Here is a 48,996-nt window from a genome sequence, read left to right as displayed (position 1 = left end):
CGGAGCCTGCCACCTCGTCCATGCTGGTCGAGGTGGCCCAGGTCGCGGTCGTGGCGGCGGAATGCCGGATCACGATCCGCCCGCCGATCCGCACGTCGAGATCGGCCGAGGGCGACCATTTCAGGATCGCCAGCCCGCCCGCGGTCTGGATCGTCAGATTTTCGAGGGCAGCGGGTGGGGCGGTCAGCCCGAGGATCTCGATCTCGGCGTTGACATAACCCGAGGAGACCCCGATCACCGAGAGCGACTTCACCGCCACCTCCCAGCGGCCGGGCTTCACGTCGCGGATCTCCCAGGAGGGCTGGTCGGTGCGGCCAAGGGTGATCCAGTCTTCCCCGGTCGGCGCGCCGTTGACATCCTGCAGCCGCCGCGCCCGGACCTGATACTCGCGCACGAAGTCGGAGGGGGCTTCGACCCATGTGGCGCGGATCAGCGTCCGTACCCCGGTGCCGCCCCGGGTCTCATACATCTCCTCGGCAAGATGCGGCGTGCCGGGTGCCGGCACATCACCCGGTCCCGGCAGGCTGGTGCGTGGGGCCGCGGCATAGATCGCCTCTTCCGAGGCCGACCAGTCATAAACCAGGGGCGAAGTCTCGCGCAGGACCAGTTCCGGCAGGAGAAGCGCGCCATCGCCAGAGGCGCTGAGGTCAAGACTCACCCCCTGGACTTCGAAGGGCTTGGCGGCAAAGCCCCAGCGGGCATAGGAGAGCATCACGGTCTCGCCGACCCCGGCGCGCCAGGCGGCGAGCTTGCCCGAGAGCTTCACCGTCATCTGGCGCCGGGCCCGCTCGAGTTCGATCTTCGCCAGGCGCTGTGCCATGGCGGCCGAGATGGTGAAGGGAAGCGAGAGGTCGCGCCATTTCCGCTCGCCACCATCCTCGGCGAGATAGATGTCACTCATGTAGGCCGGGAAGTCGTCGGGCTGCCAGTCGTTCTCCGGGCTCACGAACTGGCCGCGCACGGCGTTGAAGTTCTCCGACTGGCTGACGCGGGTGGCGAGCACCAGTCCGCCCGCGCGGACATCATCGGCACCGAGCGTGATCTCGGGCAGCCGGTACGCCCCGGCATGGATGCGCCAGGTGCCGCCCTGCACCGCCGCCCGCCCGGCCATGGCGGAGAGGAGACCCTCGATGATCGCCTTCGGGGGCTCGGACAGCGAGACGACGCCATTGCAGCTGTAACGCCGCTCGGAACCCCCGGAGGCGAGCGGCACCGTCTCGTCGCAGATGTTCGCGGCCTCCATCAGGCTTGCAGCCTCGACCCCGTCGGCGGCACCGATCCCCGCCCCGATGCCGAAGGTGGCATGGGCGAGATAGTCGGCGAGGCAGAGCGCCGGGTTCTCCGAATAGCCGCGGGTTCCCGTCCGCGGATCGAGGATGTCATCCTTGCCCTCGATGTCGACGGTGATGTTCGGGATCCCGCCCGGGAAGGCATCCGGATCATAGGTGAGCCGCAGATAGAGTGCGGCGCAGCCCGCCAGCCGATGCGCCGCGGTCCATTTGTCCGGGACATTTTCCATGAGGCTGGCGAACGCTGCCTGATCCTCGGCCCCGAGGCGCTTCTCCACCGTGATCTTGCCCGCCCAGCGGCCTTGCACGAGGCCGCCCGCGCTGACGGCCATCTCGCCGTCGAACCAGATCGCCCCGATCGATCTGACCCGATGCGCGGCGAGCACGACCACCAGGTGCAGATACTGGTCCTTCGCCCCCGAGGCATGCAGGAAGGTGATGACGCCGCCCTTCCGCGCCCGGCCATAGACCAGATCCCGCGGCACCACCGGCTCGCGCACCGTCACGCTCCTGGCCTGCAGCGCCACCTTCGGCTTCGGCATCAGCGCCTGGGAGGCATAGGACAGGAGAAGCGTGCCGCCGAGCCGCACCAGCGCAGCACCAATGCCGCCCGCGGCCAGGACACCGGAGATCGCCCCGGCAATCGCCGTGACGGCAGAGACGATGAAGGGCATCGGGGTGGGTTTCCGGTGGGAAGAGGTGGTGGGTGCGTTGCGTTGGGTCAGACGCGCCAGGCCAGCGCGCAGGCCGATATCGGCAGACTGACAAGCCCCTCGGGCGCCATGCCGACGGCCCGGGCCCCGAGACAGACGCCGAAGCCGGTGCCACCTTTGGCGAGGACCAGATCGCCGCGCTGCACGAGGTGGACGGAGGCCAGTGGCGGACCGAGGAGGGCCCGGCCCATCTCCTCGAGTGTGTCCCAGCCAAGGCGGCGCATCACCCGCAGCCCGCCGCGCGCGGTGCGGTAGCGTCCGCGCCAGAGGGCCGCGACATCGGTGCCGCCGGTCAGAAGCTGCCGGGTTTCGAAGGCAAAGATCGGGCAGTCATTCTGGCTCCAGGCAAAGGGACGTGCCTGTGCAGCCGCGACCGCCTCAGCCAGATGGCGTTCCCAATGCTCGATCCGTGCCCCCCTCATCCCCGCCCCCAGGTCACTTCCCGATCCTGGATCGCAGCCACATATTCGAACCCGAGATCGCCGGGATGGAGCGCCTGCTGGCTCTCATGGGTGTAGCGCCAGCTTCTGGGCGTGTTGAGGTCGATCAGGCGGGACTCGTAGCTGATGGTGATCCGGCAGGTCTCCGCATCATCGGTGATTTCGGGCACATCGAGGCGCCCGGCGAAGGCGAGCACGGGATCGGCGAGGATCTGGCCCTCCAGCGTCAGGAGCCCGAGCCAGACCCGACCCGGCAGGCCCTGCCGCGCCTCGGCGATCGCCAGCTGCACCAGGTGCGGCGGGATGCCGGAGAGCGAGACCGAGGTGCCGCCCGCCACCACCTCGGAGGTTTCCTCGATGGAGCCGAGGCCCAGAAGCGCGCCCGCGCCCGACCAGCTTTCCCCGGCCCAGCCGATCTCGCCGAGGCCCGACCAGAGCCGCAGCGGCCCGGAGGCGAAGTGGCCCTCGAAGAGGATCACCGGGCGCAGATCGCGCGCGGCGAGGGCGGCGGCAAAGTCGGGGTTGAGATCACGGCTCATAAGGCCTCCCGGGCAGCAAGGGTGAAGAGGAACGTGTCCGCCCGGCCGATCCGGGTCGGGACCGGCGCGGTCAGGCGCAGGACCACGGCCGGGGCGGCGATCTCAAGGGGCGTGCCATCCTCGGGCGGGGTCCGGAGCCGCGGCACGAAGGCGAGCCTGGCCATGCCCGCCTCGTCGGTGACGACATCCGCCGTCAGCTGATGGAGCCGGGTCTCGGCGCCGGAGCCCAGAGAGAAGAAGTCCCCGGCAAAGAGGGGCGTGGCGAAGGGCGGCCATCCGGCGGTGATGAGCTGGTTGCCGCTCTGGAACCCGCCCGCGACCTGGGGCGCGAGCGTGCTTCCCGCCTGCCGGATCGTCGGATCGCGGAACAGGAACCGCCCGCGCGGGCCGCCGAGGGCGGTGAGGAAGGCCGAGAGGCGGCGGCCGTCGCGGCCGGTGGTGCGCGCCATCTCGATCGCATAATCCCACCATTCCCCGCCCCAGTCCTGGACCTCCTCGGTCCCGGTGAAGGGCGAGGCCGCCACGGCCGTGGCGGTGACGAGGCGACGCTCCAGCGTCTGCACCAGCGTCAGCGGCAGTTCGGGGATCACGTCAGGCATGAGAATTGGCCTTCATCAGAGGGCGTGGCCGCGCCGCCGCCCATCGGCAACGCTGGCGCGGGCCAGCCGCGCAATTTCCGGGATCGCGGCGCGCAGCTTCGCATCGATCTGTTCCGCGACACCCGCCTGCGCGCCGCGCGCATCGATGCTGATCGTGACGCCGCCCGCAGCAGCCCGCCCCATGCCGCTGGCAACTTCTGCCCGCGACAGCACCCGCTCGCCGCGCTGCAGGATGGCGGGCACCTCGTCGGGCCGAAGCCCGGCCCAACCGCCGGAATGCATCCGGGGCGCACCGGCGAAGGCGATCGCGGGCACCATCCGCCGAGGACCGGGGCCCCCGACCATGCCGCCCGCATGCTTCACCGGGGCGAAGATCCCGCCGAGGCCTGTCGAGAGCCAGTCCGCCAGGGGGCCGAGGACGGAAGTCCGGAAGGTCAGCGTCGCCAGATCGGCGAGGATCGAGGAGACGAGCCCCTTGAAGTCGAACTTGCCGGTGGTGACGAAGGTCCGGAAGGCGGTCTCGGCCGAGGTGAAGGCCGAGACCAGCGTCTCGCCGAGGCCTTGGCCCCAGTCCATCGCGCCCTTGGCATAGTCCGCCAGGGTCTTGGTGACGGCCTGCCAGCCGGTTGCCGCCTCTTCCGCTGCCTTCTTCGCCGCCGCACCCTCGCCCCCGGCCGCGCCGCCTGCCTCGTCGAATCCATCCGCAAGTGCGTCCGCCGCCTCCGCCGCGCCGTCGAGCGCCGCTTCGCCCTCGCTGCCCGCGCCGGTCATCGCGTCCTTCAGCGCCTGCCAGCTGGCCAGCGGCCGACCCGCGGCATCGGCGAGCATGGCCGCCGCCTCACGATAACCCGCCGCTGTGGCGCGGGCGTCGCCGGCCATCGCGCCGAGGCCGAGATCGGGCGGCTCCAGATAGGTCTGGGCCAGTGCCGTGGAGAAGGCCTCCGCCGCAGCGGTCCCCGCGGCCGTTGCCGCGCCCTCGAACGGGTTGCCGATCCGGCCGAGTTCCACCGGGTCGAGGATGCCGATCCGCACCCCACCTTCGCCTGTCGCCCACTCCGGCAGGAGGGCGAGGGCCGCGTTCAGCCCCTCGATGAAGCCGTTGATGCGGGTGACGACGCCGTTCAGCATCGCCTCGACGCCGGAGATCAGACCGTTCGCGGCCTGGAAGGCGAAGTCGCCGATCGCCCCGGGCAGGCTGCCCCAGATCGCCACCGCCGCGTCATAGGCGCCCTGGAAGATCGCCGCCGTCCGGTCGCCGAAGCTGACGACACCGGCGATGCTGCCCTCCATGGCCGTGATGCCTGCCGCCTTCAGCCCCTCCCAACCTGCCGCCATCCGCGCGAAGGCCGTATCCAGCGACAGGCCGATGCGCGACCAGACCTCCCGCGCCAGATCGCCGAGAAGCCGAAAGGCCTCGCCGACACCGCCGACCCGGGCGACCAGCTGCGAGAACTGGTAGACGAGCTCCCCCGCGCCGACGATCAGCGCCCCGATGCCGGTGCGGATGAGGGCCCCTCGCAGGAAGACGAGAGCCGTGGCAAGGCCGCGGACGGAAAGCGCCGCCGCCGCGACGCCGACAACCCAGCGTCCCGCTATCACCGCGGCGAAGGTCGCAGCATAGGTCGCCAGGCGGCCGAGATTGCCGACCAGTGCATCGATCGCGGTCCGCAGAATGCCGCTGTCCGAGGCGAGCGCGACGAAGGCCTTGGCCAGCGCCTCGACGGTCGGGGCAACGGCAACCGCAATGCGATTGCGGAGGCCCTCGAAGACCAGCGACACCGTGCCCAGTGCGGCTTGCGTGCGCCGCAGCGCCTCCAGCGCATCGCCGTCCAGAACCGCGCCGAGGCCCGCCGCCTGGTCGCCCAGCCGCGCCATCTCGGCCCCGCCACTCCGCAGAAGCGGCAGGAGGCGCGTTGCATCCGAGGCCATCGCCTCGAGATGGAAGGTCATCTCCTGCTGGCTCAGGCCCGCGCGTTCCAGCGTGTCGACGTAAAGCTGCAGCGCCTCGGGGCCGGAAAGCCGCGCGAACTGGTCGGCGGTGACGCCCACCCGCGGCGCGACGGTCTCGAAGAAGTCCTTCATCGGCCCGCCGCCGGTCTGCAGGAAATCCCCGACCCGGTCGTTCACGTCCTTCAGGATATCGGCAAGCTTCTCCTGCTCGATCCCGACCGTCCGCGCGCCAGCGGACCAGCGCTGCAGCGCCTCCGGCGTGGCATTGGCGACCTGCGCGAACTGCCGGATCTGCGCCGCGCTCTCGGCCGTGGAGCGGACGATCAGCCCCAGCGAGGCCGTGGCGGCGGCAGCGGCAGCGCCGAGAGCCAGACCCGCGCGACGGGCGAAGCCGGCCAACCGGGTGTTCGCCAGTTCCATCTCGCGGCTGAGGCGGCCGAAGCCCTTCGCCCCGGCCTCGCCGACACCTTCCAGTTCGGCCCGCACCTGGCGGCCGCCCACGGCGGCAAGCCGGACGGAGACACGCTTTTCTGCCATGGGATCGGGACTCCGGTTCAGGATGGGGTCAGTCGCGGTTCGCCGCGATCTGATCGTTCACGCGGCGCACCATCACCGCCTCGATCTCGGGCAGCAGTTCTGCGATGGCGGGCGGGGAGATGCCAAGGGCGGCGCCCATCGCGAGCGCCGCACCCATGTCCCAGCCGATCACCGCGCCGGGGATCTCGCGCAGCTGTCCGCCGAGGCGCTGGACCAGGTCCCAGACTTGCGCGCCGTCCAGCGTCTGCGGCTGGTTCAGCTTTGCGGGGCAGTCGGGGCAGTCTCCGGCGCAGGCCGCGCAGTAGCCTTCGCCCCCGCCGAAGACCCAGTCGGCAAGGGCGCAGAGCCGTTTTTTTCCGCGTCCAACAGGAGGGCCTTCGCGACATAGGACGACTGGAATGCCTCGAAGGCGGGCCAGAGGTCGAGGAGTGCGTCAATCGCCTCGGGACTGACCGGCAAGGGCTGGCCCCCGGCATCGCCGATCCCCTCCCAGTCGAGGATCGCGCGCCGCGCCAGCGCCTTGGCCATGGCGAGCGCCGCCTCCTCGGTGGCGACCCCCTCGGGCAGATCGGCAACTGCGGGATCGCCGCGCGCCGAGACCATCAGCGCGGTGGTCAGCGGGCGCAGCTTCACGCGCACGCCGGGGACGAGGTCGCACCAGGACGGTGCATTGGTGAGATCGAGGGTCAGCATGACGGGAGGCTTCTCAATAGGTTGCGACAGAGTTGACAAGGACGGCGGTGCACATGCGGCCGGTGGTCTCGGCCCGGGCCGCCTGCCAGTCGAAGCTGGCCTGGATGCCCTGCGGGCCCGGGATCTCGATCCGGGGCCGCGGCAGGTAGACGGCATGGGCGGTGAAGCTGAAGCTCTCGCCCGAAGGCAGGGTGTAGGCGAAGCCGATCTCGCAGGGATCGCCGGTCTGCGCCTGTGCCACCAGGGTCTGGTCGGCAAAGCGGACTTCGATCCGCCCCGTGAGGGCGGCAATGGAGGGATCGGCCCCGTCGATCTTGCCGTCACTGCGGATGGTTTCGATCCGGTCGAGGCTATTGGCATAGGTGATCTCGGCCGAGACCACGTTGCCGAGGGCCACGCCATCACGGCTGATCGTGCCGTTGAAGTGCCCGAAGCGCCGCAACTCCAGTTCGGCAGGCGTGCCAGCCCCGCTCGCGGCGGCGATCGTCTCGCCCTGCGCCACCAGCCGGGCGGTGGCGGTGAGGAGGCCCGAGCGTTGCACCTGCCAGCTGAGCTGGTCCAGGACGCAGCCGGAATACATCGCATAACGCGGCACCTCCGGCATCCCGGTCTCGATCGACATCGACGGCAGGGTCCAGCTCCCCGAGCGGAACTCGTGGTTATATGGCCCCGTGCCGGTGGTGACCGGATCGCCGAAGGCCGCCTTCAGCCAGAAGCCGAAGGCCTCGGCATCGATCGGCATCACCACATCGCCATCCGCCGTCACCGCATCCTTGACCGGGGCCAGGGGATCGCGGCCGTAGCCCAGAAGCTCGCTCGACAGGAGCGGCTGCTCCGAGCCGAGCGTGGTGCTGGCAAAGGGCATCCGGGTGAAGCCGCTCACGGGCGGGATGCCGTAGGTGGTCTCGAACGCAAGCGCCATCTGCGCCCGCGCGCCTTGCGCACGTGCCATGTTCTTCTCCTTGCAAGAGGGGTGCGTTCCGCACCAGGATTGGCTGAGACGCGCGCAGGCAGGACAGCCTGCGCGCCAGAAGCGAAGGAATGCCGCGTGAGTTACCGGGACCTTGTCCAGAAGCCGGTGCTGACAGCCCCCGCCGGAGTGTCAGCCAGGCCCTCGATCCTCGCCGCCGATCTCCAGATCGACGGTCATGTCACCAGCACGGGGCAGATCCAGGTGCATTGCCAGATCAACGGCAACCTGGCGGGACCGCATCTGACGGTCGAACCCGACGCCAGGGTGAAGGGCGACATCACCGCCGAGCAGCTTGACCTGGGGGGCTCGGTCACCGGCGATGTCACCGCGGCGACTGTAAGCATCCACCCGACCGGCAGGCTCACGGGTCGCATCACTTACGGGACGATCAGCGTCGCCGCGGGGGCCTTCGTCGAAGGCGACCTGCATCGCATGGCAGCAGCGGAACCGGCGCTTACGGATCCGGTCGCGCCTCAGACGAGCGGGTCCGCCAGCGCGTAATGCAGAACCACGGGGATCACGGCGGCCTTCAGACCCGCCGCCCCCTCCACCGGCAGATCGACCGGGCGCGGCGCCTCCGCCTCGACCCAGTCGCAGAGCCCGCCCAGCGTGCGGTCGGCGGCAATCGCCGCGCCAATACTGGCGCAGAGCGTGTCGAAGGCCGCGTCACGCGCGGCGCCTTGGACCACCGCCTCGATCTCCGCCCGGTGCTGGTAGTGGTAGGCCAGCGGCGACAGCGTGACCTCCGGCTCCCCCGGTTCGCCATCGCGCAGGATCAGGAGGCCCGCAGCTGGCACGCGTTCGGGCAGCACCTCGCCGCGCAGGACGGTCGCAGGCAGCGCCGATAGCCGCGCGTGCAGCGCGGCGAGGATGGTTTCGCGGGGGGTGGGCATCGGATAACCTGCTAGCCTGTCATCATGGGAACTGAATCGGCATGTCGAGACTCAGACTATCGGCACCACTTCCATCCAACCTGACCAGGTGGCTGAACGACGTGCATCCTGCCTGGCTGCAACTGGGCGCGGGACCGTTCTACGATCTGGTGCCCTTCCACTCGCCTCGATCACCTCTGCACCTCGACTATCACGGCAATGCCGCTGACATTGCTGGATCGGTCATCTTCCGCAATTTGCGCCTTTATCTGACCCTGATCGGCGAAGGACGGATTGCGTTGCTGCCGAGCGGCGCCATGACCTCCGAAAGCCTCGATCTTCTGCTGACGACAATGGATTGGCCAGATTTCGACACTGAGATGACCAGGCATCTCAGACGCCCGCTTGATCAGGAAACCATCTGTCCTCTCGACTTCCTGATGGCACTCGCGATTGCCGCCCGCCTCATCCAGATCGATGGCGGGCGGCTTGCTGTGACGGAAGCGGGTCGCCGCCTGCGCGAGAACCTGATCGATGCATCGACGGTGCGGGCGGTTTTCGAAGCGGCCTTCGCGAGGGTCAACCCGAGAACCCTGACCAAGTTGGCGCATCCTTGGGTCCATGAGCAGGCGGGGATCGTCTTCTGGTGCCTCTCGATCACGGCCGACTTGCCGCGATCTGTACCCCAGTTGACGCGTTACTGCTTCGTGCCTCCCGAGAAATTCCTCGACGAACCGCTCAATGTGCTCGAGGTCTACATGCGGGCCGTCTATCTGACACCTTTGTCGTGGTTCGGTCTCCTCAAGTCGATGCCGGCGGTCGAAGCGACGCGAGTCCAGGATCCACTATACCAGAAGACGCCGCTCTTCGATCGGTTCATGCAGTTTGACATCGAGCGCGCTCAGCCCGTGGAGCGTCCGAACTGATCGAAGAGAGCGGCGCCGAACGATATCCGCCGGAAGATCACGCGCGTCCCTCCAACCAATTCGCCACGATCAACCCAGGCACGGCGTCATGCGCCCGCTCGGCGTCCCGCGCGAGGTCCAGCCGCTTCGGCAGCTTGACCTGCGGCACAAGGAGGAAGATCGGCGCGGTGACGAGGCCCCGGCCAGTCCTTGAGCGGGATGCGACCGCCCTGCCCTTCGTGTTCAGCCGTCCTTCGGCGACCAGGAGGCTCGGGCCAGTACGGCGGTAGATGAACCGCAGGCGCAGGCCGGTGCGGCGCTCCCACTCCCCGGGACTGATCCGGCCGCCGCGCTGTGACTTGCCCGCCGCCGCGGTTGGGATCGCCAGCCAGAAGCCGTTCCTGGACCGGATCAGCGGGCCGGTGTCATGCGCGCCGACGATGACCGGGGCCTTGGACCAGACCACGGCCGCCGCGTTCAGGCTGGCCCTGCCTTTCGGGAACTGCTCCGACCGGATGGTGCGGGCGAGCCGAGGCCCGAGGCCCGCGCCGGTGATCTGCCCGCGCCAGGCGGTCTTGAGGCCGGTTCCAGCCTCACGGATCGCCGCCGAGACCGCGCGTTCCCCTGCTGCGACCTCGGCCGCCATCATCGCGACGATGTCCGGATCGATGTCGAGCTTCAGCTTCATCGCCGTCACGCCGGGCGCAAATCGACGGTCCAGACCAGCCGCTCGCGGTCGCGGACGGGCTCACCCTGAATGAGGAAGGCCTCGCCGTCGATCTCGATCCGGTCGCCCGGGCGCGGGGCTGGCACCTCGGCCACGCGCAGATCGATCCGGGTGGTTTCCGACCAGAGCCGGGCATCGCCGAAGTCGGTGATCGCATCCGCGCGGCGCATGACCGCGCGGATCAGTCTGGGCGCGCCGCCATCCGCAACATGGACGACATCCCGTGCAAGATTGGGATCGGCGAAGAGTTCCTCCAGCGCGGCGACGAAGGCACTCATCACGTCCGCCGCGCCGAACGCAGAACCTGCGGGCGGGTGCAGATCGGCAGAGGATTGCTCTCGATCTCGAGGCGCACCCATTCGTCGCGGTCGCGGTCCGGGATCATGCGCGCATAGAGCGGCAGTCCCAGCGTGTTCACCGTCTCGAAGGTGTCGGCGGGGGCGTAGTAGATCTCGAAGAGGCCCTCGACACCCTCGGGATAGAAACAGGCCTTGTCGGTCGGCACGCCAAAGCCGAGGCCGCCCCGGTAGCGGCGGAAGGTGATGCCGCCAAAGCTGACCTCCTCCCCTACCCTGCCCCGCAGGTCCGCGGCAGCGGCGGTGTTGAGATAGGTCTCGCGCACCTCCTTGTGGGCCACCAGATCGGCGAAGAAAGCCGATCCACATTCGGCGCGCAGCTGCACCTGACCGGCGGCCAGCCCGCCAAGGCTGTCCTCGACACTCTCGATCAGCGCCTGGCAGCGCTTTCGGAGCGCGCCCGAGGCCGGACTCGCGTTGTCGAGGTCGAAGTCGACCTCGGTGGCGGGCGTGATGCCGAATTCGGTGAAGTAGTTCACCACCACCGCCCCGTCCTTGGGATCCTTCACCACGCCCTGGATGCCGTTGAAGAGGTGGAACTCGAAGGTGGCCTCGGCGTCATTCCTGAGCCGCCCCAGCTTGCGGGCGACCTCGGTCTGCACCTGCTGGGTGGCGGTTTCCGAACCGTGGTCGCGGATGCCCTGGATCTCCGAGGCCCAGAGCACGTCCTGCTTCTTGAACTGGCGCACGACGAAGGCCCGCATTTCGCGGCGCTCCGGCACCTGTTGCTCATAGGCCGAACCGCGCTGGGAGAACGGGATCAGCTGCAGCGTGCCGTCCCGGCTCTCGATGACGACGCTGCGCGCACGCACGCCGCGCGGGCCAAAAAGGTTCGCGCCCGAGAGGATCGCGGGCTTGAAGGGGATGTTCTCCAGCGCGCGGGTCAGTTCGATGATCGAGAAGGCATCGCCTTCGAAGATGTCCATGGTCGCCATGGGAATGTCCTTTCGATGGGGGGATCAGCGCAGGAGGATGCCGGCGGCCAGGAGTGCTGCATGCGCCGCGGCGATCTCGCCCTCGGTCGGCGTGCCAGCGAAGACCAGATCGTGGCGATTGACGATGGCGGGACCGCGCACCACCGCGACGGCCACGACCTCGCCAGCGCTGGCATCGGCGCGCCCCCAGAGCAGGGCCACGGCGGTCTCGGTGCCATCGACCGCGGCCGGGTCGTGGGCGGCATATTTGCCCGAGGCGGTGATCCTGCCCAGCACCGTTCCGGGTTCGAGCAAGCCTGAGGCGATGGTGATGGTCTCGCGGGTGTAGTCGCGGAAGGCTTCCCAGACGAGGAAGCCGCCGGGGTGTTTGCCTTCAACCAGCGTGGTCATGGGATCATCCTTTCAGCTTGAAGGTGCGGGCGATCACGTCGCCCCAGGGGCGGGCACTGGGGCTGGGCCCGGGTTGCGGGTGATGCGGCGAGATCTCGGGCGTGGCCTCGGCGCGGGAGGAGAGAAGGCTCGCGCGCACCGCGTCGAGGCCGGCGTCCTCCTCCAGGAAGCGCCCCGCCATCTGCGGCTGGCCCGCGAGACGACAGAGGTCGATCACGGCCCGGGCATGGGCGATGGCTTCGGCCCGGACGGCGGCAGGGTCGATGTGGGGCGGTGCAGCGTCAGGGTTCGACGGCCGGGCCGGTTCCGGGCCGGGCTCCAGCACGGTCGCAGGATCGGCTTGATCGAGGACATCCTCGGCGCCCTCGTCGGCTTCAACACGATCCGGTTCCGCTTCCTGAGTAGGATCGGCGACAGCGGCCGCAACCGCGTCCACCAGCACAGGCGGCGCGTTGCGGAAACGGCCGATGTCGAAGCTGGCGGCGATCCGCACCGGCTCGATCCTGCGGGTGGCCAGCCCCGCCTCCAGGGCCGCTTCCGCGTCGAACCAGGTCTCGGCCGCCATCAGGGCCGCGATCTCTTCCTCGGCGCGTCCGGACCGGGCCGCATAGCCTCGGACCATGCCGGCCGCGATCTTGTCCATGGTGTCCGCCATCTCGCGCATGTCCGCGGCGGTGCCCATGACCAGCCCCGAGGGATCGTGGATCATCAGGAAGGCGTTCTCAGGCATGACGATCTCGTCGCCCGCCATGGCGACGTAGGACGCGGCCGAAGCGGCAATGCCGTCGATCCAGACGGTGATGGTGCCGTCATGCCGCTGCAGGGCGTTGTAGATGGCCACCGCATCGAAGACCGAGCCGCCGGGGCTGTTGAGCCGCAGGTCGATCGGCACTGCGTCAGGCAGCGCGCCGAGTTCGGCGAGGAACCCCCTGGCGCTGACGCCATAGGCGCCGATCTCGTCATAGATCAGCACTTCCGCCCCCGTGCCTCGGGCGCGGATCGTGTACCAGCTCTTCATCCTGTCACTCCTGTTCGGGTTCAGCGTCCGCGCCGGATCCATCGGTGTCCGGGTCGGGCAACCTTGCGGGCGTGGCGCGTGCACCTTGCGCCTCGCCGGGGCTGGTCCGGTATCGGAGGCCCAAATCGGCCGACCGCCGGGCATCCGCCGCGTTCTCGCGGTCGACCTCCTCGACATCGTAGCCGGTGGCCTCGACCACCTTGCGCCGCGAGGTGATCCCGGCCTCCAGCGCCAGGACCTGTGCCTGGATATCCTTCAAGGGATCGACCCAGTCCCAGCGCGGCGGGATCCATTGTGCCGCGCGGAACCGGCCGGGCGCGGCGGCAAACCCGGGCAGATCGAGCGCACCCGCGAGCGCCGCCGTCTCCATCCAGCGCGCCCAGATGGGCCTGCAGAACTGGTGCACAATCACGCCATGCTGCAGTTGCCCGATGCGGCGACGGAATTCGACCAGTTCGGCCCGAAGGCTGGAATAGTTCGCCTGCCGGACATCGCCGGTCACGAGGTGATAGGGCAGACCGAGCGAGGCCGAGACCGCCAGCAACGTACGGTACTGGAAAGCCTCGTAGCCCCCGCCCACATCGGCCGGAGACGAGAACTTCACATCCTCACCCGGCAGCAGCACCTGCATCGTGCCGGGCTCGAGGCTGGCGATCGCGGCACCCTCGGGGTCGGCGGCCCCTTCACCCATCATGGGCTCATCCGGCACGGTCTTGGTGATGAAGCCCGCGAACATCGCCGCGGTCTTCTTCCGGTCGAGTTCCGCGTCATCGTACTGGTCGAGAAGGAACAGGCGCACCATGGCGGGTGCGACATGCGGCAGCCCCCGGATCTGGCCTGCATCGATGGGCCGGTAGATGTGCAGCACCTCCTCGGCCGGCACGCGAATGGTGTCGGGGACCGCCACCGGCAGGTCCGTGCTGTCGCCCGGATGGCGGCGGCGGAAGTGATAGGCCACCCGCCGCCCTACGCGATCGAACTCGATCCCGCAGCGGATCCGGTTGCCGTTGGGTGCAGTTTCCGTCTTCTCGAAGGGCAGCATCTCGGACTGCAGAAGCTGCAACTGCATGGGCACCAGCAGACCATCTTCGGGCCGACGCGCGCGTAGCCGGACGAAGCACTCGCCGGCGACGAACATCTCGCGCGCGACCATGGCCTGCAGCCCGTAGAAGTCGGTCAGCGCATCCGCATCGGCCTCGTCGGTCCAGGCCAGCCAGAGCTTCTGGACCCGATCGCGAAGGTCCGCAGCCTCGATCAGCGACGAGGGCTTGATTCCGTCGCCGACGAGGTTCGCGGCAAAGGCCTCGCAGGCATTTGCCGCATAGCCGTTGGTGACCACCAGTTCGCGGGCACGGGCCAGAAGGCGCGGACCACCCGAGGCCACCAGCGCGTTGATGTTCTCCAGGGGCGGGTTCCAGCCCCGCAGTCGGCGTTTGGCCATGGCGCCTTCGAGCCGGGCGCGCATGGCTGCAGGGCCACCGGTCGCCCCGCCAGCAACGGCCCCGCGGCGGAACCTGTCGAACAGCCCCATGTTCAGAGCCCCTTGTCCGTCATGACGCGCACCTGCCGCACGATCCTTCGCCCTTCGGCCGAGGCGATCTCGCGATCCAGCACCTCGAGGGCCCGGTCGATCTCCGCCACGGAGCGATAATCCACGGTCTTGCCGTCATAGCTGACCCGTGCCACGCCCGAGGCGCGCTGCGCGGCCAGCGCCTCGCGGCGGGCGCGGAGTTCCGTGATTGTCGCCATGACGGCCCGCCTCTATCCTGCCCGTGACCCGTCCCGACCAGGCCCGCCATGACCGACCGGATTGCCCGCCTTCGCATCGAACTTCTGCATCTCGAGCCCTGCATCTGGCGTGAGCTCGAGGTCAGCCTGACCACCAACCTCCGCGCCCTGCACGAGGTCATCCAGGCGGTGATGCCCTGGGAGAACACCCACCTTTACCAGTTCAGCATCGACGACCGCGTCTATGGCGAGCCCGATCCCGAGGATGCGGTCTGGGGCCGCAAGATCTACCAGGCCAAGGGCATGCGCCTCGGCACGCTGATCGATCGTGGCATCACCGAGATCCACTACACCTACGATTTCGGGGACGACTGGCAGCATCGCGTCCTTGTCGAACATGTCGGTGCAGCCGATCCCGATATCGACTATCCCCTCTTCGTCGCGGGCGAACGCACCGCACCGCCCGAGGATGTCGGCGGCCCGCCCGGTTTCCTGGACTTCGTCGAAGCCATCGCAAACCGACGTCATCCGCAGCACAAGGAAATGGTCCGCTGGTATGGCGGCCCGTTCAACCCGGTCGACTTCGGGGAGGCCGAGATAGCGGCGCGCGTGCGGAAGCTCGCTGCGAAGAGGAAGATCGCCCTCGACGCATTCGCTCGCAGCCGCCAAATCCTGCAGCAATAACCTCCTGCCCTCACCCCATGTAGCTCGACCGCACCGTCCGCCGCCGTGCCGATGGCCGGGATGGCTGTGTCGGGGGCGCGTCACCCGTCTTCCCTTCCCCCGTCACGACCAGCTGTCGCTCCAACTCCTGCCACCGCGCCTCGGGCCAGCGGTCCGCGCCTGCGATCCAGGCGGCGGCGCGGGCATAGACCCGGCAGTCCAGCGCCTCGTTCCGCTCGCGCAGCTTCTGCCATTCGAGCTTCGCGAACCCGCGCCTGGTCTTCACCGTCACCAGCTGCTCGGCGGTCAGCTGCTTCAGCCATTCGCTGTCGACCCAGTCCGGCAGATGTACGGTTCCCGCCGGAACCAATGCACCGGCCGTGATCTCCTCCCTCGTCGGTCGATCCTGCCGCAGGAAGCGGTAGGTTTCCGCCTTGAAAGTCGAGGTCGCGACCGTCCAGAGCCGCGCGCCGCGGCGCAGACGCTTGCCGGCAACGGTGGCATCGACATAGGTCGGACCCGTCACCGGACTTGACCGGTTGAACCCCTCCAGCCCCTTGACAGGAGCCACCTGGCCAAAGCCCGTTTGACGTGCCCAGGCATAGACCGCCGCCGTCTCGTATCCGGTGTCGATCGCGAGCCGGGCGATGGTCATCGGCGTGCCGCAGGCATGAAGCCAGGTCCGGCCGAGGAGACTGCTGAGCCTCTGCCAGGATCCCGGATCGCCCGGTCCCCCTTCGATCACGACGTGATCGACGAGCCAGCTTTGAAGCCCCCTGCCCCAGGCCCAGATATCGACCTCGATCCGGTCCTTCTGGACATCCGCCCCGGCGGTCAGGAACAACCCGCCCGCAGGGACGGTGCCCGGTGTCCAGTCCTCCTTCAGCCCCTGCAGCCGCTGCCAGTCCGGTGCCTCCCCGGTCTCGACCCAGGTCTCGCCGAGGATGGTGTTGCGGAACGCCTTGATTGCATCAATCGACCCTTGGGCCGCGTCCCATGCCCGAACGATCCGCTCCCAGCTCAGCCAGCCGATCGGCGAATAGAGCGCCGAGAGGTGATACCCGACCGTGGTCGGATCGGCGGCGGTCGCGGTCGCCCGCCATTCGCCGCCCTCCAGCATCGCCGTCTTGTGGTGTTCCGCGATGGGCTGATCACAACCCTCGCAGATGTATTCCGCCGTCTCCGGGCGGCCCTTCTGCCAGCGCAGCCTGTCGAATTTCAGCCACTGCATCGCGCCGCAATGCGGGCACGGCACGAAGAACCGGCGCTGGTCGGACGCCTCATACTCGCGCTCGATGCGCGAAAGCCCCCGGATCGTCGGGGTCGAGACCAGGAACACCTTTCGCCGGTGCGCAAAGGTCAGCGACCGCGCCTCGGCCAGCGTGACCGGGTCACCTTCCTCGTCGGCCGAGGCGGGATAGGCGTCGACTTCGTCGAGGAAGATGTAGCGCGCCGGGGTGGACCGGAGTCCGACCGCCGAGTTGGCCCCGGTCATGATCAGGATGCCGCCCGCGAACTCCTTCGACAGCATGGTGTTGCCCGCATCGCGCGAGCGCGCGGGTTTGACCCGCTCCCGCAGTTCCGGGCTCTCGTCGATCAGCGGGTCGATCCGCTGGCGCGAGTTGCGCTTGGCCAGCTCGACCGTGGGCTGGACCGCCAGCATCGGCCCTGGCGCCTGGTGGATTGCGAAGCCGATCCAGTTGTTGCCCGCCTCGGTCGCGCCGACCTGCGCGGCCTTCATGAACACAATCCGCTGGGTCGGATCGCCGGGCGAGAGCCGGTCCATGATCTCGCGCATGTAGGGCGTGCGCCCCGTGCGATACCGCCCCGGTTCAGCCGAGGCGCGGCCCGAGAGCATCCGGTGCCGGTCCGCCCATTCCGAGACGGTCAGGTCCGGGTCGGGCCGTAGCCCGTTGCCCCAGGCGCGCAGGATGTCGCCCGCGCCGTCGAAGTCCTTCAGGCCATCGCCGCTCTCACCGGAAGTCGGGCCGGACCTCGGCGAGTTCGTCGAGGTGGGCGCGTACATGTTTCTCCAGCACCTTCTGCATCGCGGCTGGCTCCAGGGTGATCTGTTGGCCCGTCGCGTCGCGGCACGAGGCCGAGAGCTCGGCCGCCATCAGCGCCGCGGCGCGTGCAGGCCAGGTCACCCACGTGTCCCGTTCCTCCCGCGCGAGCCGGAACACCAGCGCCAGCGCGCGGGCCCGCTCGATCAGCTCCCCCTTCAGCTTCTGGAGCCGGATGCGCCGTTCCTGCGCCTTCAGTACCTCGTTGGCGGTCTTGGCCTGCAGGAACGTCGTGCCGCCGCCGATGGCCGGGACCGCCAACCCTTGTTCGCGCAGCGTGTCGCCGACGGCCGCCACCGCCGCCTCTGGGACCGGCTTCAGCTTCGGTTCGGGTGGCTTCCGGGTCTTGGACGGGTCCGTCGTCTCGGCACGCCTGGCGTCGCTGGCGGCCGCGTTGATGCTGCCATCGGGATAGAGAACCAGCCGTTCGGCGGTCTTCGCCTTCTGGATTGCGCCGCGCGACAGCCCGACATGGGCGGCGTACTGGCGCTCGCTCATGCCCTGCATCCGCGGCTCCGATTATCATTCAGATTCAGGTGCTTGATTTACGTTGATAAGCATCGCGGACAGAGCGAACACGGATGCAGGACAACGAAGAAACCCCACCACGGAGCCACCCCGATGACCCGCCTCAACCCGATCACAACCCCGCGCCATGAACTCCGCGCCGAGAAGGCCCGGCGCAACAAGGAAGCGGCCCTGAACGCCTTCATCGGCAAGAAGGCCGAGATCGACGAGATGCTCGCCCGCCTGCAGGCCCTCAGCGACGACCATTTCAACTGCCACCCCGACGAGGTGGGCTGGGCCATGGTCGGCACCCTCGAACACTACGCCAGCCTCCTGAAGCGCATCACCGACAGCGCCTTCGGCGAGGGCGAGCACGCCCGCTGATCTCCGGCGCCGCCGGAACTCCTGCCGCGCGCCCTGCGCGGCTTGGGGTCGTAGAAGGCTCCGCATCCCGCGGGCCCGAACACGGAGACGACCCCATGACCAAGCTTTCCGATACCAAGCAGGCCACCCTGATCGCCATGCTGCGCGCGCCGGAAGGCGCCACCATCGACGAGATCGCCACCGCCTTGCAGTGGAGGCCTCACACGGCGAGGGGCGCCCTTGCCGGGGCACTCAAGAAGAGGCTGGGGCTGACGATCACCTCCGAGAAGGTCGAAAACAGGGGGCGGGTGTACAAACTCCCTGCCGCCTGACGCAACTGGGCCCGACGAGTCGATGGCCGCCGTCCGGGAGACCGGGCGGCGGCTTTTCATCATCGGCCCCGGATCCGGATCGTCTCGAACAGCCGCCGCAGCAGGTAACCACGCGCCAGCGAGACGCCGACGAAGGCCAAGCCGATGGTCAGATGCTCCCCGAGCCCGGTCTCGATCCCGAACCACGGGAACACGACGATCTGCGTGGCGATGGCCAGCACATAGCCGACGACGACATTCGTCGCAGCCTCGACCATCGACATGGCGCGGGACTGTCTCATCGCAGACCCTCCGGCAGGCATTCCAGAAACGCCGTCACGAACTCCGCCGCGAGCGGCGGCACGATCGCATTGCCGTAGCCCCGCAAGAGCCCCATGCGGCCGGATATCCCATCAGCCAGCGGGAATGTTCCGGGCTCAACCGGTCGCCAGCGCCCATCGCGGCAGAGGAGCCAGTCCGGATCGCGCCAGACGCCGTCCGTCGCGCCGGTCCCGGCGGGATCGACGAGGGGTCCGTCCAGTTCAGTAGCGCCACGGTCCTGCGGCTGGCATCGGTATTGCCGGCTGCGTTGTAGCTCTCTGTGGCCGGCGATCCGGCCATCGGCGTCGGCCAGCCCGCCAACCAGACCTGTCGGCCCAGCAGCGCATTGATCGGGACATTCAGACATTCCGCACCGTCCTTGTGATCGCGCGCCGAGGCCGTGGCCCAGCCCGCCATCGCCGGGTTCCATGGCGACGGCGCCGAAGAACAGCCGCTGGCGGATATGCGGGGCGCCGATGCACGCAGCCGGCAGATCGGCCGCCGCGACGGCGTAAGATGCCGCCTCCAGCGCATCCGCCAGAGCGTCGAACCACGCCCAGCCAGCCGTGTCCGCAGCCGCTGTTCCAGCCATTCGGCCAGACGCTCCGAGCACCGCCGCGCTGGCAACCTGCTCGCCGAAGACGAGGTCCGGGCGGCAGGCGGCAACGAGGCGCAGGAATGCGGGGGCGAGGTGGCGGTCATCGTTCTGTCCCTTGCGCTGCCCGGCCTGGCTGAACGGCTGGCAGGGCGGCGAACCGGTCCAGACCGGCCGGTCCTCGGCCACGCCGGCGAGGCGCAGCGCATGGGGCCAGCCGCCGATCCCGGCGAAGAAATGGCATTGCGTGAAGCCCCGCAGGTCGGACGGCTCCACGTCGAGGATGGAGCGTTCATCCACCTCGCCTGCGGGCAACTGGCCGACCGCGATCAGTTCCCGCAGCCAGGCACAGGCCGCGGGGTCGGAATCGTTGTAATAGACGGCCATCAGGCGGCAGCGTCTGTATCTGTGTCGGGCCCCAGCCGCTCGGCCTTCACGGCTGCGAAGGTTCGGCCATCGCCATCGAGGATCGCATCCTTGCCGGTCTCGGCCTGCCAGCGCTCCACGGCGACATCGACATAGGCGGGGCTGATCTCCATCGCGAAGACGCGGCGATAGTTGGCCTCGCCTGCCATGATCTGCGACCCGGACCCGGAGAACGGCTCGTAGCAAAGCCCGCCGCGTGCCACATGCTGGCGCATCGGGATGCCGAAAGCATCGAGCGGCTTCGGCGTCGGATGGTCGGGGCGCTCGTCCTTGGCGAAGGATGGCATTTCCCAGGTCGAGGGCAGCGTCTGCTCGGCCACCTTCGGCGGGCGGTTGGGGCGGCGCCAGCCCATGAAGCAGGGCTCGTGCTTCCAGAGGTAATGGGAGCGGGTCAGAACCCCGCGGTCCTTCACCCAGATGATCTGCTGATGGACGAAGGCTCCGGCCTTTTCCCAGCAGGCCTCCAGCATCGCCTGGCGGCGCGAGGCATGCCAGCAATACCAGGCTGCATCCTCAGTGATTGCCTCGGCGACAGCGGCGGCGATGAAGCCGTCGTAGAGTTCCGCGCCCTGCGAACTGTCGTCCCAAGTGACGCCGTAGGACTGCGACCAGTCCTTGTTCCGCGTCGGGTGGTTCGAACCGTCGTAATCCACTAGGTATGGCGGATCGGTGGCGAACAGGATCGCCCGCTCGCCGTTCATCAGACGGCGCACATCGTCAGGGCTGGTGCTGTCGCCGCAAAGCAGCCGGTGATCGCCGAGGATCCACAGGTCGCCGGTGCGCGACGCCGGATTGCGCGGCGGCTCGGGGATGGTCACCGGCGGCACGGAGCCCCCGGCGCCAGCTTCCTCGCCATCGCCTTCCGGCACGAAGGCCAGAAGCTTGTCCAACTCGCCATCCGAGAAGCCGACCAGCGACAGGTCGAAATCTTCTGCGAGCAGGTCGTTGAGTTCCGCCGACAGCAGCGCCTCGTCCCACGTGCCGAGTTCCGTCAGCTTGTTGTCCGCAATGCGGTAGGCACGCCGCTGCGCCTCGGTCAGATGCCCCAGCACGATCACCGGCGCCTCGGTCAGACCGAGCTGCGTCGCCGCCAGGACGCGGCCGTGGCCCGCGATCAGCTCTCCGTCCTCGGCCACAAGGCAGGGCACGGTCCAGCCGAACTCGGCCATGCTGGCGGCGATCTTGGCGACCTGGTCGGCCCCATGCAGCTTGGCGTTCCTTGCGTAGGGCACGAGGCGTGCAAGCGGCCAAGTCTCGATCCGCTCGGGGGCGAAGGCGAGGGTCATGAGGGTTCCTTGCTGAACTTCGTCCCGTTCGGGCTCAAGTTCCCGGACGGGATGCGCTACCCTTCAGGGCGCGCGGGAGGGCATTGTCGATGTGCGGACGCATCACGCTCGCAGAAATGAGCTGGGCCGAGTTCCGATCCTGGCTGACGCTGGCGAGCGCGCCCCAAGGGGTGATCCCCAGCCGCTACAACGTGGCGCCGACGGCAATGGTGCCGATCGTTCGAACAGGGGAGGAAGGCCCCGAGGGTGCGCTGGCCCGCTGGTGGCTCATCCCTGGCTGGTATCGCAGCCCGCTCGCCACTTGGAAGGCCAGCACCTTCAACGCCCGCGTCGAAGAGGCGGCGCGCAAGCCCGCTTTCCGCGATGCATGGCGTCACCGGCGCTGCGCCGTGCTGGCGAGCGGCTACTACGAGTGGCAGCAGCTCCCTGACGGCAAGCACCCGCATTACATCCATCCGGCCGGCAACGCGCCGGCGCTGCTGATGGCCGGGCTCTGCTCCGAGGTGCGCCTGCCCGACTTCGAGGGGCTGACTTGCACCATCATCACCGAACCCGCACGCGGGCCGATGGCGGCGATCCACGACCGCATGCCGTTGCTGATTGCACCCGAGACGCTGCCCGATTGGCTGTCGGGGGTCGTCGGTGTAGAGGTGCCGCGGCTGCCGCTCGATGGCCTGACGTGGCACGAAGTCGGCCGCGCCGTCGGCTCGGTTCGCAACGACGATGCGAGCCTGATCGAGCCCATCGAGGTGTGAGAGCAGGTGGCTCCCGGTCGGTGGAGTCCAGCAGCGGTGGATTCCGGAGTCCAGGATTTCCACCCCGGAGTCCACCATGCAAGTCTCTGTTATTGCGTTGTTATCTCATCTTGTGCGGTGGCTTCCGGCCGGGGTGGCTTCCCAAAAATCCGGCCCTGTCGCTAGCGATGCGCCGCGCTTCGCCCGCCAGCATACGAAAACGCCCAGGAAGGAACCGGAAACTGCCGTGGGCTGGACCCCGGCCGGACCCTCGCTGGATGCCGGGGTCCAGAAGGCCCCCGTCAACGCAAAAGGGAGAGCGGGCTTTCCAGCGCACTCTCCCCATCTTGCCTTCGGAATAGCACGGATCTGTTGCAGATGTCGAAGGAAAAAGTGTTGCAACACATTGGAGTCACTGCGCATTCAGGCGCGCGGCGATCTTCGTCAGCGCCAGTTGCCAGCGCCGCCATGCGGTCGTGCGGTCGCAGCCGAGTTCCCCGCTGATCTGCTTCCACGGCACACGGGCCGCGCGGGACCAAACCAGCTTGCGCTCCGCCTCCTCGATCCAGAGCACCCAGTCGAAGGTCTGCTCGAGCCGGGTGATCGCGGCGGCCGAGGGCCAGACCCGCATCGGCTGCGGCTCCATCGCCGCGATCTCGCGGCTGGTGCGCACGATGTCGGGCCAAGTGTTGAAGTAGCCTTGCGCCTTTACGGGCGGCAGCTTTCGCAGGGTGCGGAACGCCTCCTCAAAATGATCGGCGACGCAGTCCGCGGTCCATTCACGATCAGCCATGGCGCGCCTCCCTGTCGGAAGGGCGCGGGCCGTAGAGCTTTTCGCCCAGCTGGCGGACCAGTTCACGCTCGGGCCAGGTGAGGCGGTCGTCATCGGCGGAGACCGCGAGGACGCCCTGTTCCTGCCAGCCCTCGCGCTTGACCTGTTCGGGATCCCGGCGCCGACCGCCGTAGCCATGGGGGTGCCACCTCATGCGATACCTCCCTTCGTCTCGATCGCCCAGAGCAGGATGGCGATGGCGTCGGCCTCGTTGTCGTCGGCGGGGCTGAAGCCGCGGGCGCGGACGGCGGCGACCATCGCGGCCTTGTCGGCGTTGCCCCTGCCAGCGGCATGACGCTTGATCGTGCCGACCGGGACGCCCTCGTAGGGCACGCCGCGCAGTTCCGCCCATGCGGTCAGCGTGGCCATGAGCCCGCCGTAGATATGGCTCGCGTCGGTGCCCGCGTGGCGGCGGACTTCCTCGAACCAGATCGCGGCGACTGGACCGGACAGCCGGTCGATCTCGGTCAGCCAGTTGGTGAAGCGCAGGTAGCGCATGCCGCCGCCGTCGAAGCGGCCGGGGCGCAGCGAGACGGTGCCGCTGGTGATCAGGCCGTCATGGCCGCGGATCGCCCAGCCGGTCGAGGTGCCGAGGTCGAGCGCGAGGATGCAGCGGTTGCGGGGCGTGTCGAGCGGCAGCGATTCAAGCCTTGCGCCGTCGCAATTGGGGATCAGAGTCGGCTGAGCCATGATGGGTCTCCCTTGCCGGTGGCCTGTGGTGGTGGAAGACGACGGCGGTCTGGTGCTTGGCGGTACGGGGCCGCCGTCGTCGGATCGTCCTCGGACCAAGGTTTCGGCCCGGGAACATCGCCCAGGGGTGGGTGGTGCATCCCCGCCCTTGCGGGGGGTGCACCCACCCCTTTAGGGGGGCTCTTTCCGAAATCTGGAATCTGGCGCAACCCACTGATATTTATTGCAGACTCCAGATTGCGGATCAGATTTCGGACGACCCCCTCCGCAATCTGGATCGCGGCCATCAAGCATTTGAAATCACGGCAGAAAAGCCAGATTCCAGATTGCGCCGGGATTCCAGATTGCGCGAAATCTGGCCAGATTTCGGGATCGACGCGCCAGATTGCGGATCGTATCGGGGCGCCCAAGCTCATCCCTCAAACCCCTCCGGATAGACCCAGACAGCGGGGTTTTCGACCGGCAGGAGCGCTCCGGTTTGGGGGCATTTGTAGTGACTCGGTAGCACCGGAATCCGCGCCAAGCGGACTTCACCGGTGTCGGGATCCACGACCTCGTCACCGATCGCCAGCTCCATGAACTCGGTGCAGAGATAGCCATACTTGCTGCGATCCGTCGGCAGGCCGAGGGCGCTGGCAGCGTCGCCCTTGACGAACTTGATGACCCCCTTGGTGGTCAGCACATTGAGGCGGTCGCGGATGCTGGTCTGGCCGCTGAGGCCGCTCGTGTTCTCGAAGGACTCGGCGAACAGGGTCATGGTGTACATCCGGCCCGTCAGGGCCTCGTTCATGAGGATGTGGACGATCGCCTCGCCCTTGCGGTCGCGCTCAGCATCGTGCTTTGCCCCCACCTCAGCGCGCACCAGCCGTTCGTTGATGGCGTTTATCTCGACCCATTCGCCCCTGACCTTGTCGATCAGCTTGGCGGTCAAAGCTGGACCGTTACGCAACTCGATCTCGAGCTTGCGCTGCGGGTTGTCCTCGTCGGGGCGGTGCAGGATCAGGCCGGTGGTGTAGAAACCCCTGAGCGCGCTGGCCCCCGAGAGGGCGAGGAAGGGATCATCCTTCACCTGCTGCTTGCTGAGCTTCTTGGTATGGTGGACCAGGATGACGCCGCAGTCGTGGCTGATGTGGTCGCGCAAAACCTCGACTCGGTCCTTCAGGAAGAACATCATCGCGGCGTTGTCGTTCTCGCCGCCGCCGTCCGGGCCGCCGTCGAAGAGATTGCGGATGGGGTCGATGCAGATGATGTCGACAGGATCGCCCGGGAAAGCATGCCGGATAGCTTGCGCCACGCGCACGCTGCCCTCGGTGTCCAGCAGCATCTTCAGCTTTGGCGTGGCAACCAGGTTGTCGCGGGCGGCGATCAGAAGCCTCGCGGGCAGCGTCACCTGCTGCATGCGCTCCCGCAGATAGTGATACTGGATCTCCGCCTGCAGGTAGAAGATTCTCAGGGGCCGTGGCGGAGTGAAGCCGAGGAATGGCTGGCCCGCCGCCATGTGCACGAGCCAGGAAATCAAGAGATCGCTCTTGCCGACCTTGGGCGCGCCGCCAAGAACCAGAAGCCCCCCAGGCGTCAGGACGCGCGGCGCGATGATGTCGGCGGGCATCGGGCTCTGGTCGTCGAGTAGCGCACCCAGCGTGAATGAGGGCAGTTCATTCGGCACAGGTGCTGCGCTGTCGAGCCGGATCAGCGGTGGTCCATGATTCTCGACATGGATCGCCCAGAGGCGCTCGGACTCGCGCTTGAGCCTCTCCACCGGCCACTGGGGCCGCAGCATGGCGGCGTTGTAGCCACAGATCGCCTGCCAGCCCTCGTCCTTCGACATCCGGCCCTCGTGGACCATGCGGATGAAATGGCCGATCGCGGCCGATGCCCCCTCGAAACGGGACCAGTCGTCCTGCCCACCCTCGCGCACCGGGGTTACCAGCACATCGTCGACGCGGGGCTTGTCCGGCGTGGCGAAATCCGGTGCCTGACTGATACCGGGTGCAGGAGGCATGTCGGCCACAGCCTCGATGAACTCTCCCACATCCCGCTCGAGGCCCGCGTTCAGTTCGACGATCCGGACCTGCGTCTTGAGGTTGTTCTTGTAATAGACAGACCCAGCCACCCGGATCGGCTGGTGGGCCGAGCGGAAATGCATGTCGCCCCCGACCTTGGCGGCAATGTCGCCGCGCAGGCGCGTCACGCGGGCGATGTCGCTGCCCTCGGCGGGTTCTGTGAGTTTCCACCAGACATGGGCCTTGCGCTGCCCCTCGGCCGTGACACCACCGCTTTCCACGACCATGGTGGGCGGCCCGAGATGGCGCTCCAGATGAGCGCGTTTGGCGGCGATGTCACCGCTGTCGATGTCCACGACCACGGCCTGCATCTGCAGGATTTCCGTCGCCTTGGCATGGCCGACTGCGGCGACCGTGCCGGGGATGACATAGACTGCGGCCCCCTCACGCGAGGCCCATGTGGCGAAGGTGGCCATCTTTCCAGCAACACCCGCCTCGGCCTCGATCCAGATGTTGTGCGGGCGGCCGTCGATGCCCTGCCCCTTGTCGATGAAACTGCGCACCGGGATCAGACCGTCGCAGTAGCCAAAGACCACCTCCATGAACTGGGTGATCTGCTCGGGGTCGGGCTCGTCGCCGAAGACATCGGCCGTCGGGGCGGCATCGTTGAAATCCCGCCAGGGGTTGAAGTGGACGAGATTGCCCGTCGATGCGTCGGGCGGGGCGGAGCGGTCTTCGTAATCGGCGGTCATGGGCGCATCCTCAAGTGTCTGGGGTGGATCGGGCGGCTCGACGGGCGCGTTGCTCATCCGGGCAGCCCCCAGCAGCGCGCGGCCCATGGGCAGAAGCGGCATTCGAAGAAGTCGCGGTTGGTGCCGATACGGGGCAACAGCTCGCCCGCATCGGTCGCCTGCAGGATCCGGACGCCCCGGTCGGACATGCGCTGCGCGAGATCAGCGTCGAAGGCGACCTGCTCGTGGTGCAGCTCGGCGGTGTCCTTGTTGATCGCGGTGAAGAGCGCGGGCGCGGCCGAGATGCCAGGGACCGTTCCTTCCATGTAGGCCTGATAGACCGCGATCTGGGCGGCGTAGACCGGCTTCGACTTCGTCACGCCGTCCTTGACGCAGGCGCGCCAATTCTTCGCGTTCATGGTCTTGCATTCCCAGAGCGCGGGAACGGCGAGACCGAAGCCTTCGGGCCCGGCGGCGACGATCCCGTCGACATGACCGCGGATGCGCCCGCCAGCGACCGAGAAACCGAACTGGCCGCCATCGGACCGGTTGCCCTTGCGGGTGTATAGGTCGAAGCCCGCGCCGCGCAGCCAGGCGACGGCCAGATCCTCGAGCGCGTGGCCGATGGCGAAGATGCGCAGCGCCTGCCCGGTGAACTCCTGATCCTCGTCCTTCGGCGTCGAAGTGAACTCGAACTGCAGGGCGCGCTCGCAGGCATGGCCGAGGCGCGAGCCGCCGAGATAGTCGCGGGGCGGCCGCGTGGCTTGATCGGCGGTGAGCGCCTGATCGACGGCGGCGTTGACCCGGTCGGCGAAGCTGGGACGGCGATTATAGTCCAGCATCAGAAGGGGACCTCCGACTGGCTGGCAATCTCGGCCATCTCGGCGCGGAAGGCCTCGACGGTGGCGACGATCAGCCGGTGCATGTCATTCTTGGTCAGCCCGGCCAGCGGTCGGTCCCAGCCGATCCGCTCCATCTCGGGGGCGAGCGCGCGCATCACGGCGGGCAACGCCTGGCTTTCCTCTTCGGTGAAATCGACCACGCTCATTCCTTTCCTCGCTTTGCGGGTGAAGGCCGTCTGGCAGCCCATGGAGCAGAACCAGCGGCGAGTGCGCTTGGGGCGCAGCCGGCTGGGATCGAACCAGCCAAAGCCGCGGGTGCGGGATGTGCAGACGGCGCAGAGGATCGGCCGCGGATGCCAGAGGCGATCATGGCCGGGCCGATCCGGACCCAGCGCGGGCGGCGCCGGGATTTGCGCGCCATCGTTCACGCGGCCCTCCGCTCGGGCTCGGCGGCCATCACCAGCCGGCGGATGTCGCGCTTGTTGAACTGGAACGAGATCAGCGCCGAGGCGCGGTATCGCGTCAGGCCGAAGTCGTGGCGGCATTCGGGGGGCAGGAATTGCAGCTGCTTCTCGGTCGGCGGCTGACGCAGCCAGGAACGGGTCTTGAAGGCGCTCTCGTCGCTTTCGTGCTCGTTCAGCCAGTCATCGGCCTGCGCAAGGCAGACTGTCCGCTCGCCGATGCCGAGCAGGCGTGTCGTGGCGCCGCGCCGGCCCCCGACCGCATACCATTGGCCCTCCAACCAGAAGATGCCGCCCCAGGCGGTGAAGCCGGTGGCCATCAGCGCATCGTCGGTGCCGAAGAGATCGACCCATGCGAAGCTGGACCGCTTCAGGAGGTCGATCTCGGTCATCATGAAACCCGACAGCGGGACAGTGTCGCCGCCTTCGCCGGCCCCTTCGTCCTCGCGCGGGAACGCCTCGCCGCAGAGCGGGCATTCGCTGGCGGCCAGGGGGATCTCTGCCTCGCAAGCCGGACAGGTCTTGGTGGGGGCCTCACCGGTCTCGGTCTTGCCGTCCAGATCGACATCCTGTTCCAGCGTGCCGTGGATCAGGCTCGATGTCCCGAAATCCAGCACGATGCAGTCGGTCTTGACGATGCCGGGGTGTTCTTCGGGATCCACCGTGCGCAGGCCCCGCCCGACCATCTGGATCATGGTCGACTTGTAGGAACTCGGCCGCAGCAGCACGACGCAGGAGGTGGGCGGATGGTCCCAGCCCTCGGTCAGCACCGCCACGTTGACCACGACGCGGATGTCCCCCGCCGCGTAGTCGGCGAGGATCGCCTTCCGCGTCTCGGCCGCCAGATCGCCGTGGATCAGCGCGGCGGAAACGCCAGCTGCCCTGAACGCCTCGGTGACATGCTCGGCGTGCGCGACGGTGGAGCAGAACACCACGGTCTGCCGGTAGTTTCTTCCATTCCCTGTCGCGGCTCCACCGCTCCCCGCCTCTTGCGCCTTCTCCTTCCAGTGCCGGATCACCTCGTCGGTGACGGGGGCGCGGTCCATGATGCCCGCCACCTCCGCCATGTCGAAATCCGACATGGTCTTCCGGACCGAGCGCAACTCGTCCTGCACGCCCACATCGATGACGAAGGTGCGCGGCGGCACGAGGTGGCCAGAGGCGATCAACTCGCCCAGCCGGACCTGGTCGGCGACGTTGTCGAAGACCTCGCGCAGGCCCTTCCTGTCGCCCCGGTTCGGCGTCGCCGTGACCCCGAAGATCCGCGCGTCGGGATTGGCCTCCCGCACCCGGTCGATGATGCGGCGGTAACTGTCGGCGACGGCATGGTGCGCCTCATCGACAACCAGCAGGTCGAGGCGCGGCATGTCGGCGAGGTTCGAGTCCCGCGCCAGCGTTGGCACCATCGCGAAGGCGACCTGGCCGCCCCAGGACTTCTCGGTGGCGTCGATCACCGATGTGGTGACGCCCGGCACCACGCGCTGGAACTTGGCGCGGTTCTGCGCGGTCAGCTCGTCGCGATGAGCCAGCACGCAGGCCTTGGCGCCGTCGCCGATCATCTCGCCGGTGACCGCCGAGAGCATGATGGTCTTGCCAGCACCCGTGGGCGCCACGCCCAGCGTGTTGCCGCGGGAAGCGAGCGCAACCACGCTGCGCTCGACGAAGGTCTTCTGGCGGGGGCGCAGGCGCATGGCCGGGATCCCCCTTACTGCGCCCAGCTCGGCCGACCGGCAGCGCCGGGGGCGGATTCGGGCTGGCTGGGCTGGGTGGCCGTGGCGGGCTGCTGCGGGGCGTGGCCCTGCGCCGGGGCGGCGGTGAACTGCGGCGCGACCGTGCCCATCAGCGCGGCGTAGTCGCGGTGATCGGGGGTGACGGCGGCGCGGATCTCGTTCTTGTCCTCGCCGTTGGTGTCGGTGCCGATGTCGATGCGGGCGACGAACTCGACGCCGTCGAGATCACCGAAGCCGTTGATGCGGCGGCGGGCCTGCGCCTCGGGCGAGTTGTCCTTGTCCGACACGCCGCGCGCCGAGTTGAGGATGCCGCGGATCAGGCCGCGCCCCATGTTCGCCCAGTCCGGGCCCTTCGGGCTGTAGAGACCGATCAGCGACCAGATCTTGCGCCGGGCATAGGGACCCTCGAGCACCGTATATTCGGCGTCGAGATAGACGGCGCCGGTGGCGGCGCGGCGCGCCCAGCCGCCGGTCCAGCCCTGCGAGGGGTCGTCGAAGCCGCCCGGGCGGAGCGTCAGGCGAACCTTGGCGAGCGTGCCCTTGGGGATGACGTTGGTGTTGGATTGGGCGGAGTTGAAGTCGTTCCAGGGTCCGGACATTGCGCGGCTCCTTTCAGTTGGAGGATGGGACGCGCAGCGGCGTCAGTGGGGAAAGGCCACCCCGGCGACCGGATCGGGACACCGGGCATGGCGAGTTGGGCTCAGCCATGGTCGGGCTCCTGCGCGGAGGCGGGATCGGTGGGCGTCACCGGCGGCCAGGTCAGGCGTTCGGAGGCAGGCGCCGCGGGACGCTGGATCTTCTCCATCAGCCGTCCGAGATGCGGGGCCTCGACCCTATCGAGGCGACCAGAGCGGTCCTTGGCCGGATAGCCCCATGGGTTCAGCGTCTGGCAGACGAATGCGCGCTGCGGCTGGCCGTTGACATCGGCGATGTCGGCCATGGTGATGACCTGATCGACGATCCCGGGCAGTTCGAGTCCGGTCTTCGAGCCGTCGATCTGCGGCTGGAAGACCTTGCGGTTGAAGTCGTCGAGCCGCTCGTCGAGGATGCCCACGAACCAGACATGCTTGCCGCGCGTGTGCTGCAGGTGGGTCAACCACCCAATCATCTCGCGGCCATGCAGACCGTAGGCGCCACGGATGTCGGGCTTGCCGGTCTTCTCGGAGAAGGCCTCGGGCTGCCCACGGCACCACTGGAAGCAGAGCCGCCCGGCCACGGTGATCGAGTCGATGAAGACGGTCTCGTACTTCCCGATCACCGCCGGATCGCCGTATCGGCCGCAGACCTCGTCGAAATGCGCCTGGCTGTAGGGCTGATCCTCGCGCAGCGCCGGGTTCGGCCCGCCGATGAACACCGCAAAATCGCGGCATTCCTTCCAGGTCCGGGGCCGGAGCGTGTCGATCTCCAGCCCCTCGACCGCCAGATCCCCGGCCTCGAGGTCGAGGAAGAGCGTGGCGGATGGATTCAGCGTCCAGAGCAGGCTGGTCTTGCCGATGCCGGACCGGCCGAAGATGACGCCTTTGATCCCCTTGCGCTGCGCGAGCCGTTCGTCGGCCCCGATGATCGGAAGGGCCATCACTGGCCCTCCTTCTTCATCACCGCAGCGGCGGCGCGGTCTGCGCCGATGCACCCGGCCTCGCGGGCGAGCTTGTAGAGCCGCTTCAGCGCGTCCGCGCGGCGGTAGGCGGCCGTGCTCTCGCGCTCCGCTTCCACGAGCGCGAAGGCGATCTCGTCCAAGGTCGCCTCGACGACCGGCAGCGGCTCGCGCGGCTCGTCACCGGGGCGCTGCGGGAAGGCGATGGTTTCGGGGAGGTCTTCGAGGGCGTAGCTCGCGGCGCGAAGACGGGTGATGTCGTCCGGCTGGTCCGGCATGGCTTTTCTCCGTGAGATGATGTGATTGAGGAGGCGCATCACGCGGCCTCGCGGACGTCGGGCGCGGGCTCGGCGACGTAGATCGCCAGCAGCGGAGTCCCGTCGGCATGGGCGCCGGCGTCCTCGATCTGATAGTTGCGGTTGGGCTCGCAGACCTCGGTCAGCTCCCAGCGGCGATAGAGCCCCGGAAGACGCCTGAAATCCTCGAGCGACAGATCGGCAGTGCGGTTCATGCGTGTCTGCTTTCGGTTGGAGGGAAGGCGCTCGGGGCGCTCGAATGGGAAAAGCCACCGGCGGGACCGGATCGGGACATCGGTTCAGGGGATTTCCTGGAGGGCGCCGCGCAGCCGGCGCATGGCGCGCTGGTACCGCTTGCGGGCGGCCGCCTCGGTCAGCCCCAGTTCGACGGCGACCTCGGCCTGCGAGAAGCCCTCGATCGACACGCGAATCACCAGGAGGGCGTCGTCGCCGAGCAGCTTCCGCATGGCGCCGTTCAGCTTTGCGTACCCGGCCGCGCCGATCCCGCTGTCGCCGCTGTCCGCCACCTCGTCGGGGTCGGCGCCGCTGGCGAGATGTTCCCGCGCCTGGTCGCGCTGGCGCACGCGGATCATGTCGCGCTCGACGTTGCGCAGGACCGTGGCCGCGATCCAGTTGACGCGCCCAAGGTCGAGGCTGCGGATCGCCTCGGTGGTGCGCGCCAGAACATCGGACGCAACCTCGTCGGCGGTGCCGAGCCTGCGCCAGATCGACCGACGCCGGATGGCGTCGAGGCCGGGCCAGAGCGCCAGCAACAGCAGCGTCAGAGCGCAGTCGGACGCGGGCCCGTCGCCCTGCGCCGCCTCGACGAGCGCGGAGAGGATCAGGTTCTTCCGGGCCGGATCGCCGGTCGTGCGATGCAGCCCGTCCAGCAGAGCCGCCGGATCCCGGAACGGTGCGATGGCGGCCTGCGCACGCCTGACGGCGTCGAAACGGCGCTGGAAGTGAAGGTTGGAGGAAGATTGCATGAGGTGATCACGGATCTCGTGCCACGCGAAGGACATCGGACGCCTGCCTTGCGGCCAGGCGTCCGGCGCCTTCTCGTGGCCAGGTCAGGACGTCGCGCGTCTCTGCGATTTCAGGGGGGGTGGGTGAATGCGCGCGTCAGCGCGCGGGCGCGGTCGCGTGGTTCAGCGTGCCGCACCCGCGGCAGGTGGCCTGAACCGGGAAGCCCACGAGATACTCGTGCCCCCGCGCGAAGCGCAGGTGCATGCGGCCGTCCCGGCAGACGCCGAGCAGCTTGTCACAGCGCGTGCAGCGCCATTCCGAATTGGAGGTGGTGGGCTTGGTGCTCAGCGGGCTGAGCGATGAACGCGCTCGAGCTTGAAGTGGGTAGGCCATCTGGAGGCTCCTTTGTTGAGAGGAGCCTTCTCAGATCACGGGGAATCAGAGTGGGTCAGGCAGCCAAACCTAGCTGAAACCTAGTCGGACGAGCGCTTAGCGTGCGATGCGCCACGACCCTCGTCCCCCACTCTCGATGAACTTGGGGTATAGGTCCTTCCATAAAGCGGTGCCGTATACCTGCCTTGGATGATCCATGCCTTCACCGCAGATGTCGCCTGTCGGCACGGCTAGGCCGCCCGCGTTCGCGGCGTCCACCATTAGGCGCGTCGCATCGACCCGCGTCTTGCCGTTCACGACAATCTCGCCTTTCCCGGGAACGACAAGTTTGGCAAGGGTAGCACCCACCTGCAAAAGCCGCGCGCGCTCGCCTGCTGCGGCGAGAGCCCGACCGGCAAGAAATTCGGTCTTCAAAAGCTCTGCATCAGCTTCTTTGCCTGGACCCAGGCAAGAAGTAATGGGAACAACAACATGACTGCCAAGACACTGGAAAGGCGACACACCTGTTGCCAAGACCACTCCCTGGGGCAAATCAGGCATCCGGCGCAACGCTGTATCGACTTCCGCACAAACCTCTCCATTGTCGAGGTTACGGGCGATCCACACCGGGATAGTTACACCTTCGATCTCAACGCTGCCGACCCGCCAGAGATTTTTTGTTTCGGAAACGCGCCGCCCTGTGCGCTTTACAAATGTCATCGCAGACAGGATTTCATGCAGTATTTCGTCGGTGCGAATTTCGTATTGCTCGACCACCTTACGCGGGAGAGTGGGACCTTCACGTTTCTCTGAGTCGACTGCAACGACGCTTCCATCTGCCTTCAGGACTGCATCATCACCCACATTCCAAAGTTCGTCCTCTAAAAGGACAATATCTGCGAGCCCGCGACGGACAGTAATGCTGGCCTTGTTCAATAGAGCGATGTCTCCCCCGAGACCTTCGATCATGTCCGCCTCGACGGGCCCCGGGGCGTGGTCCAGCAAACGAAGGATATTTGGTATGGCAGTGCTCATCTCTGCGCCCGAGAGTGACTGATATTTTTCAACAACTTTCCAATGCTCCAGAAGTGCATTTGCAATTGCGATGCGCTCCCTCTGCCTGAGGCCCGCGACCGTCGAGCGGTTTTTCCCTGACAAGGCAAAGGTAAAGCTTGACGCACGCTCCCTCCCGTGCGGCTGGTAAGTCACATGAATTACGACCCGTACTATCCTGCCAGCCCCTGGCAGTCCCCGAACCGCGGCCAAGAGCCTTTTCGCGAAGGGACGCATGTCGTCCTTCGGTCCGCATTTTGCAGAGAAAGTCTGTCCCTTGATCCCAGCAGTTATGGAAGCTTCGATGACAGTAGTTGCGAGAACGCGTCCTTTCAGATGTGCCGGAATGTCGAGCTCCACTGTCTCGCGAAACCGCCAAAGATTATAAACCTCCCAGCTCAGTGGTCGGGTCAACAGGTCTACATTCAAAACCTTCTTCGCAAAAGATTCACCCAGCACACGGCGAGCAACCGGATCTTGAGCGCATACCTCGATCATGCCGCGAGAGGGGGTGTAGCTAATCAGAAATTCGTCGACTGGTTGATAATCTAGTGGCCTTGGTTCTTGTCCCGTTTTCCATTCGCGAACACGCACATTTTGGCCGCCACTCATCACGAGTAATATGATTCTATCACTTCGGGGGTCTGCACTGAGGTCGTTCCAAGCATAGACTTTGCAGCCGTCGACCAGTCCAAGCTGCGACTCAATTTCCTGTTCAAGTTTGTCGCACTCTATGTCGTCAGTTGACAGTCGAATGGGAATATCGACAAAGCGCCCTTCATAAAAACGACCAGTTTCCCGGAACCTCTGGAAACGCCAGGTTCGATCAACTTCGACAAAAACGGATGGAGCTTCGATCCATCTTAATAGTGCTCTATTGAGGCCACCAACAGTATCTCGATACCGGGAAATAAATTCGTCGCTCAGCCGCTCCTCTACGATACGAAGAGCTAAGCGGTCTGGGACGTCCTCTGACTGATCCAGAATCTCGGAAGCTGCCTGTTCAATTTGAAAGGAAGCAGCCGCTGACTTGCGCCGAATCTCCGAAACTGCGGTTTCGACCGCCCCCTCCGCTTGGCCGACAACGCCCAATCCCAGACTAGTGAAGTCGGGATGTGAAAGAAATTTGCCAACCAGTGCGGGAGCCGCTTCCTTGATGAGCAGCTCAAGACTTGGATTATTTTCAGCGCTTCGTTTTGCCAAGACAGTTCCAACCTACGCGATACACAGCGGACGAGATCTTCGAACGCTAGTCTATTCGGCCAGAGCACACTGGCAACGGTCTTGTCCCGTTCCGCGCATCCGGGTGGCTTTTGATCGGTATCGACAGCACCGAACAGGTATCCCCTCGACATGAAGCGCCCCAATCCGCTCCCGCCCGACCAGATGACGCCCGCGGAACGCCGCGCCGAGCTGTGCGGCCTGATGGCGCTCGGGCTGGTTCGGCTGCGGATGCGGGAAATGGGCGAAGTATCTGACGATACTGGAGAACGTTGCCTACACTCTCCGCACGACAAATGCCGTCATGCAACTCCAACTCGCCGGAGAAATGCATGAACAAGCCCGATCCCATTCCCGCGCGCCTCGCCGCGCTCAAGACCACGCCGACGCTCGACCTGAAGAAACAGTGGCGCGACCTGTTCGACAGCGAGCCGCCGCCGTTCAACCGCCGTTACCTGGAGAGTCGGCTGTCCTACCGGATCCAGGAACTCGCCCATGGCGGGCTAAAACCGGAGACGATCCGGCGGCTGGAACGGCTGGGCGAGGAACTCGACGGCGGCGATCGAAATAAGCGCGGCATCCGCGCCGACCGCGACCGCCCCATTACCGGCACACGGCTTCTGCGCGAGTGGCAGGGCGTCGAACAGATCGTCACCGTCACCGCCGACGGCTTCGAATGGCAGGGCCGGCCCTACAAGTCGCTGTCGGCCATCGCCCGCGCGATCACTGGCACCCGCTGGAACGGCTGGGTGTTCTTCGGGCTGAAGAACCACCGGGGTCGGGCATGACGAAGCCGTCGGAAAAGCCGAAACCCGTCCGCAAGCTCCGCTGCGCCGTCTATACAAGGAAATCCTCCGAGGAGGGATTGGAGCAGGAGTTCAACAGCCTGCACGCCCAGCGGGAGGCCTGCGAATCCTACATCGCCAGCCAACGATCCGAAGGCTGGGTGCTGGTCCGCGATCAGTATGATGACGGCGGCATCTCCGGCGGCACGCTGGAACGGCCGGGCCTGCGGCGGCTGATAGACGACATCGAGGACGGGCTGGTCGATGTGGTGGTGGTCTACAAGATCGACCGCCTCAGCCGCTCGCTGGCGGATTTTGCCAAGCTGGTCGAGGTGTTCGACCGGAACGGTGTGACCTTCGTCTCGGTGACGCAGTCGTTCAATACCACCACCTCGATGGGGCGGCTGACACTGAACATCCTGCTCAGCTTCGCCCAGTTCGAGCGCGAGGTGACGGCCGAGCGCATCCGCGACAAGGTCGCCGCCAGCCGCAGGAAGGGGATGTGGATGGGCGGGGTCCCGCCCTATGGCTATCGGGTCGAGAATCGCAAGCTGCTGGTGGATGAGGAATCCGCCGCGCATGTGTGCTGGATCTTCGCCCGGTTTCTCGAGATCGGGTCCTGCACGGAACTGGCGCGGGAGGTGGGCAAGCGCGGCATCCGCACCCCGCACGGCAACCGGATCGACAAGAAGTACATCTACCGGATGCTGTCGAACCGTGCCTATATCGGCGAGGCGGTGCATAAGGGCGAGAGCTATCCCGGCGAGCACGACGCCATCATCGACCGCGAAACGTGGGACCGGGTTCACGCCATCCTGACCGAAAGCCCGCGCAAGCGCGCCGCCCGGACCCGCGCCGACACGCCCGCACTGCTGAAGGGGCTGCTGTTCGGGCCGGACGGCGCGGCGTTCTCGCCGACCCACACCCGCAAGGGCGGGCGGCTCTATCGCTATTACGTCAGCCAGACCGTGCTGAAGCATGGCGCGGGCGCATGTCCCATCGGTCGCGTGCCCGCAGGTGAGATCGAGGCTGCCATCATCGACCAGCTTCGCGCCGTGTTCCGCCAGCCGGAAATCGTCGCGGGCACGTGGAAGGCCGCGCGGGTGCAGCACGGCGAGATCACCGAGGCCGACGCGCGCGACGCGCTGATCCGGCTCGACCCGCTGTGGGATGAACTCTTCCCCGCCGAACAGGCCCGCATCGTTGGGCTTCTGGTCGAGCGGGTCGAGATCGGCACCGAAGGCCTGAAGGTCCGGCTGCGCATGGACGGGCTGGCCGGGCTGGCGCGCGAAATGGCCACCGACATCGGAGCAACAGTATGACCCGTGCCACACCGATCCCCGAGACCGTCACCATCCATGTCCCGTTTCGCATCATCAAGCGAGGCGGGCGGAAGGAGATGCTGCTGTCCGAGGGCGCATCCGCCCAGCGCCGTCCCGATGATGCCCTCGTCAAGGCGCTGGCCCGGGCCTTCCGCTGGAAGCGTATGCTGGAATCCGGGGATTTCGCCACGGTCGCCGAGCTGGCCGCGCGCGAGCGTATCGCGGTCTCCTACCTCACGCGGGTGCTTCGGCTGACGCAGCTTGCCCCCGATCTCGTCGAGGCGATCCTTGAAGGGCGGCAGCCGCCGGGCCTCACACTCCAGTCCCTGCGTGGGCAGATTCCGGATGAATGGTCGGGTCAGATCGAATCCCTGTTGCCCGGGACGCAATAGGGCTTGCGGCAGCAGTCGGCCAGACTGTAGCCTCTGGGAGCCGTTGTCAGGCGAAAGAGCCGCCAAACCAAAGAATTGCGCATTGATCTGAGCCGAGTTCTTTGACAAGCCGTGGGCCGCGCGACGGCATGTCGAAACCGGGCAAAGTAGATTGCGCATGAACGAGGCCGATACCTGCAGGAAGTTCGTCGTCCCCAAGCTGCAGGCAGCCGGCTGGGACGATCGCCCTCACGCCATCAACGAGCAGAGAACTTTCACTGACGGCCGGGTCGTGTTTGTCGGCGGCAAGGCGCGCCGGGGCAAGCAGAAGCGCTCTGACTATCTGCTTCGGTATAATCCAGACTTTCCGATCGCGGTTGTTGAAGCCAAGTCCCGCTACAGGCATGCCGCAGAGGGGCTTCAGCAAGCCAAGGAGTATGCCGAGATCCTTGGCCTTCGGTTCGCGTATTCCACCAATGGCATCGAAATCGTCGAATTCGACTATACGACCGGGATCGAGCGAACTATCGGGGATTTTCCGGCGCCTGATGACCTCTGGGCCCGGCTCCGCCGCGCCGAGGGCATCGTCGATGACCAAGTGGCCGAACGGCTGCTGACGCCCACATTTCCGGATCGGGCCAAGCCCCTTCGCTATTATCAGGAGATCGCCGTGAACCGCGCCGTTCAGGCGGCGCTTCAGGGCAGGAAGCGGGCACTGCTCACCCTTTGTACCGGATCGGGCAAGACCGCCGTTGCCTTCCAGATCAGTTGGAAGCTCTGGTCGGCACGCTGGAACTCGAAAGGGGTGAACAGAAACCCGAAGATCCTGTTTCTTGCTGATAGGAATGTCCTGGTCGACGATCCGATGGCCAAGGATTTCAGCCCGTTCGGCGATGCTCGGCACAAGATCGCTGGTGGCATGGCGGTCAAGAGCCGCGATATGTATTTCGCGATCTACCAGTCCATCGCGCGTGACGAGAACCGCCCCGGCCTCTATCGCGAATATGCTCGCGACTTCTTCGACCTCATCATCATCGACGAATGCCACCGGGGCAGCGCGCGGGACGACAGCAACTGGCGCGAGATTCTCGAGTGGTTCGAGCCCGCGACCCAGATCGGCATGACGGCGACGCCGCGGCGCGAGGACAACGTCGACACCTACAACTACTTCGGCGATCCGCTCTACGAATACAGCCTTGCGCAGGGCATCGCCGACGGCTTCCTTGCCCCGTACCGCGTTCACCGTGTCATCTCGGACTACGATGCTGCCGGTTGGCGCCCGACGCGGGGCGAGCTTGACCGCTACGGACGTGAGATCCCCGACGCCGAATACTCCACGCGAGACTTCGAGCGGGTCGTGGCGCTTCGTGCAAGAACGCAGGCCATCGCGAAACACCTCGCGGGCTTCATGGCCGAGACCGACCGCTTCGCCAAGACCATCGTCTTCTGCGTCGACCAGGAACACGCGCTCGAAATGCGGCAGGCGCTCGCCGCCCTGAACACCGATCTCGTGAAGGATCATCCCGACTACGTCTGTAGGGTGACGTCCGACGAGGGTGATGTCGGCAGCGCGCACCGGGCGAAGTTCCAGGATGTCGAGACCCAGACGCCGGTCATCCTCACCACTTCGCAACTTCTCACCACCGGCGTGGACGCCCCGACCTGCAAGAACGTCGTGCTCGCCCGCGTCGTGGGCTCCATGCCGGAGTTCAAGCAGATCATCGGGCGCGGCACGCGCCTCCGGCCAGACTACGGCAAGCTCGCCTTCAACATCATCGACTATACCGGCACGGCAACACGCATGTTTGCCGATCCCGCCTTTGACGGCGATCCCGTCCGAGAGGACGAGGCGGTGATCAATGCGGATGGCGAAGTCGTCGAGGAGCGCGAGATCGAGGAGACGGCGCCGGATCCCGACGATTTCCCCGATGGACCCGATGTTCCGGATGGCCCTGTCGATCTCGGCGACGAGACCGAGACCGGTCCCCGCAAGTTCTATGTCGACGGCGGCGAGGTCGCGATTGTCCGGCACCTCGTTTATGAGCTCGATGCCGAGGGGCGACAGCTCGCCTGCCGCCAGCTTACCGACTACACCGGCGACAAGGTCCGCACGCTCTATCCCAATGCGTCCGAATTGCGCACGGACTGGCTCGATCCCGAGCGTCGGGCCGAAATCGTCGAGCGGCTGGAGGAGAAGGGCATCGACCTCGACTCCCTGGCCGATGCGGTCGGAAAGCCGGAGGCCGACCCGTTCGATCTCCTTTGCCATCTCGCCTACAACGCGCCGCTGCGCACCCGGCGAGAGCGGGCTGACCGTCTGCTGCGGGAACAGGACGAGTTTCTGGCCCGCTTCGGGCCGGATGCCCGCGAAGTTCTGGATGCCGTGCTCGAGAAATACGCCGAACACGGCAGTGCCCAGTTCAAGCTGCCCGACATCCTCGAAGTCCCGCCATTCAACGAATGGGGCAATGTGATCGAGATTGCCGCCCGCTTCGGCGGAAGCAAGGAGCTGCGCAGCGCCGTCACCGAGCTGCAGCGTCTGCTCTACACCGCCTGAATCGAAGGAGATCAACTTGGCCACAACCGCCCGCAAGAAGGCTGCGCCGAAGCAACTGACCACTGCCCAGCGTCTCGACAGCATCATCAAGTCGGCGCGCAAGATCATGCGCAAGGACAAGGGGCTGAACGGCGACCTTGACCGCCTGCCGATGCTCACCTGGATCATGTTCCTGAAGTTCCTCGACGACATGGAGCGGATCGAGGAAGGGCGCGCGGACCTGGCGGGCAAGGACTACCGCCCGATCATCGAAGCCCCGTATCGCTGGCGTGACTGGGCGGCAGACGCCGATGGGATCACCGGTCCCGACCTGCTGTCGTTCCTCGTCTCCGAAATGACCGAGCGGCCGGACGGCACCCGCGGCCCCGGTCTGTTCGCCTATCTGCGCGCCTTGCGGGGCGACAATGGCCGGCGCGAGCGGCGCGACGTGATCGCCACAGTCTTTCAGGGCTTCGCCAACCGCATGGAAAGTGGCTACCTGCTGCGCGACGTGGTGAACCTGATCGACGGCATCCATTTCGACTCCTCCGAAGAGGTCCACACCCTCGGCCGCCTCTACGAGACACTGCTGCGCGAGATGCGCGACGCCGCCGGGGACTCGGGCGAGTTCTACACCCCGCGCCCGGTGGTGCGCTTCATGGTCGAGGTGACGGACCCGAAGCTCGGTGAAACCATCCTGGATCCCGCCTGCGGCACCGCCGGATTCCTGACCGAATCCTTCCTGCATCTGGAAAAGCAGGCAGACACCGTCGAAAAACGCCGCGTCCTGCAGGAGGGCAGCATCATCGGGGGCGAGGCCAAGTCATTGCCCTACCTGCTGGCACAGCTGAATCTGCTGCTGCACGGGTTGCATGCGCCCCGGATCGACGCCGGCAACGCGCTGCGCTTTCGCCTGAACGAAATCGGCGAGGCCGAACGGGTGAACATCATCCTCACCAACCCGCCCTTCGGTGGCGAGGAGGAAGCGGGCATCCTCAACAACTTCCCCGAGGACCGCCGCACGGCCGAAACGGCGCTGCTGTTCCTGCAGCTGATCATGCGGCGGTTGAAACGCGCCGGGCGCGGGCGGGCCGCGGTCGTCGTCCCGCACGGCACGCTGTTCGGCGATGGCATCTCGGCGCGGATCAAGGCTGACCTGCTGGAAAGGTTCAACCTGCACACGGTGGTCCGCCTGCGCGAGGGCGTGTTCGCCCCCTACACCGACATCCCGGCAAACCTGATCTTCTTCGACACCAGCGGACCGACGAAAGACATCTGGTATTACGAGATGCCGCTGCCGGAGGGCCGCAAGAAATATTCGAAGACCGCGCCGATGGTCTATGAGGAGTTCGCGGGCTGCCTCGCTTGGTGGAACAAGCGCGAGGAAGATGAGCGCGCCTGGAAGGTCTCTGCGGCCGACCTGATCCAGCGTGATGCGCAGAAGCGCGTCATCGCCTGCAACCTCGACATCAAGAACCCGCATTCCGGCGAGGTCGCGGATCACCGCGCGCCGTCCGAGATCGTGGACGCGATCATCGCGCAGGAACAGCGCATCCTCGGCATCATGGACGAGATCAAGGCCGTGCTGGAGGAGTGCGTTTGATGTTGCGGACGATTACCATCGACAGGTTCCTGACCAAGTCAGAGGACTGGCTCCCCGTCAAACCGAATGAGCAATACAAGCAGATCACCGCGCGTCTGTGGGGAAAGGGCCTCACGCTTCGCGGCGAGGTCCCAGGGACGGCCATTGCCGCTGCTCGACAGTACTCCGCCAAGGCTGGCCAGTTTCTGATTTCACGGATTGATGCTCGCCATGGCGCCTTTGGCATCGTTCCCGAAGAACTGGACGGCGCGCTGGTCAGCAACGATTTCCCCTGCTTCAACATCGACGCTTCAACGGTGCTGCCGCATTTCTTTGAGTGGTATTCACGCACGCCCGAGTTCATTGAGCTGTGCCGTCGAGCGAGCGAGGGTTCGACAAACCGCGTACGCATGAAGGAAGCAAAATTCCTGAAGATGACGGTGCCGCTTCCGTCCCTCGACGAACAGCGCCGTATCGTCCAGCGGCTCGACAGGGTCGCGGCCCTGGTGGAGGAACGCCGTCGCGCCATCGACGCCGCCGAGCGCGAAACCCAGGCCCTGCTGCTGAAAGCCTTCCAGCGCGCCATCGACGGCGCCCCCCTGCGCTCCATGGCCGAAGTCGCCCCCTTGGTGCGCCGCCCGGTCGAGATCGACCTTGACGGCACCTATCCCGAACTCGGCGTCCGCTCGTTCGGCAAAGGCACGTTTCACAAACCTGATCTGCCCGGGGTAGAAGTCGGCAACAAGAAGCTGTTCCGCATCTGCGCTGGCGACCTCCTGTTCAACATCGTCTTCGCTTGGGAGGGCGCTGTCGCCGTCGCGCAGCCGGAAGATGAGGGCCGCGTTGGATCACACCGCTTCCTGTCATGCGTGCCCGCGCCCGAGACGGCGATAGTGGAGTTCCTGCGGTTCTACTTTTCAACGCCCGAAGGGTTGCAGAAGCTGGGTGAAGCATCCCCCGGCGGGGCAGGACGGAACCGAACGCTGGGATTGAAGAAGCTCGAAGCTCTGCAAGTGCCCGTCCCCTTGATCGACCGCCAGCACTGGTTCGACCGCATCCAGGCGAAGGCCCGCGCAGCCCGCGTCATCCGCGCCAGTACCGCGCAGGATGTCGAAGCCCTGATCCCCGCCATGCTGCACGAGATCTTCAACGGAAAGGCTGCCGCGGCATGATCCCTCGCGCCGTCCTGACCCGGATCGACAGGGTTGCCATTCAGGGCCGTACGGGCCCGATCCTGTCGGCCTGCGAAGCAGACGGCGAGGAGGAGATCGAGGTTTTCGTCAAGCTCTCGGCGGGTTGCGACCAGAATGTGGTGAACCTTGCGCGCGAGGCCATCGCCGCCTGCCTGGCCGCCGATCTGGGACTGCCGGTGCCCAGACCCTGGCTGGTCGAAATCCCGCCCGAGATCATCCCCGCCGTGACCGACGCGCAGGTCGCCGACAAGCTGCGCCGCAGTTGCCCCGTCGCTTTCGGCTCGACCCGCACGCCGGGGTTCTCGGCCTGGACCACCGGCCAGCGCCTGTCGGACGCGATGCGGCCTGTGGCATCCAGCGTCCTGCTGTTCGATGCGATCATCCAGAACCCGGACCGGCGGGCGGAGAACCCGAACTGTCTTGTCCGCGGCGACGATCTACGGATCATCGACCATGAGCTTGCCTTCGCCCACCGGCTGATCCTGTTGTGGCGGGCGCCATGGATTCTCGGTGGCATGAACGATCTGGCAGCACCCGGCAGGCATATTTTCGTGCATGAGCTGAAAGGCGCGCCGATCGACTTCGGGCCGATCAAATCTCGCTGGGCCGCCTTGTCGGACGCGCGCCTGAGGGAGTATGAAGGGGTGATCCCGCCGGAGTGGGCCGCCGCCCGCGACGACATAGATGCTGCGTTGAAGTTGATCGCTGGCGCCCGGGACAACATCGACGCATGCATCGCGGAACTTGGGAGGATACTGTCATGAGCACGAAGGAGCCATACAGCTACGTCGTTCTGCGCTACATCCACGATGTCCTGACCGGGGAATTCGTGAATGTTGGTTTGGTCATGGTCGTTCCCGGCCGACCGTTGATCCTGACGAAGGCCCGCAAGACCTTCGGGCGCATCAAGAATGTCTTCCCCGATCTCGACAGCGATTCCTACAAGCGGGCCATCGAGGCCATCGAGCGCGGAATGAGGGGGGTCGAGCGCGGCCTGAAGTCCGAAGGTCTGTTCAAGGGCGACAAGACCGCGGGAGATTATGCGCGCATCGCTCTCCCGCTCGACGACAGTTCGTTGCAGTGGTCGCCCATCGGCGCCGGTCTGACGGCCGACCCGCAGAAGACCTTCGACCAGCTCTATCAGCGCCTTGTCGCGCGCTATGACCGGCCTTCGCTGCGTCGCAGGTCCGACGAAGACGTGTGGCGCCCGGTGGAGGCGAAGCTGAAGGAGCAGGGCGTCACGATCGAGCTCGAACCCAAACGCGTTCAGGGCAGCACGGATGCCGTCGAGTTCCGGCATGCATGGAAGAACGGGCGCTGGCACGTCTATGAGCCACTGTCCTTCGATCTCGCTGACGCCGACAATATCAAGGACAAGGCGCGCCGCTGGCTGGGCCACCTGTCGGCAGTCAAGGTCGGCGCGACCGACGACGTGCAGGTGCATTTCATAGTAGGGCGTCCGCAGAGCGCGTCGTTGGTGCCGGCGTACCGGAATGCGGTCGAGATTCTCCGGCAAGTGCCATTCGACAATGACGTGTTTGATGAAGACCAGATCGATGACTTCGTGAACCGCATCGAGGACGAAGTGCGGCATCACGAAGGGCGCGCTCAATAGAATGCCCCCTTCGGGGGGTGCTGCGTTCGATGTCAGTGGCGTCCTCCAGCCGAACGCCATTTCGAACGGTGAAGGCTGCGCGTGACCGCTTTTTTGTTACTATATCAATGCATTGTGGGCTGTTCACCGAAACGGCCGCGGTTAAGAGGTCCGGAGAATATCGGCCCCGAGAGAACGCTTTCAGGCCTCCTGGCACCGAGGCCGGTTCTCAGCCCCGCCCGCATAACCCCCGAAAACAACGGAAAAATCCGGTCGCAGCCTGAGGGGGAGAACGCTTTTACAAGGGCAAATGGCGGAGCGGATGGGCCTGAGGTCCAACCTTCTCCGGTCATTAAAGCATTATTATTGCTAGGTTTAAACCAGCAGGCGCAAGCCAGTCCCACCGAAACGCCATTAGACAAGCGCGATGTCCGCCCCGCCTATTGGGGCCAGTAGCGAGTTGTCTTGTGCCGAAGCACTCTCTACTTTTACGAGTACCTCCATCGAGAGCAAATCGACGTTCGTTCCGACAAAGTTGCCTGCCACCGGGGTCACCTGTGCGATGTTTCTGGACACGGCGAGTGGTATCAGGTTCCGGGACCCGAAGCTTCGGTTCGTGGGATCGAAGGCAATCCATCCGGCACCGGGTACAAATATCTCGACCCAGGCATGGGTGGACCCGGGACCCGCAGACCCAAGGAGGCTTTCTTCCGCATCTGACAGATAGCCGGATACGATGCGGGAACCGAGTCCAAGCGTGCGCGCGGCTTCGGCAAGCAGGACCGCAAGATCACGGCACGAGCCCCATCGCCGGTCGAGCGTCTCGATCGGTGACTGGGTGCCTTCAGTGTCACGGCTCTGGTAGGAAATCTGGGTGAACACACCATTGCTGATGTCCTTCAGCAAGGACAGCGTGTCGGTCGGGCGCGCCATGATAAAGCCCTCGACCCATAGGGAAAGCCGGCCGTCCGGGTCGGGATATTGTGGAACAGTCAGCGCGCCCAGATCCGTCCATTCGTCGTCGGCGTAGACAAAGGGGTACTGCGCGGCCGAGGCGGCGATGGCAAAGATCGGCCATGCAGGCGCGGTGAGATCCACTGTGGCACGGCTCTCGATCACCAGATGATCCGTCACGCCGTCAAAGATGGCGGTGGCGACAGCGTTGCCGGCCACGTCATGCGCCCAGGTCACCGTCGCCGTCGGAGAAAGGGAGAGGGCATGTGCAAGTAGTCGCAGCTCCCTGCTTTCTCGGGGACGTAGCATCAACCGATGGGGCCCAAGAGGGACCTTTTGACGGTATCTGTAGGTCGTGGTGTGAACGATCTCGAGGCAGGCCAAAATGATGTTCCAGTTAGGATTGAGGAAGACGGCGCGCGGCTGCGGGGATCAGCGGCGGCGAGATGCGCCCGCGCTGACGGGCGCGGCGTTCCGCCAAGCATTCAACCCCTTGCAGCGTCGGCAAATCCGTTCTCCGAAGCCTTTGCTCCAGAACGAGGTTTCGCATCGCAGGCATCGGCGTTCTTGCGGAACATCACCCACGGCCCTTGGGGTCGCGATGTCCGGTACCTCACCCTTGGAGATGGCCTCGTCGGCCATCACGTTTTTCCCGCAGCCAGATGGGTGCGCAAGGGCGGCGGCGAGTCCGGTCGCGTAGGCATGCCTTCGTTTTCGGCGGCCCGGATCGACTCTTCGTCCCGCGCTCCTCGGGCGGTCGTCTTCGAAAGCGGCGCAGCCAGGTTCGGATCGGATGTCCCAGACCCGGAATAGAGATGTCGCAGGTGCGCCTCGGAGACGCCGTCGGCTATCATCACGAGCTGTACCATCGGGTCAGACAGCATTTCTTCAAGGAATAAGTTGGACAAGGCCCTGCCCGTGAGCTTGTCTCTGGCGCGTGCTTGGTCGAGGTCGGCAAGGGAAACGGTCAGAGTCCGCGCAAGTCCGGGATGCGATGCCCTGGGATGAAGCTTAACCTGGACCGCGGCCATCCATGCCGCGGGATCCCGTTGATCCGGGGGCGAAACCAACTCCGTTTCGATCTCGTATTCTCCGGCCGGAAGAGTCTCGGCAAAGCCAGGAACGGTGAACGGACGGGAAAAAATCGCAACGGTCTTGCTCGTCAGATCTTCCATTTGCATGATCCTTCCCAGTGTTTCTGCCGGCCATGCGCGCCCTTTTTGGGGATTGGGGCGCGTAACCCGTGCACGTCTCAAGATGTCTTGGGCTTCGCATGCACTTTCGTGGCGGCGGCATTGGACTTACTCACATTGGCAGGGGGCGCCGATGTATTCGTCGGCTTCCGCTTCAACACGGCCGCAGCGCTGCCGGCCAGATTCTTGGTGGACATTTCATCGATCCTTTGATTGGCCGACGCCAACTCCTCATCCAACACGGACCAGGATAACTGGCATCAGCAGTACATATATTGGGGCTAACAACCCGAATTCCGATGCCGCGCAGAAAAGAAACCCAAGGTCAGTCAGGCCAATTCATCCGTCCAGACCTTGAATTCCATCAAAGTGTTCTGGCCGAAGGTCTGAGTCAGAGGAACATCAGCAGCATCGCGACCGCGCGCGATCAGGATTCTCGCAAACCTCGGCTTGTTGTTCCGCGGGTCGAACATGTGCCATTCTCCAGCAAGGAATACCTCCATCCAGGCAGCAAAATCCCCTGGCGGATGAGGCAGAGGTTCACCGATGTCGCTCAGATATCCGGTGCAGTAGCGGGCCGGAATGTTCATGCAACGACACCGCGCGATGGCGAGATGGGCAAAGTCGCGGCAGACACCCTGTCGCTCGGCGAGGGTCTGCGATGCGGTGCGCGTCGCCTTCGCCTGCATATAGTCGAAGCGGACATGTCCATGCACGAAATCGCAGATCGCCTGGACGCGTGACCATCCGGCGTCCGTGGTCTCGAATAGGCGCCACGCCTCCTCCGACAGAAGGTCGGTGTCGCAATACCGGCTGCCCTGCAGAAACACGAGCGTCTCGAAAGGAAGATCCTGAACCTCGTGCTGCCGCGCGCCGGGCATGGAGGGATCAGGCAGGCCCGTGTCGCGGAAGACGCCATCCGTCGACAGGCAGAAGTCGCCCGCCGGAGCCAGGACGCGCGTGCACCAGTTGCCGAAGCCATCCCGGTAGCTTTCGAGGGGCACGCTCGGCGAGGTCACGAGATAATCGGCACGCTCCAGATCGCCGAACCGCGAGTAGTGCACGTTCAGAAGCGCAATCAGAGGCGTCGGTTGAGGGAAGCTGTATCGGAGACGACACCCTATGCTGACGCGCATGCCGGACACGCGGCTGCGCATCGTTCTGTCACCCTCATCTTCCAAGGACGCACGCCCCGTCCGAAAGCTGGAAACCTCGATTGCAGCTCCACCGGTTGCCGGATCGGTCGAGATAGGCGTTCTCTGGCAGATCGATGGCGACGCAGGCGCCATTCAGCACCTCGTATCCGCGCTCGCAGCTCCAGCCCGGTCCATAGGATGCCTCGTCCAGATAAGCATTCGATGGCACGACAACGGCGTCGCATCGGTCGTCGATTCTGACGAAGCCTCTCTCACAAGCCCAGGCGGCGCCGTAGTCTGCGTTGGTCAGATACGCGTTCTCTGGCACGGCAATCGGCAAACATGTCCCCGCGGCGGCCTCAAAGCCACGATCACAGGTCCATCCCCTCCCCGAGGCATCGTCCGTCAGGTAGGCACGCTCGGGCAGAACAATGGGCACGCATGCCTCGTCCTCCTGCCGGAACCCGCGTTCGCATTCCCAATCGTAACCGGAAGACCGGAGGAAGGCATTGGCGGGCACCGGGATGGGATTGCAGGACGTCCCGTCCACCTCCTCGTACCCTCGGTTGCACTCCCACCCCGTCCCGTAGGAGCGCCCGGTTGGATAGGCATGCTCGGGGATGTCGAGAGGCAGGCATTCGGCGCCCTCTACCCGGTAACCGAGATCGCAGACCCATCCGCCGCCATAGCTGCGCGGCTGGGCGTTCTCCGGCATTGGGCCGGTTCCATCCTGCGCAAGCACGGGAAAGGCGAAAGAGGCGATCACACCGGCTATGGCTGCCGTCCGCGCGATCAGCCTCGCCAAGGGATGTCTCATCGCAGCTTGTTCCTTGGCGGACCAGAGCCCGTTGGTTGCCGCGCGAGTCCTCGATAGCCCAAGCGTGAGCGTTCCGGTCAGCCGTCGAGTGGGCGCGGGCGCTAGCGGGGAGGCTCTGGAATTCGGTCTCGTTGGCATGCCTTCGTTCTCAGCCACCTGGATCGAGAAGTCCGTCGGGACTGTGGGGTGGGTGCTGCTGGTCATCGGGGCGACAACTTGTGCAAAGCCGCAGCCGCAAGGGCATGCTCCTTCTGGTGGTAGTCGCCACGAAACCCGCCATCGACCTGCACCTCCCAGATGCCGTTTCTTTCGCGAACCTGAACCCCACCGCGCTGTGCCGGCCGGTCCATCGAAGAATCCTGCGCTCCTCTGCTTTTCGGCGGCACGGGTTTCATGTCGGTCATTTCCGGCTCCTTCGCCTTTGGCACCCGCGCTTCTCCGAGGAGCATCACGGCGCGAATGAATTCTGCCGCGTAGTCGTCGGTTTCGCGGTGGTCGTGTTCGTGCCTGGCCATACTCATCGGCTCGACGAAGCGTTCTCGAAGGTGGTCCACGAAACGCGGCTCGGTACGGGCCATGTAGGCGATCAGAGCTTGCAGGATCCGTTCGTGAGCCAGCACACGCCGTTCGAGCTCGGTGGTCTCGGGTGAAGCTATCGGCATGGCGCGGTTCATCCTTCATCGACCGCGCTTTCCGGGCGCTCCGGCAATGCGTCAACATCAAGGGCTGCGAGGCAGGCCTGCGCGATATCGCGGTTCGGAGCATCTGTTCCGGGCACCGTCGCCCAGC

General features: G+C 66.3%; 54 protein-coding genes. 14 read left to right on the top strand and 40 right to left on the bottom strand.

All coding sequences use genetic code 11. The features are described from left to right. The 8 genes from I7S92_RS21025 to I7S92_RS20990 all read right to left on the bottom strand — a co-directional run. Nucleotides 1–1,963 (bottom strand): phage tail protein (locus I7S92_RS21025; protein WP_197647466.1); only part of this gene is annotated, 1,963 nt, incomplete at its 3' end. Between the two features lie 47 nt (nucleotides 1,964–2,010). After that, nucleotides 2,011–2,424 carry a DUF6950 family protein gene (locus tag I7S92_RS21020; protein WP_197647465.1) on the bottom strand — a complete coding sequence of 138 codons (414 nt, stop codon included), beginning with the start codon at nucleotides 2,422–2,424 and terminating at the stop codon, nucleotides 2,011–2,013. Continuing rightward, nucleotides 2,421–2,981 (bottom strand): hypothetical protein, encoded by a 561-nt coding sequence (locus I7S92_RS21015; RefSeq protein ID WP_197647464.1) that lies wholly within the window; start codon nucleotides 2,979–2,981, stop codon nucleotides 2,421–2,423. The genes I7S92_RS21020 and I7S92_RS21015 overlap by 4 nt, the downstream gene beginning before the upstream one ends. After that, the gene (locus I7S92_RS21010) at nucleotides 2,978–3,580 is read right to left on the bottom strand and encodes a hypothetical protein (protein ID WP_206761146.1); all 603 of its coding nucleotides are present in this window, start codon (nucleotides 3,578–3,580) and stop codon (nucleotides 2,978–2,980) included. The genes I7S92_RS21015 and I7S92_RS21010 overlap by 4 nt, the downstream gene beginning before the upstream one ends. A gap of 15 nt (nucleotides 3,581–3,595) precedes the next feature. Continuing rightward, on the bottom strand, nucleotides 3,596–6,067 hold the full coding sequence (locus tag I7S92_RS21005; protein ID WP_197647463.1) for a phage tail tape measure C-terminal domain-containing protein: 2,472 nt from the start codon (nucleotides 6,065–6,067) through the stop codon (nucleotides 3,596–3,598). A gap of 28 nt (nucleotides 6,068–6,095) precedes the next feature. Further along, on the bottom strand, nucleotides 6,096–6,239 hold the full coding sequence (locus I7S92_RS23405) for a DUF7697 family protein (RefSeq protein ID WP_386002417.1): 144 nt from the start codon (nucleotides 6,237–6,239) through the stop codon (nucleotides 6,096–6,098). 83 nt (nucleotides 6,240–6,322) lie between these two features. Beyond that, complete coding sequence (locus I7S92_RS20995; RefSeq protein WP_197647462.1) at nucleotides 6,323–6,760, bottom strand: phage-derived protein YdaY family protein; 438 nt, start codon at nucleotides 6,758–6,760, stop codon at nucleotides 6,323–6,325. A gap of 13 nt (nucleotides 6,761–6,773) precedes the next feature. Continuing rightward, a complete protein-coding gene (locus I7S92_RS20990; protein WP_197647461.1) occupies nucleotides 6,774–7,712 on the bottom strand; it encodes a phage tail tube protein in 939 nt (312 codons plus the stop codon). Nucleotides 7,713–7,808: 96 nt separating this feature from the next. On the opposite strand from I7S92_RS20990, the gene I7S92_RS20985 reads away from it, so the two are divergent. After that, a complete protein-coding gene (locus tag I7S92_RS20985; RefSeq protein ID WP_197647460.1) occupies nucleotides 7,809–8,234 on the top strand; it encodes a bactofilin family protein in 426 nt (141 codons plus the stop codon). Here I7S92_RS20985 and I7S92_RS20980 read toward each other — a convergent pair. Next, nucleotides 8,207–8,626, bottom strand: a complete 420-nt coding sequence (locus I7S92_RS20980; protein WP_197647459.1) for an acyl-CoA transferase — start codon at nucleotides 8,624–8,626, stop codon at nucleotides 8,207–8,209. The genes I7S92_RS20985 and I7S92_RS20980 overlap by 28 nt on opposite strands. A 41-nt stretch (nucleotides 8,627–8,667) precedes the next feature. On the opposite strand from I7S92_RS20980, the gene I7S92_RS20975 reads away from it, so the two are divergent. Continuing rightward, complete coding sequence (locus tag I7S92_RS20975) at nucleotides 8,668–9,531, top strand: hypothetical protein (protein ID WP_197647458.1); 864 nt, start codon at nucleotides 8,668–8,670, stop codon at nucleotides 9,529–9,531. Nucleotides 9,532–9,568: 37 nt separating this feature from the next. On the opposite strand, the gene I7S92_RS20970 is transcribed toward I7S92_RS20975, so the two are convergent. From I7S92_RS20970 to I7S92_RS20940, 7 genes are all read right to left on the bottom strand, one after another. Continuing rightward, nucleotides 9,569–10,198: a DUF6441 family protein gene (locus tag I7S92_RS20970; protein ID WP_197647457.1), complete on the bottom strand. Its 630-nt coding sequence runs from the start codon at nucleotides 10,196–10,198 to the stop codon at nucleotides 9,569–9,571. A 5-nt stretch (nucleotides 10,199–10,203) separates the two neighbouring features. Then, entirely contained in the window at nucleotides 10,204–10,515 is a 312-nt protein-coding gene (locus I7S92_RS20965; RefSeq protein WP_197647456.1) for a head-tail joining protein, read from the bottom strand. Continuing rightward, nucleotides 10,515–11,528 (bottom strand): major capsid protein, encoded by a 1,014-nt coding sequence (locus I7S92_RS20960; protein ID WP_197647455.1) that lies wholly within the window; start codon nucleotides 11,526–11,528, stop codon nucleotides 10,515–10,517. Before I7S92_RS20960 ends, I7S92_RS20965 begins: the two co-directional genes overlap by 1 nt. A 24-nt stretch (nucleotides 11,529–11,552) precedes the next feature. Continuing rightward, on the bottom strand, nucleotides 11,553–11,918 hold the full coding sequence (locus I7S92_RS20955; protein ID WP_197647454.1) for a head decoration protein: 366 nt from the start codon (nucleotides 11,916–11,918) through the stop codon (nucleotides 11,553–11,555). A gap of 4 nt (nucleotides 11,919–11,922) precedes the next feature. Then, nucleotides 11,923–12,936 carry a head maturation protease, ClpP-related gene (locus I7S92_RS20950; RefSeq protein WP_197647453.1) on the bottom strand — a complete coding sequence of 338 codons (1,014 nt, stop codon included), beginning with the start codon at nucleotides 12,934–12,936 and terminating at the stop codon, nucleotides 11,923–11,925. Nucleotides 12,937–12,940: 4 nt separating this feature from the next. Next, nucleotides 12,941–14,377, bottom strand: coding sequence for a phage portal protein (locus I7S92_RS20945; protein WP_242070330.1), 1,437 nt, complete (start codon nucleotides 14,375–14,377; stop codon nucleotides 12,941–12,943). Between the two features lie 92 nt (nucleotides 14,378–14,469). After that, nucleotides 14,470–14,685 carry a phage head-tail joining protein gene (locus I7S92_RS20940; RefSeq protein WP_197647451.1) on the bottom strand — a complete coding sequence of 72 codons (216 nt, stop codon included), beginning with the start codon at nucleotides 14,683–14,685 and terminating at the stop codon, nucleotides 14,470–14,472. 48 nt (nucleotides 14,686–14,733) lie between these two features. Between I7S92_RS20940 and I7S92_RS20935 the strand changes: the two genes are divergently transcribed. Beyond that, nucleotides 14,734–15,348 carry a plasmid pRiA4b ORF-3 family protein gene (locus I7S92_RS20935; protein ID WP_197647450.1) on the top strand — a complete coding sequence of 205 codons (615 nt, stop codon included), beginning with the start codon at nucleotides 14,734–14,736 and terminating at the stop codon, nucleotides 15,346–15,348. Between the two features lie 10 nt (nucleotides 15,349–15,358). Here I7S92_RS20935 and I7S92_RS20930 read toward each other — a convergent pair whose 3' ends face one another. Both I7S92_RS20930 and I7S92_RS20925 read right to left on the bottom strand, forming a co-directional pair. Then, the gene (locus tag I7S92_RS20930) at nucleotides 15,359–17,353 is read right to left on the bottom strand and encodes a phage terminase large subunit family protein (RefSeq protein WP_197647449.1); all 1,995 of its coding nucleotides are present in this window, start codon (nucleotides 17,351–17,353) and stop codon (nucleotides 15,359–15,361) included. Next, nucleotides 17,301–17,897, bottom strand: a complete 597-nt coding sequence (locus I7S92_RS20925) for a hypothetical protein (RefSeq protein ID WP_197647448.1) — start codon at nucleotides 17,895–17,897, stop codon at nucleotides 17,301–17,303. The genes I7S92_RS20930 and I7S92_RS20925 overlap by 53 nt, the downstream gene beginning before the upstream one ends. Before the next feature lie 114 nt (nucleotides 17,898–18,011). On the opposite strand from I7S92_RS20925, the gene I7S92_RS20920 reads away from it, so the two are divergent. Next, a complete protein-coding gene (locus I7S92_RS20920; RefSeq protein ID WP_197647447.1) occupies nucleotides 18,012–18,281 on the top strand; it encodes a hypothetical protein in 270 nt (89 codons plus the stop codon). Nucleotides 18,282–18,376: 95 nt separating this feature from the next. Continuing rightward, complete coding sequence (locus I7S92_RS20915; RefSeq protein WP_197647446.1) at nucleotides 18,377–18,592, top strand: DUF3489 domain-containing protein; 216 nt, start codon at nucleotides 18,377–18,379, stop codon at nucleotides 18,590–18,592. 59 nt (nucleotides 18,593–18,651) lie between these two features. Here I7S92_RS20915 and I7S92_RS20910 read toward each other — a convergent pair whose 3' ends face one another. From I7S92_RS20910 to I7S92_RS20900, 3 genes are read right to left on the bottom strand one after another with little or no spacing between them, the layout of a single operon-like run. Next, nucleotides 18,652–18,873, bottom strand: coding sequence for a DUF7220 family protein (locus I7S92_RS20910; RefSeq protein ID WP_165054556.1), 222 nt, complete (start codon nucleotides 18,871–18,873; stop codon nucleotides 18,652–18,654). After that, nucleotides 18,870–19,874: a DNA cytosine methyltransferase gene (locus I7S92_RS20905; RefSeq protein WP_197647445.1), complete on the bottom strand. Its 1,005-nt coding sequence runs from the start codon at nucleotides 19,872–19,874 to the stop codon at nucleotides 18,870–18,872. The genes I7S92_RS20910 and I7S92_RS20905 overlap by 4 nt, the downstream gene beginning before the upstream one ends. Then, nucleotides 19,874–21,199 carry a site-specific DNA-methyltransferase gene (locus I7S92_RS20900; RefSeq protein ID WP_197647444.1) on the bottom strand — a complete coding sequence of 442 codons (1,326 nt, stop codon included), beginning with the start codon at nucleotides 21,197–21,199 and terminating at the stop codon, nucleotides 19,874–19,876. The genes I7S92_RS20905 and I7S92_RS20900 overlap by 1 nt, the downstream gene beginning before the upstream one ends. A gap of 89 nt (nucleotides 21,200–21,288) precedes the next feature. Between I7S92_RS20900 and I7S92_RS20895 the strand changes: the two genes are divergently transcribed. Continuing rightward, the gene (locus I7S92_RS20895; RefSeq protein ID WP_197647443.1) at nucleotides 21,289–21,954 is read left to right on the top strand and encodes an SOS response-associated peptidase; all 666 of its coding nucleotides are present in this window, start codon (nucleotides 21,289–21,291) and stop codon (nucleotides 21,952–21,954) included. A 391-nt stretch (nucleotides 21,955–22,345) separates the two neighbouring features. Here I7S92_RS20895 and I7S92_RS20890 read toward each other — a convergent pair whose 3' ends face one another. The 14 genes from I7S92_RS20890 to I7S92_RS20825 all read right to left on the bottom strand — a co-directional run bounded on the left by I7S92_RS20890 (nucleotide 22,346) and on the right by I7S92_RS20825 (nucleotide 34,706). Continuing rightward, the gene (locus I7S92_RS20890; protein WP_018303644.1) at nucleotides 22,346–22,726 is read right to left on the bottom strand and encodes a DUF6362 family protein; all 381 of its coding nucleotides are present in this window, start codon (nucleotides 22,724–22,726) and stop codon (nucleotides 22,346–22,348) included. After that, nucleotides 22,719–22,919, bottom strand: a complete 201-nt coding sequence (locus I7S92_RS20885; RefSeq protein ID WP_028720215.1) for a hypothetical protein — start codon at nucleotides 22,917–22,919, stop codon at nucleotides 22,719–22,721. The genes I7S92_RS20890 and I7S92_RS20885 overlap by 8 nt, the downstream gene beginning before the upstream one ends. Next, complete coding sequence (locus tag I7S92_RS20880) at nucleotides 22,916–23,455, bottom strand: hypothetical protein (RefSeq protein WP_242070329.1); 540 nt, start codon at nucleotides 23,453–23,455, stop codon at nucleotides 22,916–22,918. Before I7S92_RS20880 ends, I7S92_RS20885 begins: the two co-directional genes overlap by 4 nt. 412 nt (nucleotides 23,456–23,867) lie before the next feature. Continuing rightward, on the bottom strand, nucleotides 23,868–26,297 hold the full coding sequence (locus tag I7S92_RS20875; RefSeq protein ID WP_242070328.1) for an AAA family ATPase: 2,430 nt from the start codon (nucleotides 26,295–26,297) through the stop codon (nucleotides 23,868–23,870). After that, on the bottom strand, nucleotides 26,264–27,031 hold the full coding sequence (locus I7S92_RS20870) for a PD-(D/E)XK nuclease family protein (RefSeq protein ID WP_197647442.1): 768 nt from the start codon (nucleotides 27,029–27,031) through the stop codon (nucleotides 26,264–26,266). Before I7S92_RS20870 ends, I7S92_RS20875 begins: the two co-directional genes overlap by 34 nt. Next, nucleotides 27,031–27,237 (bottom strand): DUF6511 domain-containing protein, encoded by a 207-nt coding sequence (locus I7S92_RS20865; protein WP_197647441.1) that lies wholly within the window; start codon nucleotides 27,235–27,237, stop codon nucleotides 27,031–27,033. Before I7S92_RS20865 ends, I7S92_RS20870 begins: the two co-directional genes overlap by 1 nt. Before the next feature lie 218 nt (nucleotides 27,238–27,455). After that, nucleotides 27,456–29,183, bottom strand: a complete 1,728-nt coding sequence (locus I7S92_RS20860) for a DEAD/DEAH box helicase (RefSeq protein WP_197647440.1) — start codon at nucleotides 29,181–29,183, stop codon at nucleotides 27,456–27,458. A 14-nt stretch (nucleotides 29,184–29,197) separates the two neighbouring features. Then, nucleotides 29,198–29,821: a hypothetical protein gene (locus tag I7S92_RS20855; protein WP_197647439.1), complete on the bottom strand. Its 624-nt coding sequence runs from the start codon at nucleotides 29,819–29,821 to the stop codon at nucleotides 29,198–29,200. A gap of 101 nt (nucleotides 29,822–29,922) precedes the next feature. Continuing rightward, complete coding sequence (locus I7S92_RS20850) at nucleotides 29,923–30,798, bottom strand: ATP-binding protein (protein WP_197647438.1); 876 nt, start codon at nucleotides 30,796–30,798, stop codon at nucleotides 29,923–29,925. Then, nucleotides 30,798–31,094 (bottom strand): hypothetical protein, encoded by a 297-nt coding sequence (locus I7S92_RS20845; RefSeq protein ID WP_197647437.1) that lies wholly within the window; start codon nucleotides 31,092–31,094, stop codon nucleotides 30,798–30,800. Before I7S92_RS20845 ends, I7S92_RS20850 begins: the two co-directional genes overlap by 1 nt. Before the next feature lie 38 nt (nucleotides 31,095–31,132). Beyond that, nucleotides 31,133–31,327, bottom strand: coding sequence for a hypothetical protein (locus I7S92_RS20840; RefSeq protein WP_018303655.1), 195 nt, complete (start codon nucleotides 31,325–31,327; stop codon nucleotides 31,133–31,135). Nucleotides 31,328–31,411: 84 nt separating this feature from the next. Further along, nucleotides 31,412–32,098, bottom strand: coding sequence for an RNA polymerase sigma factor (locus tag I7S92_RS20835; protein ID WP_242070327.1), 687 nt, complete (start codon nucleotides 32,096–32,098; stop codon nucleotides 31,412–31,414). A 136-nt stretch (nucleotides 32,099–32,234) separates the two neighbouring features. Then, complete coding sequence (locus I7S92_RS20830; protein ID WP_197647435.1) at nucleotides 32,235–32,471, bottom strand: hypothetical protein; 237 nt, start codon at nucleotides 32,469–32,471, stop codon at nucleotides 32,235–32,237. 96 nt (nucleotides 32,472–32,567) lie between these two features. Further along, on the bottom strand, nucleotides 32,568–34,706 hold the full coding sequence (locus I7S92_RS20825; protein ID WP_197647434.1) for a hypothetical protein: 2,139 nt from the start codon (nucleotides 34,704–34,706) through the stop codon (nucleotides 32,568–32,570). Between the two features lie 350 nt (nucleotides 34,707–35,056). Here I7S92_RS20825 and I7S92_RS20820 point away from each other — a divergent pair, with 350 nt between their 5' ends. The 8 genes from I7S92_RS20820 (at nucleotide 35,057) to I7S92_RS20785 (ending at nucleotide 44,128) form a co-directional block, all read left to right on the top strand. Continuing rightward, complete coding sequence (locus I7S92_RS20820) at nucleotides 35,057–35,512, top strand: DUF2924 domain-containing protein (protein ID WP_197647433.1); 456 nt, start codon at nucleotides 35,057–35,059, stop codon at nucleotides 35,510–35,512. Next, complete coding sequence (locus I7S92_RS20815; protein ID WP_197647432.1) at nucleotides 35,509–36,831, top strand: recombinase family protein; 1,323 nt, start codon at nucleotides 35,509–35,511, stop codon at nucleotides 36,829–36,831. Before I7S92_RS20820 ends, I7S92_RS20815 begins: the two co-directional genes overlap by 4 nt. After that, nucleotides 36,828–37,223: a hypothetical protein gene (locus tag I7S92_RS20810; RefSeq protein ID WP_197647431.1), complete on the top strand. Its 396-nt coding sequence runs from the start codon at nucleotides 36,828–36,830 to the stop codon at nucleotides 37,221–37,223. Before I7S92_RS20815 ends, I7S92_RS20810 begins: the two co-directional genes overlap by 4 nt. Before the next feature lie 157 nt (nucleotides 37,224–37,380). After that, entirely contained in the window at nucleotides 37,381–39,759 is a 2,379-nt protein-coding gene (gene hsdR / locus I7S92_RS20805) for an EcoAI/FtnUII family type I restriction enzme subunit R (protein WP_197647430.1), read from the top strand. A gap of 16 nt (nucleotides 39,760–39,775) precedes the next feature. Beyond that, on the top strand, nucleotides 39,776–41,341 hold the full coding sequence (locus I7S92_RS20800; RefSeq protein WP_197647429.1) for a class I SAM-dependent DNA methyltransferase: 1,566 nt from the start codon (nucleotides 39,776–39,778) through the stop codon (nucleotides 41,339–41,341). Further along, nucleotides 41,341–42,492 (top strand): restriction endonuclease subunit S domain-containing protein, encoded by a 1,152-nt coding sequence (locus I7S92_RS20795; protein ID WP_197647428.1) that lies wholly within the window; start codon nucleotides 41,341–41,343, stop codon nucleotides 42,490–42,492. Before I7S92_RS20800 ends, I7S92_RS20795 begins: the two co-directional genes overlap by 1 nt. Then, nucleotides 42,489–43,277 (top strand): HipA family kinase, encoded by a 789-nt coding sequence (locus I7S92_RS20790; RefSeq protein ID WP_197647427.1) that lies wholly within the window; start codon nucleotides 42,489–42,491, stop codon nucleotides 43,275–43,277. Before I7S92_RS20795 ends, I7S92_RS20790 begins: the two co-directional genes overlap by 4 nt. Then, on the top strand, nucleotides 43,274–44,128 hold the full coding sequence (locus I7S92_RS20785) for a DUF3037 domain-containing protein (RefSeq protein ID WP_197647426.1): 855 nt from the start codon (nucleotides 43,274–43,276) through the stop codon (nucleotides 44,126–44,128). The genes I7S92_RS20790 and I7S92_RS20785 overlap by 4 nt, the downstream gene beginning before the upstream one ends. A 393-nt stretch (nucleotides 44,129–44,521) precedes the next feature. On the opposite strand, the gene I7S92_RS20780 is transcribed toward I7S92_RS20785, so the two are convergent. The 5 genes from I7S92_RS20780 to I7S92_RS20760 form a co-directional block, all read right to left on the bottom strand. After that, nucleotides 44,522–45,445 (bottom strand): transglutaminase family protein, encoded by a 924-nt coding sequence (locus I7S92_RS20780; protein WP_197647425.1) that lies wholly within the window; start codon nucleotides 45,443–45,445, stop codon nucleotides 44,522–44,524. A gap of 257 nt (nucleotides 45,446–45,702) precedes the next feature. Continuing rightward, on the bottom strand, nucleotides 45,703–46,236 hold the full coding sequence (locus I7S92_RS20775) for a hypothetical protein (protein WP_197647424.1): 534 nt from the start codon (nucleotides 46,234–46,236) through the stop codon (nucleotides 45,703–45,705). Between the two features lie 347 nt (nucleotides 46,237–46,583). Continuing rightward, complete coding sequence (locus I7S92_RS20770; protein WP_386003959.1) at nucleotides 46,584–47,390, bottom strand: transglutaminase-like domain-containing protein; 807 nt, start codon at nucleotides 47,388–47,390, stop codon at nucleotides 46,584–46,586. Nucleotides 47,391–47,424: 34 nt separating this feature from the next. Next, complete coding sequence (locus I7S92_RS20765; RefSeq protein WP_197647423.1) at nucleotides 47,425–48,195, bottom strand: hypothetical protein; 771 nt, start codon at nucleotides 48,193–48,195, stop codon at nucleotides 47,425–47,427. Between the two features lie 212 nt (nucleotides 48,196–48,407). Further along, nucleotides 48,408–48,881, bottom strand: a complete 474-nt coding sequence (locus tag I7S92_RS20760; protein WP_242070325.1) for a hypothetical protein — start codon at nucleotides 48,879–48,881, stop codon at nucleotides 48,408–48,410. Between the last annotated feature and the right edge of the window lie 115 nt (nucleotides 48,882–48,996).

The organism is Tabrizicola soli (genome assembly GCF_015999335.1).
GTDB lineage: Bacteria > Pseudomonadota > Alphaproteobacteria > Rhodobacterales > Rhodobacteraceae > Tabrizicola > Tabrizicola soli.
The sequence above is the reverse complement of the archived record's forward strand: the minus strand, read 5'-3'. Positions and strand labels throughout refer to the sequence as shown.

Coding starts and splice junctions, on each gene's coding strand:
- I7S92_RS20820 (WP_197647433.1), top strand. CDS start 35,057: ATGAACAAGCCCGATCCCATTCCCGCGCGCCTCGCCGCGCTCAAGACC.
- I7S92_RS20890 (WP_018303644.1), bottom strand. CDS start 22,726: ATGGCTGATCGTGAATGGACCGCGGACTGCGTCGCCGATCATTTTGAG.
- I7S92_RS20840 (WP_018303655.1), bottom strand. CDS start 31,327: ATGAACCGCACTGCCGATCTGTCGCTCGAGGATTTCAGGCGTCTTCCG.
- I7S92_RS20900 (WP_197647444.1), bottom strand. CDS start 21,199: ATGACCCTCGCCTTCGCCCCCGAGCGGATCGAGACTTGGCCGCTTGCA.
- I7S92_RS20795 (WP_197647428.1), top strand. CDS start 41,341: ATGTTGCGGACGATTACCATCGACAGGTTCCTGACCAAGTCAGAGGAC.
- I7S92_RS20925 (WP_197647448.1), bottom strand. CDS start 17,897: ATGCAGGGCATGAGCGAGCGCCAGTACGCCGCCCATGTCGGGCTGTCG.
- I7S92_RS20965 (WP_197647456.1), bottom strand. CDS start 10,515: ATGAGTGCCTTCGTCGCCGCGCTGGAGGAACTCTTCGCCGATCCCAAT.
- I7S92_RS20980 (WP_197647459.1), bottom strand. CDS start 8,626: ATGCCCACCCCCCGCGAAACCATCCTCGCCGCGCTGCACGCGCGGCTA.
- I7S92_RS20955 (WP_197647454.1), bottom strand. CDS start 11,918: ATGACCACGCTGGTTGAAGGCAAACACCCCGGCGGCTTCCTCGTCTGG.
- I7S92_RS20830 (WP_197647435.1), bottom strand. CDS start 32,471: ATGGCCTACCCACTTCAAGCTCGAGCGCGTTCATCGCTCAGCCCGCTG.
- I7S92_RS20930 (WP_197647449.1), bottom strand. CDS start 17,353: ATGTACGCGCCCACCTCGACGAACTCGCCGAGGTCCGGCCCGACTTCC.
- I7S92_RS20790 (WP_197647427.1), top strand. CDS start 42,489: ATGATCCCTCGCGCCGTCCTGACCCGGATCGACAGGGTTGCCATTCAG.
- I7S92_RS20775 (WP_197647424.1), bottom strand. CDS start 46,236: ATGGAAGATCTGACGAGCAAGACCGTTGCGATTTTTTCCCGTCCGTTC.
- I7S92_RS20760 (WP_242070325.1), bottom strand. CDS start 48,881: ATGAACCGCGCCATGCCGATAGCTTCACCCGAGACCACCGAGCTCGAA.
- I7S92_RS20810 (WP_197647431.1), top strand. CDS start 36,828: ATGACCCGTGCCACACCGATCCCCGAGACCGTCACCATCCATGTCCCG.
- I7S92_RS21015 (WP_197647464.1), bottom strand. CDS start 2,981: ATGAGCCGTGATCTCAACCCCGACTTTGCCGCCGCCCTCGCCGCGCGC.
- I7S92_RS20970 (WP_197647457.1), bottom strand. CDS start 10,198: ATGAAGCTGAAGCTCGACATCGATCCGGACATCGTCGCGATGATGGCG.
- I7S92_RS20855 (WP_197647439.1), bottom strand. CDS start 29,821: ATGTCCGGACCCTGGAACGACTTCAACTCCGCCCAATCCAACACCAAC.
- I7S92_RS20935 (WP_197647450.1), top strand. CDS start 14,734: ATGACCGACCGGATTGCCCGCCTTCGCATCGAACTTCTGCATCTCGAG.
- I7S92_RS21005 (WP_197647463.1), bottom strand. CDS start 6,067: ATGGCAGAAAAGCGTGTCTCCGTCCGGCTTGCCGCCGTGGGCGGCCGC.
- I7S92_RS20895 (WP_197647443.1), top strand. CDS start 21,289: ATGTGCGGACGCATCACGCTCGCAGAAATGAGCTGGGCCGAGTTCCGA.
- I7S92_RS20905 (WP_197647445.1), bottom strand. CDS start 19,874: ATGGCCGTCTATTACAACGATTCCGACCCCGCGGCCTGTGCCTGGCTG.
- I7S92_RS20915 (WP_197647446.1), top strand. CDS start 18,377: ATGACCAAGCTTTCCGATACCAAGCAGGCCACCCTGATCGCCATGCTG.
- I7S92_RS20910 (WP_165054556.1), bottom strand. CDS start 18,873: ATGAGACAGTCCCGCGCCATGTCGATGGTCGAGGCTGCGACGAATGTC.
- I7S92_RS20875 (WP_242070328.1), bottom strand. CDS start 26,297: ATGGGCCGCGCGCTGCTGGGGGCTGCCCGGATGAGCAACGCGCCCGTC.
- I7S92_RS20870 (WP_197647442.1), bottom strand. CDS start 27,031: ATGCTGGACTATAATCGCCGTCCCAGCTTCGCCGACCGGGTCAACGCC.
- I7S92_RS20785 (WP_197647426.1), top strand. CDS start 43,274: ATGAGCACGAAGGAGCCATACAGCTACGTCGTTCTGCGCTACATCCAC.
- I7S92_RS20960 (WP_197647455.1), bottom strand. CDS start 11,528: ATGGCGACCATGGACATCTTCGAAGGCGATGCCTTCTCGATCATCGAA.
- I7S92_RS20885 (WP_028720215.1), bottom strand. CDS start 22,919: ATGAGGTGGCACCCCCATGGCTACGGCGGTCGGCGCCGGGATCCCGAA.
- I7S92_RS20770 (WP_386003959.1), bottom strand. CDS start 47,390: ATGCGCGTCAGCATAGGGTGTCGTCTCCGATACAGCTTCCCTCAACCG.
- I7S92_RS20950 (WP_197647453.1), bottom strand. CDS start 12,936: ATGAAGAGCTGGTACACGATCCGCGCCCGAGGCACGGGGGCGGAAGTG.
- I7S92_RS20945 (WP_242070330.1), bottom strand. CDS start 14,377: ATGGCCAAACGCCGACTGCGGGGCTGGAACCCGCCCCTGGAGAACATC.
- I7S92_RS20920 (WP_197647447.1), top strand. CDS start 18,012: ATGACCCGCCTCAACCCGATCACAACCCCGCGCCATGAACTCCGCGCC.
- I7S92_RS20865 (WP_197647441.1), bottom strand. CDS start 27,237: ATGAGCGTGGTCGATTTCACCGAAGAGGAAAGCCAGGCGTTGCCCGCC.
- I7S92_RS20990 (WP_197647461.1), bottom strand. CDS start 7,712: ATGGCACGTGCGCAAGGCGCGCGGGCGCAGATGGCGCTTGCGTTCGAG.
- I7S92_RS20845 (WP_197647437.1), bottom strand. CDS start 31,094: ATGCCGGACCAGCCGGACGACATCACCCGTCTTCGCGCCGCGAGCTAC.
- I7S92_RS20995 (WP_197647462.1), bottom strand. CDS start 6,760: ATGCTGACCCTCGATCTCACCAATGCACCGTCCTGGTGCGACCTCGTC.
- I7S92_RS20815 (WP_197647432.1), top strand. CDS start 35,509: ATGACGAAGCCGTCGGAAAAGCCGAAACCCGTCCGCAAGCTCCGCTGC.
- I7S92_RS21010 (WP_206761146.1), bottom strand. CDS start 3,580: ATGCCTGACGTGATCCCCGAACTGCCGCTGACGCTGGTGCAGACGCTG.
- I7S92_RS20860 (WP_197647440.1), bottom strand. CDS start 29,183: ATGCGCCTGCGCCCCCGCCAGAAGACCTTCGTCGAGCGCAGCGTGGTT.
- I7S92_RS20940 (WP_197647451.1), bottom strand. CDS start 14,685: ATGGCGACAATCACGGAACTCCGCGCCCGCCGCGAGGCGCTGGCCGCG.
- I7S92_RS20835 (WP_242070327.1), bottom strand. CDS start 32,098: ATGCAATCTTCCTCCAACCTTCACTTCCAGCGCCGTTTCGACGCCGTC.
- I7S92_RS21020 (WP_197647465.1), bottom strand. CDS start 2,424: ATGAGGGGGGCACGGATCGAGCATTGGGAACGCCATCTGGCTGAGGCG.
- I7S92_RS20880 (WP_242070329.1), bottom strand. CDS start 23,455: ATGGCTCAGCCGACTCTGATCCCCAATTGCGACGGCGCAAGGCTTGAA.
- hsdR (WP_197647430.1), top strand. CDS start 37,381: ATGAACGAGGCCGATACCTGCAGGAAGTTCGTCGTCCCCAAGCTGCAG.
- I7S92_RS20975 (WP_197647458.1), top strand. CDS start 8,668: ATGTCGAGACTCAGACTATCGGCACCACTTCCATCCAACCTGACCAGG.
- I7S92_RS20850 (WP_197647438.1), bottom strand. CDS start 30,798: ATGGCCCTTCCGATCATCGGGGCCGACGAACGGCTCGCGCAGCGCAAG.